This window comes from Nostoc sp. 'Peltigera membranacea cyanobiont' 210A, assembly GCF_002246015.1.
Taxonomy (GTDB): Bacteria; Cyanobacteriota; Cyanobacteriia; order Cyanobacteriales; family Nostocaceae; genus Nostoc.
Genome location: NZ_NOLJ01000018.1, coordinates 9,316 through 61,414 on the forward strand (window position 1 = coordinate 9,316; position 52,099 = coordinate 61,414).

Annotated in this window: 44 protein-coding genes and 3 pseudogenes; 20 read left to right on the top strand and 27 right to left on the bottom strand. The window is 40.2% G+C overall.

Annotated elements, in window-relative coordinates; translation table 11 throughout:
- Window positions 1-1,443 (bottom strand): efflux RND transporter periplasmic adaptor subunit (locus CDG76_RS37980; RefSeq protein ID WP_094353386.1); only part of this gene is annotated, 1,443 nt, incomplete at its 3' end.
- Window positions 1,444-1,915: 472 nt separating this feature from the next.
- On the bottom strand, window positions 1,916-3,367 hold the full coding sequence (locus tag CDG76_RS34625) for an MFS transporter (RefSeq protein WP_094353346.1): 1,452 nt from the start codon (window positions 3,365-3,367) through the stop codon (window positions 1,916-1,918).
- Window positions 3,368-3,444: 77 nt separating this feature from the next.
- On the opposite strand from CDG76_RS34625, the gene CDG76_RS34630 reads away from it, so the two are divergent.
- From CDG76_RS34630 to CDG76_RS34640, 3 genes are all read left to right on the top strand, one after another.
- Window positions 3,445-3,963 carry a phosphoribosyltransferase gene (locus CDG76_RS34630; protein ID WP_094353347.1) on the top strand — a complete coding sequence of 173 codons (519 nt, stop codon included), beginning with the start codon at window positions 3,445-3,447 and terminating at the stop codon, window positions 3,961-3,963.
- A gap of 191 nt (window positions 3,964-4,154) precedes the next feature.
- Window positions 4,155-4,394: a hypothetical protein gene (locus CDG76_RS34635; RefSeq protein WP_094353348.1), complete on the top strand. Its 240-nt coding sequence runs from the start codon at window positions 4,155-4,157 to the stop codon at window positions 4,392-4,394.
- Window positions 4,391-4,657 (top strand): type II toxin-antitoxin system RelE family toxin, encoded by a 267-nt coding sequence (locus CDG76_RS34640; protein WP_094353349.1) that lies wholly within the window; start codon window positions 4,391-4,393, stop codon window positions 4,655-4,657. The genes CDG76_RS34635 and CDG76_RS34640 overlap by 4 nt, the downstream gene beginning before the upstream one ends.
- Before the next feature lie 176 nt (window positions 4,658-4,833).
- Here the strand turns inward: CDG76_RS34640 and topA are convergent, their stop codons facing one another.
- Entirely contained in the window at window positions 4,834-6,999 is a 2,166-nt protein-coding gene (gene topA / locus CDG76_RS34645; RefSeq protein ID WP_094353350.1) for a type I DNA topoisomerase, read from the bottom strand.
- A gap of 424 nt (window positions 7,000-7,423) precedes the next feature.
- Between topA and CDG76_RS34650 the strand changes: the two genes are divergently transcribed.
- Together CDG76_RS34650 and CDG76_RS34655 are read left to right on the top strand one after the other, a co-directional pair.
- On the top strand, window positions 7,424-8,782 hold the full coding sequence (locus tag CDG76_RS34650; protein ID WP_094353387.1) for an AAA family ATPase: 1,359 nt from the start codon (window positions 7,424-7,426) through the stop codon (window positions 8,780-8,782).
- On the top strand, window positions 8,779-9,645 hold the full coding sequence (locus CDG76_RS34655) for a DUF4435 domain-containing protein (RefSeq protein ID WP_094353351.1): 867 nt from the start codon (window positions 8,779-8,781) through the stop codon (window positions 9,643-9,645). Before CDG76_RS34650 ends, CDG76_RS34655 begins: the two co-directional genes overlap by 4 nt.
- Window positions 9,646-10,111: 466 nt before the next feature.
- On the opposite strand, the gene CDG76_RS34660 is transcribed toward CDG76_RS34655, so the two are convergent.
- Together CDG76_RS34660 and ftsH are read right to left on the bottom strand one after the other, a co-directional pair.
- Window positions 10,112-11,026, bottom strand: coding sequence for a DUF928 domain-containing protein (locus tag CDG76_RS34660; RefSeq protein ID WP_223265522.1), 915 nt, complete (start codon window positions 11,024-11,026; stop codon window positions 10,112-10,114).
- 315 nt (window positions 11,027-11,341) lie between these two features.
- The gene (ftsH, locus tag CDG76_RS34665) at window positions 11,342-13,231 is read right to left on the bottom strand and encodes an ATP-dependent zinc metalloprotease FtsH (protein WP_094353352.1); all 1,890 of its coding nucleotides are present in this window, start codon (window positions 13,229-13,231) and stop codon (window positions 11,342-11,344) included.
- A 390-nt stretch (window positions 13,232-13,621) separates the two neighbouring features.
- On the opposite strand from ftsH, the gene CDG76_RS34670 reads away from it, so the two are divergent.
- On the top strand, window positions 13,622-14,167 hold the full coding sequence (locus CDG76_RS34670; protein ID WP_094353353.1) for an NADPH-dependent FMN reductase: 546 nt from the start codon (window positions 13,622-13,624) through the stop codon (window positions 14,165-14,167).
- Window positions 14,168-14,211: 44 nt separating this feature from the next.
- Here the strand turns inward: CDG76_RS34670 and CDG76_RS34675 are convergent, their stop codons facing one another.
- The 3 genes from CDG76_RS34675 to CDG76_RS34685 form a co-directional block, all read right to left on the bottom strand.
- Complete coding sequence (locus CDG76_RS34675; protein ID WP_094353354.1) at window positions 14,212-15,330, bottom strand: ferrochelatase; 1,119 nt, start codon at window positions 15,328-15,330, stop codon at window positions 14,212-14,214.
- Between the two features lie 436 nt (window positions 15,331-15,766).
- Window positions 15,767-17,800 carry a DUF3137 domain-containing protein gene (locus CDG76_RS34680; RefSeq protein WP_094353355.1) on the bottom strand — a complete coding sequence of 678 codons (2,034 nt, stop codon included), beginning with the start codon at window positions 17,798-17,800 and terminating at the stop codon, window positions 15,767-15,769.
- Window positions 17,801-17,810: 10 nt separating this feature from the next.
- The gene (locus CDG76_RS34685; protein WP_094353356.1) at window positions 17,811-18,368 is read right to left on the bottom strand and encodes a LemA family protein; all 558 of its coding nucleotides are present in this window, start codon (window positions 18,366-18,368) and stop codon (window positions 17,811-17,813) included.
- Window positions 18,369-18,562: 194 nt separating this feature from the next.
- Between CDG76_RS34685 and CDG76_RS34690 the strand changes: the two genes are divergently transcribed.
- From CDG76_RS34690 to ilvB, 3 genes are all read left to right on the top strand, one after another.
- Window positions 18,563-19,135, top strand: coding sequence for a hypothetical protein (locus CDG76_RS34690; RefSeq protein WP_094353357.1), 573 nt, complete (start codon window positions 18,563-18,565; stop codon window positions 19,133-19,135).
- Window positions 19,136-19,296: 161 nt separating this feature from the next.
- A complete protein-coding gene (locus tag CDG76_RS34700) occupies window positions 19,297-20,559 on the top strand; it encodes an MFS transporter (RefSeq protein WP_094353359.1) in 1,263 nt (420 codons plus the stop codon).
- A 127-nt stretch (window positions 20,560-20,686) separates the two neighbouring features.
- Window positions 20,687-22,585, top strand: coding sequence for a biosynthetic-type acetolactate synthase large subunit (gene ilvB, locus CDG76_RS34705; protein WP_094353360.1), 1,899 nt, complete (start codon window positions 20,687-20,689; stop codon window positions 22,583-22,585).
- A gap of 113 nt (window positions 22,586-22,698) precedes the next feature.
- On the opposite strand, the gene CDG76_RS34710 is transcribed toward ilvB, so the two are convergent.
- The 5 genes and pseudogenes from CDG76_RS34710 to egtC form a co-directional block, all read right to left on the bottom strand.
- Window positions 22,699-22,836 (bottom strand): DUF4351 domain-containing protein, encoded by a 138-nt coding sequence (locus CDG76_RS34710; protein WP_094353361.1) that lies wholly within the window; start codon window positions 22,834-22,836, stop codon window positions 22,699-22,701.
- A gap of 1,086 nt (window positions 22,837-23,922) precedes the next feature.
- Window positions 23,923-24,117, bottom strand: coding sequence for a hypothetical protein (locus tag CDG76_RS34715; protein ID WP_094353362.1), 195 nt, complete (start codon window positions 24,115-24,117; stop codon window positions 23,923-23,925).
- Between the two features lie 343 nt (window positions 24,118-24,460).
- Window positions 24,461-25,495, bottom strand: coding sequence for an L-histidine N(alpha)-methyltransferase (gene egtD, locus CDG76_RS34720; RefSeq protein WP_094353363.1), 1,035 nt, complete (start codon window positions 25,493-25,495; stop codon window positions 24,461-24,463).
- Window positions 25,496-25,659: 164 nt separating this feature from the next.
- Entirely contained in the window at window positions 25,660-25,839 is a 180-nt protein-coding gene (locus CDG76_RS34725; protein WP_094353364.1) for a hypothetical protein, read from the bottom strand.
- A 1-nt stretch (window position 25,840) separates the two neighbouring features.
- Window positions 25,841-26,629, bottom strand: a pseudogene (gene egtC / locus CDG76_RS34730) (ergothioneine biosynthesis protein EgtC).
- A gap of 5 nt (window positions 26,630-26,634) precedes the next feature.
- On the opposite strand from egtC, the gene CDG76_RS34735 reads away from it, so the two are divergent.
- Complete coding sequence (locus tag CDG76_RS34735) at window positions 26,635-27,396, top strand: nucleotidyltransferase domain-containing protein (protein ID WP_094353365.1); 762 nt, start codon at window positions 26,635-26,637, stop codon at window positions 27,394-27,396.
- A gap of 82 nt (window positions 27,397-27,478) precedes the next feature.
- Here the strand turns inward: CDG76_RS34735 and CDG76_RS34740 are convergent, their stop codons facing one another.
- The 5 genes from CDG76_RS34740 to CDG76_RS34760 form a co-directional block, all read right to left on the bottom strand.
- Complete coding sequence (locus CDG76_RS34740; protein WP_094353366.1) at window positions 27,479-29,338, bottom strand: sensor histidine kinase; 1,860 nt, start codon at window positions 29,336-29,338, stop codon at window positions 27,479-27,481.
- A 15-nt stretch (window positions 29,339-29,353) separates the two neighbouring features.
- A complete protein-coding gene (gene phnD / locus CDG76_RS34745; RefSeq protein ID WP_094353367.1) occupies window positions 29,354-30,238 on the bottom strand; it encodes a phosphate/phosphite/phosphonate ABC transporter substrate-binding protein in 885 nt (294 codons plus the stop codon).
- A 459-nt stretch (window positions 30,239-30,697) separates the two neighbouring features.
- A complete protein-coding gene (locus tag CDG76_RS34750) occupies window positions 30,698-31,078 on the bottom strand; it encodes a DUF423 domain-containing protein (protein WP_094353368.1) in 381 nt (126 codons plus the stop codon).
- Window positions 31,079-31,156: 78 nt separating this feature from the next.
- The gene (locus tag CDG76_RS34755; RefSeq protein WP_094353369.1) at window positions 31,157-31,636 is read right to left on the bottom strand and encodes a hypothetical protein; all 480 of its coding nucleotides are present in this window, start codon (window positions 31,634-31,636) and stop codon (window positions 31,157-31,159) included.
- 191 nt (window positions 31,637-31,827) lie between these two features.
- The gene (locus CDG76_RS34760; protein WP_094353370.1) at window positions 31,828-32,259 is read right to left on the bottom strand and encodes a GFA family protein; all 432 of its coding nucleotides are present in this window, start codon (window positions 32,257-32,259) and stop codon (window positions 31,828-31,830) included.
- A 132-nt stretch (window positions 32,260-32,391) separates the two neighbouring features.
- Between CDG76_RS34760 and CDG76_RS34765 the strand changes: the two are divergent.
- Window positions 32,392-33,731: pseudogene (locus CDG76_RS34765) on the top strand (transposase).
- A 232-nt stretch (window positions 33,732-33,963) separates the two neighbouring features.
- On the opposite strand, the gene CDG76_RS34770 reads toward CDG76_RS34765, so the two are convergent.
- From CDG76_RS34770 to CDG76_RS34785, 4 genes are all read right to left on the bottom strand, one after another.
- Entirely contained in the window at window positions 33,964-34,332 is a 369-nt protein-coding gene (locus tag CDG76_RS34770) for a hypothetical protein (RefSeq protein ID WP_094353371.1), read from the bottom strand.
- Between the two features lie 265 nt (window positions 34,333-34,597).
- Window positions 34,598-35,035, bottom strand: coding sequence for a DUF6918 family protein (locus tag CDG76_RS34775; protein ID WP_094353372.1), 438 nt, complete (start codon window positions 35,033-35,035; stop codon window positions 34,598-34,600).
- Window positions 35,036-35,558: 523 nt separating this feature from the next.
- Window positions 35,559-38,873 carry an efflux RND transporter permease subunit gene (locus tag CDG76_RS34780; protein ID WP_094353373.1) on the bottom strand — a complete coding sequence of 1,105 codons (3,315 nt, stop codon included), beginning with the start codon at window positions 38,871-38,873 and terminating at the stop codon, window positions 35,559-35,561.
- 277 nt (window positions 38,874-39,150) lie between these two features.
- The gene (locus CDG76_RS34785; RefSeq protein WP_442946406.1) at window positions 39,151-40,818 is read right to left on the bottom strand and encodes a mechanosensitive ion channel family protein; all 1,668 of its coding nucleotides are present in this window, start codon (window positions 40,816-40,818) and stop codon (window positions 39,151-39,153) included.
- A gap of 391 nt (window positions 40,819-41,209) precedes the next feature.
- On the opposite strand from CDG76_RS34785, the gene ahcY reads away from it, so the two are divergent.
- The 6 genes and pseudogenes from ahcY to CDG76_RS34810 all read left to right on the top strand — a co-directional run bounded on the left by ahcY (window position 41,210) and on the right by CDG76_RS34810 (window position 44,100).
- Window positions 41,210-42,487: an adenosylhomocysteinase gene (gene ahcY, locus CDG76_RS34790; RefSeq protein WP_094353374.1), complete on the top strand. Its 1,278-nt coding sequence runs from the start codon at window positions 41,210-41,212 to the stop codon at window positions 42,485-42,487.
- Between the two features lie 125 nt (window positions 42,488-42,612).
- A complete protein-coding gene (locus tag CDG76_RS34795) occupies window positions 42,613-43,029 on the top strand; it encodes a XisH family protein (protein WP_094353375.1) in 417 nt (138 codons plus the stop codon).
- On the top strand, window positions 43,017-43,346 hold the full coding sequence (locus CDG76_RS34800) for a XisI protein (protein ID WP_094353376.1): 330 nt from the start codon (window positions 43,017-43,019) through the stop codon (window positions 43,344-43,346). The genes CDG76_RS34795 and CDG76_RS34800 overlap by 13 nt, the downstream gene beginning before the upstream one ends.
- Window positions 43,347-43,359: 13 nt before the next feature.
- Window positions 43,360-43,407 (top strand): annotated as a pseudogene (locus CDG76_RS39825) (hypothetical protein); the annotation flags it as partial.
- Window positions 43,408-43,411: 4 nt separating this feature from the next.
- Window positions 43,412-43,780, top strand: a complete 369-nt coding sequence (locus tag CDG76_RS34805; RefSeq protein WP_442946407.1) for an element excision factor XisH family protein — start codon at window positions 43,412-43,414, stop codon at window positions 43,778-43,780.
- A complete protein-coding gene (locus CDG76_RS34810; protein ID WP_094353377.1) occupies window positions 43,768-44,100 on the top strand; it encodes a XisI protein in 333 nt (110 codons plus the stop codon). The genes CDG76_RS34805 and CDG76_RS34810 overlap by 13 nt, the downstream gene beginning before the upstream one ends.
- Before the next feature lie 182 nt (window positions 44,101-44,282).
- Here the strand turns inward: CDG76_RS34810 and CDG76_RS34815 are convergent, their stop codons facing one another.
- Entirely contained in the window at window positions 44,283-45,278 is a 996-nt protein-coding gene (locus tag CDG76_RS34815) for a hypothetical protein (protein WP_094353378.1), read from the bottom strand.
- 127 nt (window positions 45,279-45,405) lie between these two features.
- Between CDG76_RS34815 and CDG76_RS34820 the strand changes: the two genes are divergently transcribed.
- The gene (locus CDG76_RS34820; protein ID WP_094353379.1) at window positions 45,406-45,741 is read left to right on the top strand and encodes a XisI protein; all 336 of its coding nucleotides are present in this window, start codon (window positions 45,406-45,408) and stop codon (window positions 45,739-45,741) included.
- A gap of 100 nt (window positions 45,742-45,841) precedes the next feature.
- On the opposite strand, the gene CDG76_RS34825 is transcribed toward CDG76_RS34820, so the two are convergent.
- Window positions 45,842-46,648 (bottom strand): pentapeptide repeat-containing protein, encoded by an 807-nt coding sequence (locus tag CDG76_RS34825; protein ID WP_094353380.1) that lies wholly within the window; start codon window positions 46,646-46,648, stop codon window positions 45,842-45,844.
- Between the two features lie 10 nt (window positions 46,649-46,658).
- Window positions 46,659-47,300 carry a hypothetical protein gene (locus CDG76_RS34830; RefSeq protein WP_094353381.1) on the bottom strand — a complete coding sequence of 214 codons (642 nt, stop codon included), beginning with the start codon at window positions 47,298-47,300 and terminating at the stop codon, window positions 46,659-46,661.
- A gap of 717 nt (window positions 47,301-48,017) precedes the next feature.
- On the opposite strand from CDG76_RS34830, the gene CDG76_RS34835 reads away from it, so the two are divergent.
- The gene (locus tag CDG76_RS34835) at window positions 48,018-49,598 is read left to right on the top strand and encodes a group II intron reverse transcriptase/maturase (protein WP_094347231.1); all 1,581 of its coding nucleotides are present in this window, start codon (window positions 48,018-48,020) and stop codon (window positions 49,596-49,598) included.
- A gap of 420 nt (window positions 49,599-50,018) precedes the next feature.
- On the opposite strand, the gene CDG76_RS34840 is transcribed toward CDG76_RS34835, so the two are convergent.
- Both CDG76_RS34840 and CDG76_RS34845 read right to left on the bottom strand, forming a co-directional pair.
- A complete protein-coding gene (locus CDG76_RS34840) occupies window positions 50,019-50,393 on the bottom strand; it encodes a hypothetical protein (protein WP_094353382.1) in 375 nt (124 codons plus the stop codon).
- 99 nt (window positions 50,394-50,492) lie between these two features.
- Entirely contained in the window at window positions 50,493-50,858 is a 366-nt protein-coding gene (locus CDG76_RS34845) for a hypothetical protein (protein WP_094353383.1), read from the bottom strand.
- A gap of 540 nt (window positions 50,859-51,398) precedes the next feature.
- Between CDG76_RS34845 and CDG76_RS34855 the strand changes: the two genes are divergently transcribed.
- On the top strand, window positions 51,399-52,099 hold a 701-nt coding region (locus CDG76_RS34855; protein WP_143854226.1), incomplete at its 3' end, for a substrate-binding domain-containing protein.

Sequence of the window (52,099 nt, forward strand, 5' to 3'; positions counted from 1 at the left end):
CTGCCCCCCTGCCCCCCTGCTTCCTACTTCCGGTTTCACTTGGACTGTTGCACCAGGCACTAGGTTGAATTGTCCATCAGTAACTACTTGCTCACCTGGTTTCACCCCTTGCTTAATTACCGTTTCGTTCCCAACGGTATCGCCGACGGTAATTAAACGCATTTCTGCTGTTTTGTCAGGTTTAACTACATACACAAACTGCCCCTGTTGTCCACTCTGTACCGCTTGGGAAGGAACAGTAATGGCATTTGGTTCTGCGCTGAGTTTGAGTACTACATTGACAAACTGCCCCGGAAATAGCCGCTCATCAGCATTGGCAAAAGTACCCTTAAGTTGAATTGTGCCTGTTTGGGTATTGACTCCACTATCAACAAAGGTGAGTTCGCCCCGTACCGGATGCCCTGCATCTTTAGGAGGTAAAGCATCAACTTCTAACTTGCCGTTATTCGCACTGTATTTTTTGATATCTGGCAGCAGTCGCTGGGGAATAGAAAAGTTGACGTAAATCGGGCGAATTTGGCTGATTGTAATTAGCGGATCAGTGGCATTCGCCTGTACCAAGTTGCCTTGATTTAGCTTCAGGCTACCTGTGCGCCCGGCAATTGGTGAGTAAATAGAACTATAAGAAAGCTGAACTTTGGCATTGTCGATCGCAGCTTCATCTGATGCTACTACTGCCTGAGCATTTTGGACATCTGCTTGGGCTGCCGCCACTGCTGCTTGAGCATTTGCCACACCACCTCGATCTGCGTTCACCGTTGCTTGTTGAGCATCAGCGCTGGTTTGATACTGTTCGGCCTGTTCTTTACTGATTGCCCCTTGCTTGAGCAAACTACTATAACGTTGCGCTTGTGCATCTGCATTTGTTGCCTGGGCTTTATCCTTGACTACATTCGCTTTTGCCTGGTTTACTTGAGCGATCGCTTTGAGGACATTTGCCTGTGCCTGTTTCACTTGGGCTAAATCTTTCGCTTTGGCAGCATTAGCTTGCATCAGCGCAGCTTGTAAAGGACGAGAATCAATTTTAAATAACAAGTCTCCTTTTTTAACGTTCTGCCCTTGCTGAAAATAGACACCAGTAAGCTGACCGCCCACCTGAGACTTGACAGATACCGTAGAATATGCTTCCACAGTTCCCGTCGCCGATAGCTGTATTGGAATCGTTTTTTGAGTCGCAGTAGCAATCACCACTGGCACAGCTCGTTTTTTTCCTGCTTCTTTGCCACTTGATTGGGCTTCGGAAGCATTACAGGCACTACACAAGTAGGCTAAACTTAATATAAGTAGCGAAAACCGCCCTCTTTGAATAATGGTCTGAAAACGAGGAACAGTTTCAGCAGCCAAAGACGAAGGCTTTATCGTCTGAACAGGAGCTAAACAGCGCATATCAACAATCTGGGGGAAAGGGGAAGCACAGACACATACTAGCTTGTCTTTAGACATCGCATCTTCCGCAAAATGGTTGGTTGCGATTGATTCTAATTAGATAAGCACAATATTAGTTAAACTAAACATTAGTGTACTAATAATTTATTTTTTAGCCTACCCCTTTTGGAGAGAAATTATTTTAAGCCGTTGCGATCTGTGACTTTATTTATCTTTGCAGAGTGGAAGCCTACTGACGGCAAAGCAATCAAGTATTGGCAAACTAATTCGTGCCCGGCGGCATTTTTTGTTTTTCATCGATAAATTTAGTTGCTCTCATATCATGTCCGCTTGATTACTTACTAAACCCTAAGAACCCCACCCCGCCAAAGCTATGCTTTGTCTCCCCTCCCCGCCGGCGGGGAGGGGCTGGGGGTGGGGTGCAATGACTATGGGAATCACAACTAATTACCCGGACTTGATATCAGACCCTTTTGGCTATGAGGAAAATGATTTTCTAAAACTTCCTCCCCCCTGCTCCCCTACTCCCTTAACTCCCCCTCATCTCTTGCCGTTCTTTGAGTTTTAGCATAATTTCAGCGTGCATCTCGCGGGTAATTGGGTAAAAATACGTTAAAACCAAGCCAAAAATCAAACAAACTGTAGGTATGGGGCCAACGGCAACGCGAATAGCAAACAGTGCTGATTCCGGTTGGATGGGTAGTGGACTTCCGGCTACAGATTCTTTGAAACCAGATACTTGTAAAGCATTTCCCACCAAAAATAGTCCCAAAGCTAAACCAAATTTTTGCAGCAAAACCATGAAGCCATAAAAAATGCCTTCTCTGCGTTGTCCGGTTTGCAGTTCATCTAATTCAATTACATCTGGAATCATTGACCAGGGAATTAGATAAGCTGTGGATACACCAATACCTGCCATCACAGCCATCACATACATCAAAACTATTTGACCAGGCTGTAAGAAAAATAGTCCGGCTGCTGCTATAATCCACAAACTCATTCCTAGAAAATAAACAACTTTTTTGCCGATTTTTTTACTCAACGCTCCCCAGACAAATAGCATCAACAGAGCAGTTCCTTGGACTGCAATCATCACTGTGGGGACATCTGATTCTTTGAGTCCCATACAATTGACTACAAAATAGGGAATAATGCTGGCTGTTACCTGCACACCTAGCCAAGAACAAAGATATATACCAATAACAAATAAAAAAGGTCGGTTACTAAAGACAATTTTTAGCTGTTCAAAGAAGGGGAGAGATGCAGGTTCCTCGGTTTGGCTGCGTTTAGCTTCAAAAGCTAAGATGCGATCGCGGACTCCAAAAACGCACCAATATAATCCTAAAATCGAAATTACTGTACAAACTGCTGCTAAAACAAGATATTGTTGTTTGCGATCGGCAATCAGTGAAAAAACAATTTGCGTTAAAATCAACGATAAAATGCTGCCACCAATAGAAAATGTAAAGCGATAGCTGTTAAGGCTGGTGCGTTCGTCGTAATCTTGAGTCAGTTCTGGAGTCATCGCCGTATAAGGCAAATTCACAACCGTGTAAAACGCCTGAGATATCACCCCAATGACTACGTAATACCAAAATAATGGCCAAATATTCTCACTCTGATTTGCACTAAATTGCGGTACAATCCACTGCAAGAAAAAGAAAATTCCAAAGGGGATTGCTCCATAAAACATCCAAGGAAGACGACGCCCCCAACGACGAGATTTCGTTTTATCAGTCAGAAAGCCGACAAACGGATCGTTTATGCCATCCCAGATTTTGCCAATCATCAAAATACTGCCCGCTAAACCCGCAGGGATACCAGCAACATTCGTGAAGAAAACCAGCAGAAAAAAGACGGAGATATTTGCGGTGATTGCTGGACCTAAATCTCCTGCACCATAAGCCAGCTTTGTTTTTAAGTCGAGCTTTTCACTGAGAATATCTCGTTTGGCACCGCCATCAGCGGCAGAATCTTTCATAATAACTTGCGCTCATACTAAAATAAAAAGTTTGCGATTGCCTTCAATACTAGCTATCTACCACTCCCATTAGACTTATGCCAGACCTTTATGTTTCTTGGTCAGATTATCACCAAAAAATTGAACAACTGGCTATTCAGATTTATGAATCCGGTTGGGAATTAAACCAGATTATCTGTCTTGCCAGAGGAGGACTAAGAATTGGAGATATTCTTTCGCGTATATACCAGCAACCACTGGCAATTTTAGCAACCTCATCTTACAGTGGCAGTGGCAAGCAAGAAAGAAGTAATTTAGTTTTCTCCCGCCACTTAACGATGACTGCTGAAAAGTTAGGTTCGCGCATTCTCCTAGTGGATGACTTAGTAGATTCTGGGATCACACTCCAACAGACTATACCTTGGCTCAAGCAAAATATTGATTTTCCCATTGAGGAAATTCGCACCGCCGTTCTTTGGTATAAAGCTTGTTCAGTTATAGCACCCGATTATTATGTTGATTATCTGCCCGACAACCCCTGGATTCATCAACCCTTTGAACACTATGAGCAGATGAACCCCGCAGAACTTGCGGCTAAGGTAAATCAACCGTGTTGATAAATATACACACAAAGTTAATTTCACAGCCACTCATGCTCGACCAGATTTCTGAATATACAATTTTTGTAAAGTATTGGTCGCTTTTTAGATTTTAGCGATCGCTCGTCAAATCCTTGAAAACCGACCGGACTTTAGGCGAAACTAGAGATGGTGGCAGAAAAAGTAAAATCACCCTCGGATAATTAAAAATGAAATCAGCACACGAACGCGAACAATTAATTAAAGATATCAACGTACTACTAAACCAAGCTTATGACAGTACTCTAGATGAGATTTACACATTACTTCAAAAAATCGAAGAGGAAGAGGAAGAGGAAGATTTAAAAGCCTATGAGCTTGCAAAAAAATCTGCTGATATTGATGGCTCAGTGTCATGGGAGGAAGCTAAAAAAGAACTAAAACAAGAAATAAAAAAGGAAGTTGCGTGAGTTATAAAGTTGAAATCTTAAAGGGAGCATTAAAACAACTTAAAAAATTATCGCCAGAACTTCAAGAACGCATACAAGTTAAAATTGATGATTTAGCCATAGAACCCCGTCCAAACGGGGTAAAAAAGCTAAAAGGTAAAGAAAATGCTTATAGGATTAGACTAGGTGAGTATCGAGTTATATACGATATTTTCGATGATATTCTAGTGGTGAATGTTGTAGAAGTTGGACATCGTAGCAAGGTTTATAACGATAAAAGTTAGGGCTAATTAATTTGTAATTAATTCTTGATGATTAGGTACTTTGAGTCCTTCTTTGTCAATTATTTATGCTTACTAAAGAAGAAGCAAACCCCTTGTCTCGCGGTAACACACCTTACGACTTACAAAAATAAATGATTTGTTGTCATTATTGGCGGTAAAAATATCAATGGTAGAACCTAACAATTTAACTCCCCAAACTTAGGACTCCACCACCCTTTTGACGTATTGAAATAAGCCACCTCTTTATGTTTGGTATCTTTACGCGATTGTGGATCAGAACATCGCAACATTGTCTTACTCTGCCCCTCTTTGATGTAACTGTACTCCTCTAAAGGTTTCTTACATACTGGGCAGGGATATGCCGTTATCTTCACGGGAGGCTTTTGTTGATTTTCAGCTTGGACTGCTTTAGTTTGTGGTGGCTGCCAAGTTTTGTTAAAGTCGCTCCAAAATAGCACAATATTTTCACAGCCTTTAGTGCATTTGAGGAAATATTTCTTTTTAACTTTACTACTCGGAATTTTGGCGAGAAAATTTTTGCATTCAGGGCATCGCGTTTTGGAAGTTTCATATTTCCGCTCAGTTATCACATTAGCTTTTACTATTGAGGAACTTGGAACTACAGTTTTAGCTTTGGAGAGCGCTGGTATAAAGTAATTCTGATTCCAACTAGTTAAATAATGCTGCCAAGAGTTTTTCCCTTCGGAAATTGCATCAAGAGCATCCTCCATTTTTGCTGTGAATTCTGCCTCTAGTAAATCAGGCAGTGCTTTGAGCAAAAACGCATCAACTTCTAACCCTAATGCTGTCGGTTGAAGATGGTCTTTTTTCAACTCAACATAATTTCGTTTTTTTAAAGTAGCAACAGTAGGAGCATAAGTACTTGGGCGACCAATTCCTTTACGTTCCATCAATTGCACCAATTTGGGTTCACTATAACGAGGTGGTGGCTGAGTCTGCTTCTTTTCATGTCCAGCATTCTCCAGTTTCAATGCTTGTCCCTGTTGTAATGAAGGTAAAACACTATCCTTGCTGAGATTGTTCCAGTATCGGGCATAACCGTAAAATTCAATTACTTGCCCTCTAGCTGACCACAGTAGAGAACCAGACTGAGTAATCACCAAAGTTTTACGCAATTGGGCAGCACGACACTGAGAAGCAATTGACCGTTTCCAAATCATCACATACAAATTAAACTCATCATCAGGAAGTTCTAAGCGCAATTGAACTGAGGGACGAAACACATCAGTTGGACGAATCGCTTCATGTGCTTCTTGAGCCGATTTGCTACTACGATGCTTGGCGACTTGCTGCGGTACATTCTGCGGATCGTTTTGCTCTAACCATTTACGGGCACTGGCACAAAATTCTGGACTCAGCATTACTGAGTCTGTTCGCATATATGTTATCAACCCAGCTTCATAAAGCTTTTGGGCCACAATCATGGTTTTGTCGGGAGCAAACCTCAGCTTTGAACCGGCAGCTTGCTGAAGGCTGGAAGTTGTAAATGGTGGAGGTGGCTGGCGGTTAACGATTTTTCCTTCAAAATGAATCACCTGATGAGGATGTCGCTGTGCTTCTTCAACTAAACGTGTTGCCTCTGCTTCGGAAAGAACACGTTTAGATTCCGGTGTTTCTGGACTATTACCTACTTTCGCGTCATCGTGAGTTTCAGTTTCTTGCTCTGCTGCATCTTTTGCAGAATCGACCGTCCCTTTGTAAAAAGCCCGAAATCCTTCAGCATAATCTACCCAAACACTCCAGTAGTCTTGGGGGACAAAAGCCAGAATTTCGTTTTCTCGCTGACAAATCAGGTGCAATGTCGCGCTTTGGACTCTGCCAACACTCTTAGCGCCGTTATTCAATGCCCAAACTAAAGGACTACCCTTATAACCTACCAACTTATCTAGGCAATCTCGGCACAGCCCAGCACCAATTAAGTTTTGGTCTAGCTTTCTAGGATTAGCGATCGCACTCTGTACCGCCGATGCTGTAATCTCAGTATAAATTACTCGTTTCGGTTCCCTTAAACCCAGCGTTTCTTTGAGATGCCAAGCGATCGTCTCACCTTCCCGGTCTGGGTCAGTTGCTAAAACAACTTCATCAACCTGCCTCACCGCAGACTTGAGCTTCTGGATTGTTTCTTTTGCTCGTTGGTCACGCGGGACGTAATTGCACCGGACATTACTGCCGTCCATGACAAAGCCCAAGGAATCGTCCCCTTCATTGCTGAGTTCTCGGATATGTCCACAACTGGCTAGAACTTTCCAATCCGAACCCAGAATTTGACTAAGTTTTTTGACTTTTCCCGGAGACTCTACTACAAGCAGGCGTTTGATCATAGCAACTGCGTTCTAGATTTTGAGCAATAAATTGGCAACTGCAATTAGCGATGGCTGCGCCAACGCCAAGGGCAAACGCCTATTCTCGTGATATGGATTTTCATAGAATACTGTACCAAAAAGCTTTGACAATTGCTGAACTCAGTTTAGAGGTAAATGATGCTTGATTGTGCGATCGCTGTTGTAACTGGCTCAACTATTATGATTTTAACTTCAACAACCTAGTTAAACAGGGAAAAATCTCTAGCAAGATCCCGCAGGGTGTGTCGGCTACTGTCCGGGAACGCCTAAAAGCGAACCAACGACCAGAACTTTCTAAGAAAGAGGACATAAAGAATTGAAGTTTTTGTTTCCTGTGTTTTCCAGAGAAAGATAGAAGTTAGAATTAAAGCCATGAAGCCAATGGCTATAGGATTAGATGACTATGCGAATTAAGCAAATTTCCGTCAGTGGCTTATTTGGAATTTTTGACCATGTGATTCCATTGAACATGGATGAACGAATCACCATTATTCATGGCCCAAATGGTTTTGGAAAAACAGCCATATTAAGAATATTAAATGCTTTGTTTAACTCACAATACGCAGAGTTAAAAACTATCCCATTTAAACTGTTTCGACTTGCATTTGATGATAGTAGTAACATTGAAATAATAAAAAATAACGATGATTCAGAACAGGCAAAAAATAATATTGTCTTAAAATTTTCTCAACCTGATTCAGAACCAGTTCATTTTTATTTAAAGTCAAAGATAAATCAAGATAATAGAGAATTGCGAAGTATTTATTTAAATTATTATATAAAATCAATAAAAACTCCTCTAAAATCGTTGGATTTGGGCACCGAAGAAACTCTTTTACCTGAAAAAGCTTCTGAAGAAGCTGTAGAGGAAGTTGATAATTTATGGTCTTCAATCTGGAGGTCACAAGAAGAGCCTGATTGGTTAGAACAATTGAAAAGCAATATTCATATTCGCCTCATTGAGTCACAACGATTGCTTAATTTTGTTCCTAACCGTTCTTCCAGACGGTCTGCTGAAACACCTTCAATATTATCAACTGTGTCTGCCTATTCTGATGAACTTGCTAAACTGATGCAAGATAAATTTAAGGAATACGGTATAATATCTCAATCTCTTGACAGAACTTTTCCCATCAGAGTGGTGAAGCAACAGCCATCTACAGATTTAACAGATGAACAACTTCGTCATCAACTAAACGAACTTGAAGCGACTCGCTCTCGGTTAATAGAAGTAGGTCTTTTGGATAAAGATGAAGATGCAGAATTTCAAATCCAGCCTCAAGATATAGATGAAAGCACAAAAAATGCTTTGTCGGTATATGTTCAAGATGTAGAAAAAAAGTTGAGCGTTTTTGCTGAAATAGCAAGCAAGATTGATTTATTAAGGAAAATTATTAATAATAAGTTTGCCTATTCCTACAAAGAGATAAACTTTAGCAAAGAAAAGGGATTCGTTGTCACAACAAGTTATGGCTCCTCATTATCTAATTCAAAAACTCTTTTGCCAACAGATTTATCATCTGGAGAGCAACATGAGTTAGTTCTTCTCTATGAGCTATTATTTAAAGTTCAACCTAATTCTCTAGTCTTAATTGATGAGCCGGAATTATCTCTTCATGTAGGATGGCAGGTTCAGTTTTTAAAAGACTTACAAGACATTACACAGCTTGCAGATTTAAATATACTAATGGCTACTCATTCACCAGATATAATTCAAGATCGCTGGGATTTGACGGTTGAACTGAAAGGGCCACAAAAGTGAGAGATTTTCTTACAGTTGACCGTGTTGCTAACCAAATTCGATTACGACGAAGCACATATAATGGAACTTTTCTATTAGTGGAAGGAAGTTCTGACAAAACTTTTTATAAGCGGTTTGTTGACCAATTAGTTTGTGAGTTAGTCGAAACATCAGGAAAACCCTCTAGTAAACAGCGTGCTATTGAAATTTTAAAAATTTTGGAACACTCAAATTTTCAGGGCGTTTTAGCGATTGTTGATGCAGATTTTGATCGCCTTGAAACTTTGTTATACACCAGTCCTAATCTTCTTTACACTGACAGCCATGACCTTGAAACTATGCTGATTAACTCACCAGCATTTAATAAAGTACTTGCTGAATTTGGTTCTGAAGAGAAAATTGCTCAGTTTAATCGAGACATAAAATCAGTATTAGTTGAAAATGGGATATTGGTAGGTTATTTGCTTTGGATATCTAAATCTGACGGATTAAATCTAACCTTTGAGGGTATTACATTTAGCAAGTTTCTTAATGAGCAAACTCTGCAAATTGATGAACTCAAGCTGATTCAGGAGATTAAGAATAAATCCCAAGCTTTTTCTTTGAGCGATAAAAATTTGCAAGAACGGTTAAAGAGTCAAAAAAGCAATAACCACGATCCTTGGCAAATCTGCTGTGGTCATCATTTGGTGGAGATTCTGTCATTTAGTTTACGCAAAGCACTTGGCTCTAATAAAGCTGCTGATGTTGAACCGAACAGTCTTGAGCGTAGTTTGCGGCTTGCTTATGAAGAAATTTACTTTCACCAAACACAACTCTACTTGGACATTCGTAAATGGGAAAGCAATAATCAGCCATTTAGGGTTTTGCGGAATGATACATAAATACCAAATTCGGAAACTATGTACAATATTGTTATTTTAGAGGTTGTTTTAAAAGTATTTGGCTGTGATTTTAATCACAATTTCACCCCCCTTAATCCCCCCTTGGAAAGGCTACGGCGTACACACAAGTCGAATTACCCCCCTTAATCCCCCCGATGTATTGGGGGGAAACCGGAAAATCCAGTTCCCTCCCTAATACATACGGGGAGGGTTAGGGTGGGGTAAACAAATATTTGATACACTACTACAGACTTTTCAAACATCCTCTTAGACACGCCAGCGTTTGAAGAGTGTTGGTGTCAGTAGAAAATCAGGCGATCGCACTTCCGAGTTTTTGGATTTGAGATCGCGCCCCTGAGTAGCACTTCAGGCTCAAGCTAACCCTTTTCAAACAACCTCTTAATTAAATTGAAGGGTAAAAAACCCAGCTTCTCTATGAAAACCGGGTTTTTAAGTAATTGTTAATTTATTTCTGAGCAGTACAACAGGGCAATAAAGGCTTATTTACTACTTCTTTAATCTCTACTGAACTCAATAAATCTTCCCAATACTTCTGAACTTCAGGATCGTTCGGACGCTGGCGGCGTAAATTAGCTAAAGTTCTCAGAGCATCTTCCCAAAACCCAGCTGTGGCAAATAAAACGGCGCGATCTAAGTCTGTGTTTGTTTGGTTTAGCTGAAGAGATAGGTTTTCATCTTGCGATCGCACAATTGTACCTTCTACATACGAATCTTTATCGCGGTTATTCATATCACAAATCATCGAAAAAGTCCAATTGTACTCTTTACCGATTTGTAGAGATGGCTGATCGACAGGTACATTTACACTAACAATACCATTCTGCCCAACAGGTTTGAAAGTTCCCTTATATAATGGATCGATGCTATCACCATCCCGCAAAACAAATTCTAGTGCTTGCACTGTTGTTGAGGTTTGAGGAACGTAGAAAAAGAATGTGGGACGTTCTGCTGTGGTTCGTTGAGCTTCCTTATCTGTTGGTGTCAGTGGAATAAGATATTGTCCAGTTTGAAAGCAACTTCCTCGTGTTCCTGCTGACCTTACCCTACCAGGTCTACCTGGGACAAAGGCGATACGATTTCTACCGCGTTGAATGTAACTTGTAACATTTCTAATTGCAGAAGTCGCATATCTATCTCCAGGACGTAGCCGCTCTGCTTGCTGAAAATTCAATAAAGCTTTTCTATAGTTTCTCCGTTTAGTTTCGTTATAACCAAGCTGCATATATTGGGTGTAAGCAGATTTTGCTTGTGCCAGTTGGTAAACTGACTCTGTTGCCAAAACCTGGGTAATGGTTACAGGCTCGAAAGGCAGAAATGCTAAAGCAGCAAGCAGATAACTTGCCCAAAATCTATATTTCATGATGTTTATGTTTACTTGTAGTACATTACTTGGGTATATATAATACAATAGCCTAAGCTTTACAGTGAAAAGACTTTATGTGTGCTACTTTCTGGCAAGACTGAGGTAGTATTGTAATTTTTTTACAACAAAATTCCCGACTTTTTTAAAAAGTTGGGAATCTTAACCTTTGGATTTTCAGTAGTCTAAAGTTGATAGACTATTAGCTTTTGCCTATTCCTTAATAGACATCTGGTGAAATTAAAGATGCTTTATCCAGAACCCTTGTAGATACGTAGCAGTGCTACGTATCTACATTATTTTTCACTCATCTTTCTAATGAGGTACAGCCAACTTTGCATCGGCTACCTGAGCATTATCAGCAACAATTGTGCGGAATAAATCGCCTTCAATTGTCTCCTGTTCTACTAGCAAATCTACTAAACGTTCCAAAACTACACGGTTTTCTTCCAAAAGTTCTTTGGACTTGATGTAGGAATTGTTAACAATTTCGCGCACCTGAGAATCAATTTTGGCGGCAATTTCCTCCGAATAGTCTGATTTATTCATCCAGTCGCGTCCTAAAAATACCTCTCCACTCTGATTTTCCAAGGACAATGGGCCTAATTCTGACATCCCGAAGCGTGTCACCATCTGCCGCGCCATCCCTGTCACATGTTGCAAGTCATTGCTTGCACCTGTGGTCACTTCTGGCTTACCAAAAACGATTTCCTCGGCGGCGCGACCACCCAAAGTAGCAGTAATCCTAGCTTTGAGTTGGGAACGGGAAATTAACCCCTGTTCTTCGTTGGGAGTAAACCAAGTCAATCCCAGTGCTTGTCCCCGTGGAATTAATGTAACTTTCTGCACAGGATCGTGGTCTTTGAGCAATGTGCCTACTAAAGCGTGTCCAACTTCATGATAGGCAATCAAGCGCTTGCTCTTGCTGTCTACTAAGGCGGTACCTTCCATACCTGCAACAACTCGGTCTACAGCAGCATCAATTTCTAAAAGCGTGACAGCTTCTTTACGTCTTCTAGCGGTGAGAATAGCGGCTTCGTTGAGTAAGTTAGCTAAATCTGCGCCGGTAAAACCAGGAGTGCGGCGAGCGAGCGCTTCTAATGATACGCTAGGATCGATTTTCTTATTCCGCGCATGGACTTGCAAAATTTCTAGTCGCCCTTTGAGATCGGGTGGATCGACCATCACTTGTCTGTCAAAGCGTCCCGGTCTGAGTAACGCTGTATCTAAAACATCTGGGCGGTTAGTGGCGGCAATAATAATGATACCTGTGTTACCTTCAAACCCATCCATTTCGGTGAGCAGTTGGTTCAAGGTTTGTTCGCGCTCGTCGTTACCACCACCAATCCCAGCACCCCGTTGTCTACCTACTGCGTCAATTTCATCGATAAATATTAGACAAGGGGCATTATCTTTGGCTTTTTTGAAGAGGTCGCGCACGCGAGATGCACCCACACCTACGAACATTTCCACAAATTCTGAACCGGAAATACTGAAGAATGGTACACCAGCTTCACCTGCGATCGCTTTTGCTAGTAAAGTTTTACCAGTACCAGGAGGGCCAATTAACAACACTCCTTTGGGAATCCGTGCGCCTACAGCGGTAAATCTTTCTGGCTGTTTGAGGAAAGTCACAACTTCTTCGAGTTCTTCTTTAGCTTCTTCAACCCCAGCGACATCTTCAAATTTCACTCCAGTTTTTGCCTCCATTTGGAAGCGAGCTTTGGATTTACCGAAATTCATCGCTTGGCTAGAAGCATTAGTAGAGCGTCGAAGGAACAACAGCATTAAAGCTACTAGCGGCAAAATCCACATCAAGTTGATCAACAGTCCAACAGCAGCTCGACTGTTCGCAGAGGAAACTTCCCCAAAATCAACATTCTTATCTTTGAGAATATTGATTAACTCTGTGTTTTGCGCCAAAAGTCTCACCTGTTGCGGTGGTGTATTATCTTTTTGCCCCTTGAGATAAACCTTTGCTAGCTGTTCGGTTTCGTCAAGCTCTACTTTCTCGACTTCTCCCGCCTTCACTTTCTTGATCAAGTCGCCATAATTTAGCGAGGCGGTTTCTGCCTTTTGTGCCATGACAGGAGTACTTCCGAAAATTCCTGGCAACATAATCAAACTAGCAGCAATTGCACCAACCCAAGCAACGCGCTTTGAGGACTGCCTTTTTATCAATGCTTTTTTTCCCGAATTTGTCATAATAATTACCCTTTGTCTGCTGGCACAAGTTAAGCGCTGGTTTTATGCCTATTCTTCTATCAAAAATTGTAATAACTGGAAATTACACTTTTCTTATCTAGTCTAACTTCCTCACAAAAGCATTCCCAAGTTTCTTCAGGCTATTACATAAAGTTGAGCAAGGGTTATCTAGTATGCAGCTGTTAAGACTGGGCATTGGGCACAAGAGGCGGAGGGGAAAAATCTTACTGCAACTTCTCCTCTGCTCCCCTGCTCCTCTGCTTCCCCAATCCCCAGTAGATATTAATTTGACACATTCCAGCACAAATCGCTAAGATAAACATAGTCATAACGATTCCGCTTTTTAAGAAATCTGACGATAGTAGCTAGTTAATAGTTTGTGGGTTAATTATGGTGAAAATTATTGGCATTGGTGGTAGTTTAAGACCCAACTCTTATACCCAGCTTGCTTTAGAAGTCGCAGCGCAAAGGGTTGAAGCTGTAGGCGCAGAGGTAGAAATTCTCGATTTACGGCAGTTGCAGCTACCATTTTGCACTGGCGCAAAGGAGTATCCAGAGTATCCAGATGTTCAGCGGTTGCAAGAAACAGTTAGTCAGGCTGATGGGTTAATTTTAGCGACACCTGAGTATCATGGTGGCGTTAGTGGTGTCCTGAAAAATGCCCTGGATTTAATGAGCTTCGATCAACTGTCTGATAAAGTGGCAGGATTTATTAGTGTTTTGGGTGGTCAGTCTAATAGCAACGCTCTAAACGAACTACGGTTAATTACCAGATGGGTGCATTGTTGGTCTATCCCTGAACAAATTGCGATCGGACAAGCTTGGGGTGCATTCAGTCCTGAAGGCAAACTAGTAGATGAGAAGCTTTCTCAAAGATTCGATCAATTTGCTCAAAGTTTAGTTGATAACACTCGCAAGCTGCGGGGCGTAAATTAATTGTAGGGTGGGTCTAGCTTTGCCCACCCTCGTAAACTCAAAACTTAATGATGATGGTGGTGATGATGGTGATCCCCAGCTAGTTGGGGATTAATTGCTAAAGGTTGCTCTGACAACAACTCTGCTATATGAGCATCAGCCCATTGCGCCACCATTGCCAGGAATTCTGGATGGTCGTTGACGCAAGCCATTTGCACGTAGTTCGTGCCAGGGTGCTGTTTCTCTAAAGCATGGATGATATGGTGTACATCCAATAGAGTTTCGTGGTTTTCTGTGGCAAAGCCAATTGGCATAAAAATTACCACTTTTGCACCCAATTGGATCAGGTTATTTGCAGCTTGCTCTGCATTTGGTTGTGTCCAATCAATTAGGGGTGTGTCATGATTCAGCCAACCCACCGAGATTAACGGATAGCGGTTAATCAACTTATTCCGAACTAAATCGTACATTGCTTCACTTTCGGCAATCCCAGAAGTAAAGCCTTTAGCTTTGTGGGGACAGCCGTGATTCATTAACACAATACCGATTTGAGAAGGGAGATAAGCTCCGGCTAACTCAGCAATTTTCTCCTCAACCAGATGAGCCATCAAATCGATGTAAGCTGGTTCGTTGAAGAAAGAGGGAATGTAACGCTGTGCTTTAACCCAGTGTTCTTCACCATCAGTCAACTCAACGAGAGCATTGTTAACTTGCTCGATCGCAATCCCACTAGTAAAGATAGAATCAACAACTAGCAATGGGTAGATTAGCAGCTTATCGAAGCTTTGGTTTTTGATTTCTGCCAAGACTTGATTGGGTAGAAAAGGAGCGCAGAAGTTGAAAGCTTTGAAAACTTGAACCTTATCGCCCCATTTTTCTTGTAAATTCTTCTCAATGCCAGCACGCTGCTGTTCAAAAATGGCATTGTGTGGGGAGATAAAATCGTGGTGTGTGTGTCCCCACTCGTGGCGGTCAAATAGCGCCAAAAGCTTTGCCAGAGGTGGATAAATCCAGGTTGGCACTGGTGCGAACTTTGCTGTCAGTAGATTTAAAGCCTGTTCGTTATAGTTGGCGAAATCTTCGTAGCTTTCGACTTCGCCGTAGCCCATAAGCAGTACGGCTACACGGTCTTTACCTGATAGATGCTCGTGGGTGTGTTGTACTTTTTCCGGCGTGGCAACCACAATTAATTCCTCAATATAACCAGAGTGCAGAGAGATTTAGAGTTAGGGAATAGTTTGCACATTTTCCCTACTTGTAACTTATTATCCCATCCAGGGGGATAGGATAGGTGGGAAAATCAAGATAATACATCAAAAGACATACAAAACTTACGTGAAATATTGGCCATCCCTTCCCTGCGCGAAGCTCAGGGCAAGTGGGCATGGAAAATTATACGGTTTGGTTAAGCCAGGAGACGTGATAAATCGCCGTCAAGAGAAGGATTGATTATTGTAGAGACGGCGATTTATCGCGTCTTTGTGATTTAGAAGTTTCATCAAAAAACCCGAACCGTATTGAAAGCAATACGGCATCTCCTACGTTGCTGGAATAGCAAAAGTGCTTAAGATGATGCCAAAACCCGTGTTTTCAGTAAAATTAATTTGCTATAGTTTTTTGCTAAATGCGTCTATCAAGATTTAAGTCTTCAACAATGCCCAACATCAAGTTGAAAGTTTCAAAATATTCTCTTAAAGGTGCAAACTTTAACACCCTTTTATATAGATTAGGGTCAAGTATATTATTTTCTACTGCTTCTTCAATGGCTATATATATCATGTCATCAACAAAGGAAATATAAATATTTCTATTGGTTTTGTTGCGAAAGTTAACTATTTTATCCATTAAGCTAGTAGATAAAACATAACGTGCTTCTATTTGGTCATCACCATAAACAGTGAAAAACTTAGCAAATTCTGGATCTTCTAATTTAATTACCTGTTTTTTAGCATGATTAAGAGTATGAATATTAGCGTTGATAACTTTTGGCTGAACAATTGTAACTGTTCGCAAATTTTTGTTAAATTTAGCTTTAAAAAATAATCCTTTGAAGATTAAACTTGTTCTGGTAAATTGATTTTTTAAAACTTCAGATTCAAATTTCTTATATTCAATATTTTTGCCGCGTAAATTATGATTAATTATATAGGGAATTATTTTTATAATTCTGAAACCTAAAGCACTGAATGTAAATGGTAAAACAAAGATTAACAAGGATATAACACGTAAAATTGAAAATATAAATAGATAAATTACATTTGATTGAATTATTGTTTCATATCTACTAACCATAAAAAAGATAATATCTAAAAAATTAGTCCAATCATGTTTTAGTTCTAATTCTACGCGAATATTCGAGAAACAGACATCAAGACCATTAATTTTACCATAAATATAAACATTGTGGTCAATGTTATTTGGGTTGATAAGTCCTTTAAATAGTTGGCTGTGTTGAAAAGAATTGATAGTATTTTCATTATCTTGTTGTGAACATGATCTAAGATATTTTAAATTCTTATTTTGATTGACAAAAGTAAATATCTTTTCAGATATTTTGTATGTAAAACCTACGAAAAAACCTTGAAAAAGTGTCGAGTAAAAAAATATCCAAATCCAAAAAACCAATAAAAATACCAATGAATAATTGGAAAAAGAAAAAAGAAAATTTATAACTATACATATAAATACTACGTCTATTGGTGTAGAGTGATTTTCAAATAATGAAGGTTCTTCAATATAAATATAATCTTTGATATCAAAAGATATCATGGAGAGAAGCTTGAACGTTATGATTAAAAAAGATAAAAAAAGTATATGAAGAGTAATAATGGATAATAAAGCTTGTTTCCTACGAGACTCAAATACTTTTAGTTCACTCAATAAATTTGTCTGACAAAATACTTTAAATTCCTTTAATGTTTTTGGTGTAAATTTTTCAATAGCTGGTTCGGGTTCTTCTGGCAAGGTTTCGCTTGGTATTTGTAGCTTAACTTCTGATTCAGTGGGGTTTCGTGGAGTCGCGGACACATCAATATTATCTATAAATAGCTCTGTAAATAAAAGTTGCCTTGCCCATTTTCTTGTTGCTTCGTCTTCATTAATCAGGAGTTGCTGACAAAGAGCGATCGCATGATTAATTTGCCCATTGCCTTGATATGCTTTTATCAGCAATTTATGTGCTTTTAAATATTCTTTTGTATCTGGAGAAGTAGCTTTACAAAAAGAAATTAATGCTTGAATTGCTTCTAGATAGCGTTTTTTAGTAATAGCTTCATATCCAGTGTTTATAAGTTCAGTAGCTTGTGCAGGATTAAGTGAACTTTTAGTTGAGTTTAGTGATGATTTTTGTTCTGTAGGTTTAGCTTCTGGAAATATTTCGGCAAGATAGTAATGTGCTAATATTTGAGTCGTTTGATGTTTGCTGTTACTCAATTCTTGGCATAAATTAATTGCTTGATCAAAGCGTCCATTGTAGAGGTATGCGTCTAAAAGCAATACTCGTGCATACAAATATTCTTTTGTATCTGGTTCTGTATTATTTTGGAAAAAGTTTTCTAATCCCTGAAGTGCTAAATTGTAATTTTTATATTCTAAGAGTTTAGCTATTCCGTTTAATAATTGCTGATTTTGTGCAGGATTTAATTTTTTTGACATATTTTTTAATTCACTTATTATTTATTTCAAAATTTACATTGTTTCTTGCTTCTGAATTAGCTTTGAACTGCAATTTTAATTTATATTTCATCCACGAAGCTATAATATTTGTCGGAAACATCTCTACGGCATTATTATATTCAGTGACAGCAGAATTATAAAATCTTCTAGCGGCGGAAAGTTGCTCTTCTACTTCATTCAAGGAATATTGTAATTTGATAAAATGTTCGTTTGTTTTTAATTCGGGATAGGCTTCAAATACTACTATGATTTTGGTTAAAATTCTCGAAATTTGATCTTCTGTAGCGACTCGGCTATTGTCACTTAAATCTTTTGAACTTGCTCTACTTCTGAGCCTGCTAATTTCTGTCAATATTTTTTGCTCAAACTGCATATACATTTGAGCTAAGGTAACAAGTCTAGGTATCAAATCGCTTCTTTTTTGCAGAATGACATCAACGCTAGAAAACGCATTCTCAACTTGATTCTTTTTCTGAATTAAATTATTATATAGTGCAACAAAAACAATTAAGAATAAAAATATAAAACTAACTAGGGAAATAAACATTTTATTTATTAGATTCATCCAATATTATTTATAATTCAAATTAATAGTTTTTTAAAATAGTATTCTTTCGGAATAGATATGTAAAGCAGCTATAATTTGCTCAGTAAAAATAAGGTAATATATAATAATATTGCTTGATTTTTGAAGAAACTCTGTATATCTCAAGAGTCAAAAAATCAAAGGTAGTGTTACGGATGAGTATAATTATTTGCCCTGGAATCCATGAACCAGAGTTAACTGAAAGCTTTAAAGTAGAGTTGTTAGATTTAGTTTCTCATGGCGCGATCGCACCTAATTACGCAAATATACTGGTTTATCCGGGTAAAGATGTTTTGGTTTTATCAGCATTGCACATTTTGGAGTTTTTGCGCGATCGCTTGACTGGCTCATTAAAATCACCAATCATATTCATTAGCTTTAGTGCTGGCGTAGTCGGGGCAATAGGGGCAGCGCATTTGTGGCAACTCTTGGGTGGTCGTGTCAAAGCGTTTATTGCTATAGATGGATGGGGAGTACCACTACAGGGAAATTTCCCTATTCATCGGATGAGTCATGATTATTTCACTCATTGGAGTTCATGTTTGCTAGGTTGTGGGCAAAATAACTTTTATGCAGAGCCAGCAGTGGATCATTTGTCCATTTGGAAATCTCCCCAAACTGTACAAGGCTGTTGGGTAGATTCATCCATTGAGATTATTCCACCCAAAGGTCGTCTGACAGCAGCTGAGTTTTTGCTTATGCTGTTAAAACGCTATGAAGCAAATTAATCCGGACAATGGTGTAAGTACACAGGAGTTAGGAGTGAGGAGTGATGAAGGGAAAAGGTTACAGGTGACAGGGGACAGTGAAGAAAAACTATACCCTATACCCTATCCCCTATGCCCAATGCCAATGCCCAATGCCCCATCTACCCAAAAAAAGTATCTAAATGTTTCCAACTGAACCAGCTGCTGTTAATAACGGGTTTGGCGCACTGCTAAAAAACCGTGGTTTTATGCTTCTGTGGATTGGGCAACTGCTGTCCCAGTTAGCAGATAAGGTTTTCTTCGTTTTGCTGATTGCTCTGCTGGAGAACTACCCACCGCTTCCAGGGTTGGCACAAAACTCGATGTACTCAACCTTAATGCTGTCCTTTACAATCCCAGCAATTTTGTTCGGCTCTGCTGGTGGTATCTTTGTTGACCGTTTGCCAAAAAAGCTGATTATGGTCGGCTCAGATGTCGTGCGGGGAATATTAACGCTGTGTCTTCCCTTGTTACCACGACACTTCCTGATTCTGTTAATCCTGACTTTTGCTATTTCTACGGTGACGCAGTTTTTTGCACCAGCTGAACAAGCAGCTATTCCCTTGTTGGTAAAGCGAGAGAATTTGTTGGCAGCCAATGCGCTGTTTACCAGCACGATGATGGGAGCTTTAATTGTTGGTTTTGCCATTGGAGAGCCAATTTTGAGTTTGGCGAAAAGCTGGATGGGAGAAGAATACGGTCAAGAGCTTGTGGTTGGTGGATTATATATATTATCGGCTGCGATCATGCAGCTGATTAAGTTTAAAGAACCCAAACAACCGAGAGAACATCGGGCATCAAATAACCCTTGGGCTGAATTCACCGAAAGCCTCCGCTATCTCAAGAAAAACCCTTTGATCTTGAACGCTATGCTGCAACTGACAACCTTATATTGTGTGTTTGCAGCCTTAACAGTGCTGACGATTCGATTAGCTGAGGAGTTTGGTCTAAAAGAAAAACAGTTTGGTTTTTTCTTGGCAGCAGCAGGGGTAGGTATGGTCTTTGGTGCGGCAATTTTAGGTCATTGGGGTGATAAATTCCATCACAAGCCTCTACCTTTAATTGGATTTTTGATGATGGCACTAGTTTTAGGGGTGTTCACTTTTACGCACAACTTGTTGCTGGCGCTAGGACTTTGTGCATTTTTGGGTGTAGGTGCTTCCCTAATTGGTGTACCCATGCAAACTTTAATTCAACAGCAAACACCACCTACCATGCACGGTAAAGTATTTGGCTTTCAAAATCATGCTGTGAACATCGCTCTGGCATTACCTCTGGCGATTACTGGGCCATTAACTGATGCTCTGGGCTTGCGATTTGTGCTGGTAGCAATGAGTATTGTTGTCGTGGTTGTTGGTGTTTGGGCTTGGAAAAATACCCGCAATGTCTTGCAAGACGTAATTTAACTAATGTAAGCTAATAATCTAGCTTTATATCTAAATATAAAAATTAATAAGATTTTGATTGAAGTTTTCAATTAAAATGAAATCTTAACTACAGAATTCAGCATTAACTTTAGCTATAGTCTGAGGTTTGACCGTGCGATCGCTTTCCCCAATTAGTCTCCCACAAATCGAGAATCACAAACAGTCTCGTGCTTCTAGTCCGCCAGTCGTGCCCAAACGTGCATCTGGCGGTTTTGCTCTGCTTGACAGCCTTCATCGCCACGGCGTTGATTATATTTTTGGTTATCCTGGTGGGGCAATTCTCCCAATTTACGACGATCTGTATAAGGTGCAAGAAGCAACTGGTGGTATGAAGCACATTCTCGTGAGACACGAGCAAGGTGCAGCCCACGCTGCTGATGGTTACGCCCGTGCCACAGGGAAAGTAGGAGTATGCTTTGGCACTTCTGGCCCAGGAGCAACTAACTTAGTGACAGGCATCGCCACAGCGTACATGGATTCGATCCCGATGGTTGTGGTTACGGGACAAGTAGCACGTCCATCGATTGGTACAGATGCGTTTCAGGAAACTGATATTTACGGAATTACCCTACCAATCGTCAAGCACTCCTATGTAGTGCGTGACCCCAAAGATATGGCGCGAATTGTCGCCGAAGCCTTCCACATCGCTAGCACTGGGCGTCCAGGGCCAGTTTTGATTGATGTCCCCAAGGATGTCGCTTTAGAAGAATTTGACTATGTACCTGTGAAACCAGGTTCAGTGAAATTACGCGGTTATCGTCCCACAGTAAAGGGAAATCCCCGGCAGATTAATGCCGCCATCCAGTTGATTACTGAAAGTCGCCGTCCGCTATTGTATGTCGGTGGTGGTGCGATCGCAGCTGGTGCCCATGAAGAAATCAAACAACTAGCTGAATTATTCGATATCCCTGTCACCACAACCTTAATGGGGATCGGTGCCTTTGACGAACATCATCCCCTCGCTTTGGGAATGTTGGGGATGCACGGCACTGCTTACGCTAACTTTGCTGTTAGTGATTGTGACTTGCTGATTTGCGTCGGCGCTAGATTTGACGATCGCGTTACAGGCAAGTTAGACGAATTCGCTTCCCGCGCCAAAGTAATTCACATCGACATCGATCCCGCAGAAGTCGGCAAAAACCGCATTCCCGAAGTGCCCATCGTCGGCGATGTCAGGAATGTGTTAGTAGACTTGTTGCGTCGCTGTAAAGAAACAGGCGTTAAGGCTACACCAAATCAAAACCAAGAGTGGTTAAATCTAGTCAACCGTTGGCGCGAAGAGTATCCTCTAATCGTGCCGCATCATCCCGACAGCATTTCACCCCAAGAAGTAATTGTAGAAGTCAATAGCCAAGCACCCAACGCTTTCTACACCACAGATGTCGGACAACATCAAATGTGGGCAGCACAATTCTTGAAGAACGGCCCAAGGCGCTGGATTTCTAGCGCTGGTTTGGGAACGATGGGTTTTGGCTTACCTGCGGCAATGGGCGCGAAAGTGGCGTTTCCTGATGAAGAAGTCATCTGTATCAGCGGTGATGCTAGTTTCCAAATGTGTTTACAGGAACTAGGAACCATTGCACAGTATGGAATAAATGTCAAGACAATAATTATCAACAACGGTTGGCAAGGGATGGTGCGCCAGTGGCAGCAAGCCTTCTATGGTGAGCGTTACTCGTGCTCCGACATGGAAGTAGGGATGCCAGATGTAGAGTTATTGGGACAAGCTTATGGGATTAAGGGCATGATAATCAGCGATCGCAGTCAATTAAAAGATGCGATCGCCGAAATGCTAGCACACAATGGCCCAGTAATCTTAAATGTCCACGTCACCAGAGACGAAAACTGCTATCCAATGGTAGCCCCTGGTAAAAGCAACGCTCAAATGGTCGGCTTACAGAAGCAACCGCCGAAAGCAGCATCCGAGCCAGTGTATTGTAGCAACTGCAATGCCAAAAATGCTCCTACCCACAACTTCTGTGCTGAGTGTGGGACGAAACTGTAACGCTTTTTGATAATTCAAGACCAGAGAAGAGATAGTGGGGGCAAGGAGAAGGGGAGAAAGATGCAGGAATATCCCCCTACTTCCTGCCCCCTTTCCTCTTGCGTAGGTGTCGCTTAATCTTCCAGATTAGGTTGAGGTAAAAAGATATTTCCTAAGTAATTTACTAAATCGCTTTGACTGTTGAAATCTAACAGCGCCTCAGCTAACTCTTCTAGTTGAGTAATCGATTTACATAAATCAAAAAATCTCATTTTAATTAATTGTTATCTGTCTTATCTAAATAGGAATGGGTTGTAGTTTAAGGATGTCTACAGCTAAACTCATATCGAGCAAACCTAAATCATCTGTGGGTTTATATTCCAATACGCTTGGGTTAAGAAGAATAGTCGGTTGGGTTGAGCAACAGCGTTATACAACAAAGCCTTGATAATGTTGGGTTTCATTTCTCAACCCAACCTACGCCAGTTTTAGTTTTTAGCCTTAACCCAAGCGTATTGGTTTATATTCTCAATATTTACTTAATACAGCACTTTGCAAGTAAATGAAGTACAACCTTCCATTGCTTGGGGCTACAGTAAATTATCCCCCTTAATCCCCCCGATATATTGGGGGGAAACAGCAAATCTAGTTCCCTCCCCAATATATCGGGGAGGGTAATTTTGTACCTCACCAACTCGCAATCTGCTGTATAGTCAAACTTAGTGTACATTGCTGAAATATACACGCATTTATTAACGAAAACTACTTTATCAAACTTAGGCTTTATTAAAAGTTCATGTACTTCTTGCTTTAATTAGTTAAATATGCGAGTTAGAGTTAATTTTATATAAATCATTTTTGTCAAAAAGTTCAGTAACATTCCTCTTTTATTAACAAGTTAAATATTACTAGAATATTAATGGTTGTGCTGGCTTAGTTGATTAAAAAAACGTCAATTATTCCAGGTGTATCTATTTCTAACTATCTTTCAGGCAGATTTAGTAGTCTTAAAATAACCGCTCTCTTTATTTTACAAAAGAGAGTTTAGCTTCCCCTTGATTGAGGGAGGTTAGATTGTTGTTAGCTAATTAATGTACTAAGCATTAATAGTCTATTCATTTAGAAATCGCTGTGTTCAAGTTTTATTGGGCAACAGCGTCATGATTTCTATTGGAAAATTGCAGTTTTATTTCTAACTGAGAACAAACACAACTTTTTTAAGCTTTGAATATTTATCAACCCATTTTACCAATCTCCATGCAACAATATATTTCTCATTTGCTCATACTGGTATTAGGAACAAGTTCAACTTGCCTCATTACTCCATGTCAAGCTCAAACTCCGGTAAAAACCAACAGTCAAAATCCTGAGAATGTTACTTCCATATCTTCAAGTTCACCTTCGGCTGCAAAATTAAGTGATTTTGCCAATTCTACTAATAGCAAACCACCTCTCCTTTCTGAAGCAGCTAATAACTCTTCTGCTACTAATGCCAATATAACAGCAAATAAACCTCGTCCACGGGTTCCTATATTCAGCAGAATTTTTCCCACACCTTCGATGCAGCAATAATTAGCAGCTAAACATTTAGTTTATTTGCTTGGGTTGATAAAATTTTGCATTCATACGTTATGTACAATGTACATAATCTAGTGAAAATGCTACCCCAGCAAGAGGGATTCTAATTGTTCTCTCTTGTTGGGGTGGGACGAATATCATCTGGGTAGGCAAATTTTGCATTTGTGCAAGAAGTCTAATATACTTTGACCTCTCTCCTTTTAGAAGAGAGGCTTTGAGTGTTACTCCCTAACGTTTGTAGACAAGGGCTGTTTTTGTTAGGTATATATTGGACTCAACTGAGAACCACTATATATATGAGGCGTACTCTGATTTGCTTTATGCTTGCAGCTGACAGAGCAGTAAACCAAACCATTGATTTGGATCTGTCCACACATGAAGAGGTAATAAACCTTGTGCGTTTAGTTGCTGTTTAATGGTATTAAGATCGAATTTGCGGGAAATTTCGGTGAGGATAGTCTCACCTAGTGCAAAATTAACCTTAAGATTAAGAGCGCGTAATTCTACAATTTGCGATCGCAAGCTGCGTAAATGCATTTCTATTTGATGCTCGCTTTCATTGTAAAATGCCCGGTGTTCAAACTGGGTGGTGTCAAAGTTACCCTCAAATCGCTGATTTAAATGTTCCAGCATATTGAGGTTAAATGCAGCTGTCACTCCCTGGCTGTCGTTATAAGCTGGTTCCAAAATCTGTTTTGGCTTTCGTAAATCTATCCCCAATAAAAAATACTCACCTACTTGTAGAGCATTGGTAATTTGAGAGAAGAACACATCACACTCATCAGGGGTAAGATTACCTAAGCTGCTACCAATAAAACAAATCATCCGACTGGGTAATTGCGTCGGTAGGAGTTTTGCAAGGGCTAATTCATAGGTTCCCGCTAGTGCATAAACTTGGAGTAAGGGATAATCTTCTAATAACTGCTTGGCACTACTTTCCAACATACCTGCACATACATCAATTGGCAGGTAGTGCAGAGGATAGCCTAGTTGCTGGTAGGCATCTAGTAAAATGCGGGTTTTACTAGAACTACCACTGCCAAGTTCTACCAATTCACAAACGCCAGTTATCTTAGCAATTTCACCAGCATACTGCTGTAAAATCGTTGTTTCTGTACGTGTAAGATAATATTCTGGTAAATCACAGATTTGCTCAAACAGATCGGAACCACGGTCATCATAAAAGTAACAAGGGGGTAGAGATTTAGGTGTGTGAGTTAATCCCTTCACTACATCACTCCCAGCACTAGGTGCAACTATTTGAGTTGCTCCTATCAAACGCTCTATCTGCAAGCGTTTTTCAACACTCCTTTGAGAAGTAACCTTGCTATTAACAGTTTTAGATATCGACATGAAACCTCCGTTTACTTGGCGTAATAGGTTACTTTGATAGCAGACCTCTACCCCAATCAGTGAAACACATAGCCATAGTTAATAAAATCATGCTTGAGCAATATAGCTCAAGCTTTAAAGCTATTTTTCAGCATTTTCCCATTAAAATAGTAGCAAGTAAGTGCCTAAGTGCTATGTTCTAGCAGCGATAAAGATTCGATATAGGCAATATGCCCCAAGTAACAGCCAACAGCAGATCGAGTCAGAATGAGATTGACTAGAGAATGTGGCTTCGTCATATCCTGGAATAGTGCAAAAGTTTTCCAGCGACATTTATCGAAGGCTTGAGAAATAGCCTCTTTCACACTAGATTTGCTCAATTTGGATCTCACAGTCTGCTCCCACAGTAATGATGCTATTTTCTGGGCAAGCAATCCAATTACCTAGAAATAGAGGTTCAGACGCAATAATTACGGACTGTGGGAAAGTCGGATCGTCTCGTATCCAGTAAAGAGATGGAGGCGGTGAAGTGGTAGCAAAACGAGAAGCTATTAAACGATGCCCGTCACTAAAGATTACATTAAGCGAGGCTTCTACTTGATAGCGTTTTGCCATCTCTAAAAGCGTTAATAATGTGGTGCGTAAGGCATACTCTGGAGGTCGATGTTTGTTAATTTGACTTTGCGAAAGTAACAATGCAAAAATGTGTTCTGAGTCAGTACTGCCATTAATTTTTTCGTAAAATTATTGGGTTAAAGTGCTGCGAATTTTTCTGTGTAATGTTTTGCGGAAATTTTCGATTCGTCCATTGTGAATAAATAGCTGTTGTTGATGGTTAAAAGGCTGACAGTTAGCAAAATCTACCGCTTGTCCTGGTGTAGCACTGCGGATATAAGCAAGTACACACTTTGATTCGACGTAACGGCTGAGACTGGGTAGATTTATATCATTCCAAATAGGTAGGGTATTTTTGTAGATAAAAGGGTCAGTATCTTTTTGATTATGATACCAACCCACACCAAAGCCATCTGCATTTACCACTCCAGAAATCATTTCACGGGGTTGATAACTCTGGACGATGAGTGAGTGTTCTGGTTTATACAGAAGATGTTCTAAAGAAATAGGCGAACCGAGGTAAGCAAGTAAACGGCACATACATTATGAATATCCCAACTTCTATTAACACAATTATTGAGCAACAGCCTTACCCGTTTTTATTCACCATCATCAGTGGTTCCCACTTATATGGCTTTCCCTCAGCCGATTCTGATTATGACTTGCGTGGTGTGCATATTTTACCAGTTCAAGAAGTAGTGGGATTACAGACTAGAAATGAAACTATTGAAGTTTCAGAAGTTCGCGAATCTTTAGAGATTGATTTAGTAACTCATGATGTAAAAAAATTCTTTTTGATGCTACTTAAAAAGAATGGTTATGTATTAGAACAATTGTATTCTCCTTTAATATTAATAACCTCACCTGAACATGAGGAATTGAAAAATATTGCTAAAAATTGTATTACCCGTCACCATAGCTACCATTATATTGGTTTTGCCGCAACACAATGGAAACTTTTTGAGAAAGAAAATATGCATCGAATTAAGCCATTACTTTATGTTTACCGAGTTTTATTAACTGGGATTTATCTGATGAAAACAGGAGTAGTTGAGTCTAATTTAATTAAGCTAAATGAGGTTTTTGATTTACCATATATTTCTGATTTGATCGCCCAAAAATTAGCAGGCACAGAAAAGTCTCTTTTGTCAGATATTAATGTAGCTTTTCATCAAAGAGAATATGAACGTCTGCGTAATAAGTTACAGGAGGCATATCAATCTAGTCCATTACCTGAAACACCTTCAGCTAATGCAGATTTGGATAATTTGTTAATACGCCTGAGAGCAAGTAGCTATAAATTATAAGCTTTTAACTCCTCAATACTAGCTTTTTTAAAAAAGATAAATTTAGTAATTTTAAATTCTGCGTTACCTATAGATAATGGTACTAGTTTATTTGTGTTTTAATAGGTAAAATGATTGCAAACTCCGTCCCTTGTTGAAATTCTGACATCACTTCTATTTTACCTTGGTGTTTATCAACTATCTGATAACAAATACTTAAACCTAAGCCAGTACCTTTACCCACTGGCTTAGTTGTGAAAAAAGGGTCAAACAGTTTCTTTTTAATCTCTGGTGGAATTCCAGGGCCGTTATCTCTGATCCCTACTTTGATAAAAATATCATCTATTTTTAATGTATCTATAATAATTTGTTTACTTTTACCTGAATGAGCTTTTTGCTCTAGCAGAGCATCTATCGCATTACTTAGAATATTCATAAACACCTGATTGAGTTGTGCTGGATAACACTCAAGCAAGGGTAAATCTCCATATTTTTTAATTACTTCAATTTCTTGTTGAAGTCTGTGATTCAGAATTAACAGTGTATTATCAATTCCTTCATGAATATCTACCTCTTTCATATCAGCTTCATCTAATCGGGAAAAGTTCCGCAAAGATAACACAATTTCCTGAATGCGTTGAGCACCCATTTTCATAGAAGAAAGCAGGCTTGGGAAATCTTTATGAATAAAGTTTAAATCAATCTCTTCAATATTGTCTTCTATTAAATAGATGGGATTTGGGTATTGTTGCTGATATAATTTCACTAGATTAAGCAAATCTTGAGTATAATCAGTGGCGCATTGAATATTCCCATAAATAAAGTTAACAGGATTATTAATTTCATGAGCTATACCTGCTACCATTTGCCCAAGAGAAGACATTTTTTCTGTTTGAATTAATTGCCCTTGAGCTTCTTTTAAATCTTGCAGGGTTTTTTGAAGTTTTTGGGTTCGTTCTTCTACGCGTTGCTCTAAACTTTGACGAGCTAGTTCTAATTCTTGGGTTCGTTCTTCTACGCGTTGCTCTAAACTTTGGTGAGCTAGCTTTAGTTCCTGGGTGTAATCTCCCACCCATTCCACCAGTTGATTCAGGGAAGTAGCTAATGTCCCTACCTCATCGTTGCTTGTAACATTAGCTCTGAGTTCAAAATTTGACTCTTCCGTGATTTTTCTGGCAACGTTAGTAACTATTTGTAGGGGACGTGCAATTAACTTACTGGTATATACTGCTAGTATAGCTGCGATCGTAGCTGATAGCAGCATACTTACAAGAATAACTTTAATTCGCAATTTTTGCGCACTATCAAAACTAGCTTTTGCTTGCTTCCTGTTAATTTCAGCATGTCCTATAATCCGAATTAACTCATCTGAAAGTTTTTCAAATTCAACAGAAATATTAACTTCTTTTTTGAAAAAAACTAGTAACTCTTCTTGTCCAGGTTTTATTTTTTTTGCTGAAAATTTATTTTGTTCAATCTGTTTCCAAAAATCTTTGACTATTTGAGTATATGCCTTTGTATTTTCTTTATAGTTATTCAATAATTTCAATAAATCTATATTATTTATTGTTGAATCATAAGCATAAGTATTTGAAAACGTTTCTATTTTTGATAATTGTTGATTAACTTGACTCATTTCATCAATAAATCTATTTTTTTCAAATTCTAACCAAATAGAATTTTCTAATACAGTTACTAATCTTTGTGGATGCAGTCGCACTCTAATTATTGAATTTTCTAAATCTTTTAATAGAGATTGTTGTTGATAAGATGAATCTAACTGCTGTTGAGCAAGTGTTTCATAGCGGTATGCAAGTAACAAACCACTTGTTGTACCGATAAAAGCAATACTAACTGCTAGAGTATAGCCATAACTAATCTTTTTAGCGATATTCCAGTTATCGCTTAAATTACTAAATAATAGAAAAATACTTTTAACAGGATGTTTCGTAGCAGCTATCATTTATTTATTAACTTCTTATAAGAAATTGCCTTGTCCGATTTTTTGATAAACTTCACGAATCATATTATAATCGGCATCATTTGCTAGAATAAATTTGCCTCCTTTATATTTTTGATTTGCTTTAGCAGTCAGCAAACTTTGAATTAGTTTATCTTGATGCTTAATCATGCGAGATTGCATATCTGCTATAAAGCTAGATGCCAACTGGTTACTAGCAACAAATACATCACCAGGAAGTAATGACCCTTTAAAAAGTACAGAAAAATCCTTCTCAAGTAAGCCCTCAGATTCCAGAATGTTTTTATATCTGTCAGATGCAGTCGCCCAAGCATCTACCTCACCTTTTTTTAAGGCTTGTACTCCTTTATCATCCAACATGACAATTTTGAAGTCAGTTTTTGGATCTAATCCAGCATCTATTAGTAGCTTGGTTGGAGCAAGATGTCCAGAGGTTGAGCCAATTTTTCGCATGGCAATTGTTTTGCCTTTCAATTGAGACAATAATTTAATTTTACTATCTGTACGAATTACAATAATGGAATGGTAGTTCGGGCGCTCAATGGCAATTATCGGAATAGCCTTTGCCCTAGCGTTTAAAATTAAGTATTCTGAAGGCCCTGCAAATACAATATCTACCTCTTTTGATAACAGTGCTGGTGCTGCTGCTGTGGGATTTTCTACAGGAAAAAGCTCAATTTTTATGCCTAATATTTCTTCTAATGTAGTGCGAAAAACTCCATAATCTCGTTGCAAATCTTCAATTCCAGTAACATCTGTAACTGCAAATTTGAGATTTTTTGGTGTAGTTATTGCAATCTGATCTGAGTTAGTAGAATTTACTCCTGTTGTGCAACCAGTCGCAAAAAGTAGCGAATACCAAACAAAGTTGCGCCGTTTCATAGGTCTGAATAATATTACAAATGTAAAATTTTTTAGCTGTTATTGAGAGATATACTTATGCAGTTTATTGCTTTTTTGCATTCATAGCTTCTGTAATATTACGGAAATAAGCTTGATGAATTTGGCAATTCTATTTGTTAGAAAATATAGGGTGCGTCCCACTTGAGAAAAATACCTGATGATTAGAAATAACGGTCTATTCATCTAAAATGTACTGTAAAAAAAACGCGAGTTCGACGAACCTCTCCCTGCTTGAACTTTAGTTCAAGTATGTCCCTGTGGGAGTCGGAGAAGGAGGGTTTTGCGTAGTAAAAGCTCTTAGAAGTCTTTTGATTGGGCTAATTAGGCGGACACTGTATGAGCCGTTGAATTCACGTTAAAAAAGAGGAAATTGAGCCTCCAACAAATGGAGTTAGGAGTGAAAAATTTTTCACTCCTAACTCCAAACTTCTAACTTTTTTACAACTTCAAATTCCAAGCGGCAAAAGCTAAAGCACCCCAACCAGCAATCAAGGCTGTGCCGCCAAGTGGTGCGATCGCTCCCAAGGATTTAATACCGGTTAAGCTAAGGGCGTACAAGCTACCTGAGAAAATAGCAATGCCAATGATAAATAGCCATCCACTGGCTACGAGTGTGGGTTGAGGCGACTCGGTACGACTAATTAGTATTGCTACTAGAAAAAGTGCAAGAGCATGATACATTTGGTAACGAGCGCCAGTCTCAAAAATTTCTAGCGATCGCTCACTAATCTTTTCCCGCAAGGCATGGGAAGCAAAAGCACCAGCAGCAACCGACAAACCGCCTAAAATGGCAGCTACGCTCAAAAAAATCTGCGTCATTAGACCTAGCCGTAAGTTGAAGATCGTCATTGGTCATTGGTCATTAGTAAATAACAAATGACGAAGGACTAATGACAATTAAACATCAAAATGATATGATACAGCCCCTTCTTCGTTCACCTTAAAGTTTGCATTGAATTCTTTAGCTTTTTCATCTAAATATTGTCTGGCGTGGGCTGCGGGTAGTTGTGACTGGATGGCAAAGCCTAAAACAGTTACACGCCCATTATTTTCTTGTAGCATCTCATAAAAAATCGATTGCAGGCGATCGCTAACTTGTTGATTAATCGCCTTTTTCTCCTGCCGACTTTGACGGTACAATCCCAATGCTAACCACGTGCCCAGTGTTAGGGTAGGGACACCAAAAATTAGACCACCAGCAGCAGCATTATTATCTTCATAAGTAGCATTCGGTGCATTAAACTCATACTCACCCGTGGGTATTATGATGGCTTTACGTGTAGTAAATTTTTCTAAGGACGCTGTTGCTGATAGAGTTACAAACATGAATCCGAGTGTCAGTAGCCAACCGGCAGCTAATTTTTCAGCAGTTTTCATAGTTTCACTTCAGATTTACACTTTGCTAGCGATTTTAACCTGACTTTCATAAAGGTTCCAATATATCAATCTACTACCAGCGACAGTTTTTTAGCTTTTACACAATATTTTTTCAGGACTTACGGAACTAGCACAATGCGATGCCTGCGGCGGGCTACGCCTACGCTAGTTGATAGTACATCAGCCAATCTTTACCGCTCTGATGGAGGTGCAAACTGTGCAAATACCTCTGCTCCTGTTAGGTTCTTGGTTTCATTGGCAAAACAGTAATATTTGGGCTTTTCATCAATGAACATCTGATGATCGAAAACAAGACCTTCACAGCTATCGAATAGTCCAACGGGCATGAAATACTGGTTACTTTGTTTCAATTTGTAAAAGAGATGGCTACCACACTGCTTACAGAATCCACGCTCTGCCCATTCTGAAGATTGATAAACTCCGATATTTTCTTCACCAGAGAAGCTAACATCACTTTCACACTTAACTACTAACAAAGGTCCTCCACCCCAGTTGCGACACATACTACAATGACATGCTCCCACCTGATTACTCATACGGGTTGTAGAAACGTTTACTACTCCACACAGGCAGCTACCTTTTGCAATGCTCACATTAGACATATTTTTTCTCCGCTCCCAAAAATGCGCTCCAATTTTCAATACCTTAGCCAAAATAAGAGCATGAAGAGGTAGGGCGCTTTGTAGTAGAGTTATTGTCTCTCACAACGACAACTCAAAAACTACAAGCCACCCATGCCAGACATCCTATCACTGTTACAATGCCTGCTACCGCAGATCAACGCGACGACGATGCGCCGAATGAACCAGATAATCCTGGCCATGTTAGCAATGAGCGGCCGAGTGACCATGTTGGGAATTTCTCGTTGGGCAGGCGTTGGCGGTAGTTATAGGACGATGTTGAGGTTCTTCCATACAGTAATACCTTGGGCAACGTTGTTTTGGTTGTTTTTTCGCAAGCATTTATTTCGTGCGAATGAGATATATTTGCTAGCAGGAGATGAAGTTGTAATAAGTAAATCAGGGAAACAAACTTATGGGCTGGATAGATTTTTTTCTAGCCTGATTAGTAAACCCATATCAGGGCTATCTTTTTTTACATTATCATTAGTCAGTGTTGAGCAAAGGCACTCCTTTCCGATTCGGATAGAACAGGTAATCAAGAGCGATGTAGAAAAAAGTAGCCTGTCACTAACCCCAGAAATAAACAAGAAAGAGAAAGGTAAGCGTGGACGACCAAAAGGGAGCAAGAACAAGAATAAAACAGAGGTTATTCTCACATCTGAATTACTAAGAATTAAGAAGATGATTAATGAGTTAGTCAAGTTAATAGCTAACTTTATTCCCCTGACGTACTTAGTCTTAGATGGTCATTTTGGGAACAATAATGCTTTGCAGATGGCACGTCTTGTTAACTTGCACATAATTTCCAAGTTGCGCCATGATTCTGCATTATACATACCTTACCAAAACCCTGATCCTAATCGTCGCTCCCGTCGTAAATACGCGCAGAAACTGGATTATTGTAATATACCTGACGCATATTTGTGTAAAAGTAGCATTGAGGAGGATATCAAAACTGATATTTATCAAACTACTTTACTCCACAAGGAATTTGCTCAAGCACTAAATATAGTTATTTTAGTCAAAACCAATCTTAAAACTAATGCTTGTAGTCATGTAATTCTATTTTCTAGTGACCTAAAGTTGTCATACGAAAAGATAATCGACTACTACAAACTCCGTTTCCAAATCGAGTTCAATTTTCGTGATGCCAAGCAGTTCTGGGGGCTGGAAGATTTTATGAACTTAAGCCAAACGGCTGTGACTAATGCTGCTAATCTAGCATTCTTCATGGTCAATTTATCCCACCATCTTCTCGCTGATTTTCGTCAGCACAATCCTGGCTCCGGCATTATTGACCTGGGGGCGTTTATCGTGGCTTTCGATATGTCCATGAAATTTTAAAAATGCTTCCAGAAACCCCTGAGCCTATTTTATTAAATCAGATTTTTGCCAAGCTTACTTCTTTGGGACGTATTCATGCCGTTTCTACAGGCTTTAAAGCCTCGTAAATTGGCAACGGTATTGATTTTACATTCTTTTTTGTTTCATACTGGAAGTATCTGCACTATTCAGTCCAGAGTCTGATACAACTAATGTAGTCGCTTCTTGACACTGATTAAAATTAACATTGATGTTACATCTCCAATTTAAAATATGGAGTTTTGCGTTTATCGCGTAGAGTCTAACTCGATGGATGGGCTGAGGTACGAAGCCCATCTACCGTGCTTGAGTACAAACGTCTTATTTCAGTTTGCAGCTTGCAGTAAGTTCTAGATTGTAGAAAGTCCCTGGTTTGGGATTAATTGAACGCAACTGCTGGATAAAAGCATTAAATGTTGTATTGCTTATGCCGAAGCTAGCTTCAGCACAAGCAGATAAACCTCCTTCGATGGGAATAGATCCGGTTCTGGGACTATATACAATGAATTTATCGACGGTGCTAGTGCCGACTGCAAACCCGATAACCTGGCGAACTGTTCGCAAAGCGGCATTATCTAAAGGACCACCAATACTGCCAATACTGATATTAACCGCACGACTTTCAGCAAAGGCTGGCGCACTAATTGACAATACTGTCCCGACAATCATCAAACAGGTGAACTTCTTCATTTTCCTCTCCTCCAAAAAATTGAAAAACTAATAATTAGGTTTCGACATGGATGAAGTACATCAGAGACTTTACCATGTAAGGTTTTCAGACACTAGGGTATGTGTAAACTACAAAATCTATGATTCTGAACTTTTGGGGATTACTTCAGCATTAGGTCTTTCATTTTCTGAAAAATGTTAATTTCTTAAAAATTCTTTATAAATTTGTATCTGCGCTTCCCACCTTTCTAGAAGACGCGATTAATCGCGTCTCTACTCGTTTGGCTCAGACCTTAGTGTAATTATTGATTACTTTAGCTAAATCTGGTACTGCTTCTTCTACGTGCTTTTTGGCTGAACCGCGAAGTTTTTCATAGGTTCCTCGCACGATTTGGCGGTTTGAGTTCTTGACTCTCGCATCAGTAACACTTAGTAGTGCATCTGCTGTATTAGAGCGATTCGCACTCAGATATTCAACTGGGTCGCCTTTCTCTACGCCTTGACTCCAGATGGGATCGAGAGCTGTAAAGCATTGCGGTAATATCTGCTCAACGACATAGGGAATATACCCTGGCTTAACCCCCTTCAAAGCAGCAAAGGCAGTTTTCAAAGCGATGCCGCTCATGCCTGACTTGGATGCAAGCTGTCCTTCAATCATGTTGCAACAATCATCTATGACCATAGCCTTTTTGGTCGGGTTCAAAAGTCCGTCGCTAAGTCCCATTTCACTTTTCCTTATCTAAGTACTTAATTTTATTCGACTAATTTTTTTAGCAAGCAGGAAATTACAGAAAATGGTATCAGAGTTAGAGGATGTTGTGGATAAGCTGATACGCTTTTAACTTGCATAGTTGAGAAGAGGCACGGGGAAAAGACCTTTATACTACTGCCGTGAATCAGAGCGGAACATGGGTCTGAGTCCATCCACTTCTTAATAAGTGGTTCTCGTACTTTACGGGAAGCTAGCGCAACTGGTGGGGTTAATCCCTTTTCTATTTGTTTTGTCCCCCCTGCTCCCTACTCTACGGTGTATACACAAGTATGAAATAGTTTACTCACCTGTTTTTTCGCGTCAGTTTTACCCCACCCTAGCCCTCCCCTTAGAAAGGGGAGGGAACTAGATTTCCGGTTTCCCCCCTTGGAAAGGGGGGATTAAGGGGGGTAATTTGACTTGTGTATACCCCCCTGCCCCCTGCCCCTTTTAAAAGGGTTACTCTGCACTTTGCTAGCAGACTTAAAGACAAAACTTAGGTTATCCCATCCTCTTGAGACCTAAGTTGCGTCTCTGGCTGACTTGAGCCAACAGGTAGAGCTTCATGTCTAGTTCCCGAAGCTCCATTTGGAGAATCTGGAGGATTTGAACCTCCTCGCTTCCCAGGTAATATAGCCTGAGCCAAGGTTTTAACCAAAATATAGAGAATTGGCACTAAGAACAAACTCAAGAACGTCGAAAGCATCAGCCCCCCAAACAGTGCTGTTCCTAAAGACCAACGGCTGCTGGCTCCAGCCCCTTGAGAAATCACCAAAGGCAAAAATCCTAACAACGCTGCAAAGGATGTCATTAAGATTGGTCGCAAGCGTTCTTGCCCCGCTTTCACCGCCGCCCTTGTGTAGCTCATGCCCTGCTCGTGCAGCTGATTGGCAAATTCCACAACTAGAATCGCGTTTTTCGCAGCTAGACCAATCAAAGTTACCAAACCTACCTGGCAATAGATATCATCCACCACTTTCGGGAAGAGGCTACCTGCCATGAAAATATTGGAACGTAGCCAAATCGCTGTCATTGCTCCCAAAACTGCTAGGGGAACTGTCAGCAAAATAATAATTGGGTCAATGTAGCTTTCATACTGAGCCGCCAGCACCAGAAAGACAATAACGATCGCTAAACCAAAAATCAAGCCTGTAGCTCCCCCCGATGTTTTCTCCTGGAGATAAGTCCCTGTCCACTCATAACCAAACCCTTGAGGTAAGTTTTCTGCTGCTAGTTGCTCCATCGCTTTAATCGCCTGTCCAGAGCTAGCACCGGGAGCCGGAGCGCCCTGTACTTTGATTGACCTGTACAAGTTGTAATGGGCGATGGTTTTCGGCCCCACGAAGGGAGTAATTTTCACCAAACTGCTCAACGGAATCATTGCCCCACTGGCAGAGCGAACATACAGCTTGCCAATATCATCTGGATTAGAACGGAACACCCCGTCTGCTTGGACATATACCCGATACTGTCGCTGTCCCTGCACGAAGTTATTCACATATTGCGATCCCAGGTAAGTTTGCAATGCACCAAAGATGTCGTTAATTTCGACATTGAGAGCTTTGGCTTGGTTGCGGTTTACCTGAATGTCAAATTGGGGAGTATCTGCGGTGAACTGAGTGAAGACTCCTTGGAGAGCAGGATTTTTACGTGCCGCCCCAATCACTTTTTGAGCAGCCTCAATTAAGGTTTCAATCGGCGCACTGCCGGTTTTGTCTTGAATGATAAACTCAAAACCACCCGTAGTACTTAATCCTCTCACTGGAGGGGCATTTACTGCGATCGCTCTGGCTTCTGTAATTGTAGAGAGCTTTTTGTTCAGTCTCTGAAGTATGCCATAAACAGATTGAGATTCTTCAGTTCTCTCTTTCCAGGGTTTCAGGTTAGCAAAGGCAATGCCTAAATTAGAAGCATTACCATCGAAACCAAAGCCACTGATCATAAAACTAGCTCTAACTTCGGGAGCCGATGTGACTTCTTTAACCACCTTGTCCATCACAGATTCGGTGTATTTCAAAGAAACCCCGTCAGGCCCTTGGACAATTACAAAGAAGTAACCCTGATCTTCCTCTGGAATAAATCCGGTAGGTACTGCTCTGTACATCAAAACTGTTGCTAATAAACCAGTGACAAAAACCCCAATTACAATCGGCTTGACATGGGTAAGGTAGCTAACAAACCTGACATATCGCCGTGTGAACCAGCTAAATCCCCGGTTAAACTGTGTAAAAAACCACCCCAAAGGGCCTCGTGGAGTCTGAGCAGGGCGCATGAGAATGGCTGCCATACTCGGAGAGAAGGTTAAGGCATTGAAGGTCGAGATGCCAATGGAGCAAGCAACGGTTAAGGCAAATTGTTTGTAAACAATCCCAGTAGTACCCGGAATGAATGCAACTGGAATAAATACCGCCATGAGTACAAGTGAAGTGGCAATGATTGCCCCAGTTAACTCCTTCATGGCTTCGACAGCGGCCTCAAAGGGCCTCATACCCTCCTCTAGTTTGACTGCAACTGCCTCGACCACAATAATGGCATCATCCACGACGATCCCGATCGCGAGAACGAAACCAAATAAGGTCAGTGTATTAATTTGAAATCCTAAAACCAACAGAGCCGCGCACGTCCCAATCAAGGAAACGGGGATCGCTACAGTCGGAATGATCGTGGTACGCCAGTCTTGTAAAAAGACAAAAATTACCAAGACCACTAGGATAATTGCCTCAACCAGAGTGTGCAGAACTTCTTCTAAAGAAATTTCTACAAACGGAGTGGTATCAAATGCTAACTGTGCTTTGAGTCCAGGTGGAAAATTTTTCTCTAATATTTTGATCTGTTCTTCAACAGCATGAGCAACCTTGAGGGCATTACTACCCGGAAGTTGATATATCCCCAAACCCACGGCTGCCTTGGGTGCATTTCCTGGGATGGTGAATTTGGCATCAGCCAGATAGTTCTCTGCTCCTAGTTCAACTCGACCGACATCTCTGACTTTAACTAGAATGCTACTAGTGGGGCTATTAGTAGTGCTATTAGTGCCAGCTGGACTTACCTTTAGCACCATATCCTCAAATTCAGCCGCATCTTTAAATCGACTGGTTGCCCGTAAAGCAAATTCAAAGCTTTGATTATCTGGTGCTGGTTCCTTACCAATCGCCCCTGCACCCACCTGAATATTTTGTTGTTGCAGGGCAGCTGTCACATCTTGGGGAGTTAGTTGATGTTGGGCAAGCTTGTTGGGATCGAGCCAGAGACGCATGGCATATTTGCGTTCCCCAAAAACCCTGGCGCTTCCTACACCAGGGAGCCGTTTGATCTGATCGAAAATATACAGATCGACATAATTACTGATAAAAATGTTGTCATACTCATTATTTTCTGAGTAAAACCCATAGACAAGCAGCAAACTGCTCGATGCTGTTTCAACAGTCACACCTGTTCGTTGGACAGTATCTGGCAATTGAGGTGAAGCCAGTGCTTCTTTATTCTGAACGTTTACTTGAGCAATATCGCTATTGACATTAGTTGGAAAGGAGACAGTTATATTGCTCGAACCATCATTACCCGTATTAGAAGATATATAAGATACATCTTTAACACCATTAATTTGTCGCTCAATAATGTTGGTGACAGTATTTTCTGTTGTTTGAGCATCCGCACCAATATTGTTGGAGCTAACAGTAATTTGCACTGGGGCAAGGTCTGGTAGCTGAGAAATGGGGAGAATCGGTATACAGATGCTTCCCAGCAGCAAGATGATGAACGTGCAGACCGTCGTCAGCACTGGCCGTCTGATGAAGGTATTGACAAACATAAATCAAGGAATAAAGGAAAAGTTTCAGACTGGTTAGGAACGTAGTAGCTTTTTATTAATATAAGGATTTATTAAGGCTTAATGTTAGATATTTTCATTTTCCTATACTCCGTATGCGAATGCATACATTTATGCTGATGACTCAATGTATCATTAGAGGCAGAGTCGGCAAAGCTTATAATTAACCGTTCCCATGCAAAACATGGGAACGAGTCAAGTCTTATCAAGCTAGGTTTTTAGAACTTGTGTGTAACACGGTAGCTTGTTGAGAAGGCTTCTAATTATCTTTGCCATTACTCGAAAAATTTAACAATTGATCGTCATTGACCCAAATTGCTTGTTGAGGTACAGAGATGGAAATTCCAGCTTCGTCTAGGGCAACTTTTAGGCGGCGGCGAAGTTCGCGTGCGACATCCCATTGTTTGAGGGGCTGTGTTTTAATCCAGACACGAATAATCAAACCGCGATCGCCAAATTGATCTATTCCCAAAACTTGCGGTGGTTCCAAAATTTGACGCTGCCATTGCATTTCTTGATTCATCTTATCGGCAATAGTTGCAATCAAGTTCAAAGCCTCTTCTGTATCGGCTTGGTAAGCGATGGGAATTGTTAAATCGGCTCGCGACCAACGGCTAGAAAGATTGGCAACAACTTTAATTTCACCATTGGGAATTGTGATCAAGCGTCCTTCAGAATCCCGCACTTGGGTCATCCGCAGATTCAGATTTTCTACTAAGCCTCCCACATCTCCCACAGTAATCACATCGCCTAAAGCATACTGGTCTTCTAAAATGATCAAAAAACCGTTAATCGCATCTTTAATTAAGTTTTGCGATGCCAAAGATAATGCAACACCAACTAAACTAGCACCCGCCAGTAAGGGAACGATATCTATCCCCAAGGATACCAGCGCTATCAAGAAACCTACTCCTACCCAGATAAAAGTAGTGATACTTTTAGTGACACCAGAAAATGTGGAAACTCGCAGTTGCAGCCGTGCAGAACTTTCTGGAGTGAGGAAAGCACCACTGCTAATCAGAGTGGAGGCGAAGCGGTCAATCAGGGCGTAGGTCAAACGAATTGCTACATAAGTTGCCAAGCATACGACACCTAATCGCACAGGAAATTGGGCTGCTATGAGAATTGCTACCTGAAAACCTCGTGTATAGGGAAATAGACCCAAAATAAAGAAGGTTCCACCTCCCCAAATTCCGGCTTGACTGAGCTGAAACAATCGTCTCTTGGCTTCTTGGAGATGTTGCTGTTGCCGTTGATTTAGTTGTGTTGTAATTGCTTGATCTGCTGGTTTTGGGTAGTTGAAGAGTTCCCTTTGGGGTTGGGAGGCAATGGATTTTTCTAAATCCTTTTGGGTACGCCGTTGCCAGCTATATACTCCCCAACTCATGACAATCATTGCCAGTCCGATGCCCGCAGCAATTTTACCTTGGTCGATTAAATATTGAATTTGCCTTTCTTGCTTGGCTTGTTGCAAGTCTTCTTGTAATGATTCGGCGACTTGATTTGCTGATGTCGATACATCTACCTGTCGCAGTCTGGCATCTTCAGAAGTAACGGTCATCAGATATTGACCGTTGACATAAATTACTGGTAATTCGTTTACTTTGCGAACTTCTACCTTGACTGCTGTTTTTGCTGGTGATTGAAAGTAATTTTGACCAATTTTCTCCAACTTTTTTTGAATATCTTCTGAACGCTCAGGAAAGTTGGTTCTTGTTGCCGCTATTTGAAATAACCGACGACCATTTAAATAAATCCAGCCCGAAACAACTCTGTTATCTGAATCATTACTAATACTGCTGGGAGCTTGCAATTGCGGTACAAAAGGAATCTGGGCTGTGGCTTTTGGCACAGATACAACGCCTATGGCCATTGAACTGGCGATGCCTACGGCGGGCAAAGCCAACGCCAAAAATTGAAAACGCACTCAAACACCTCCTTGAATTAAATCTACTGGTGACTACTTCTATCGCTATCCTCCGCAATAACTTTGGGTAGATGTACCTATCTAAAGTTGAGGTTTTCCCTTTAGACAATGAAATTTTGATGTTTTTTTGTTTGTCTTCTATCTTTTGACAGATGACAAGATACTGAAAATCAGCAGGTAAGGCTGATTAGAATATTACTCTTACCAAAGATAAAACAAAAAGGAAGAAGCTGGGGAGGAAGTTGACATTAGGGTAATCAAACGTCAAGCTAGTTTTGAGGACTCTTGACTAGTGATTTGCAATATTCAAGCAAAAATCGCCAGTAGTAGAATAACCTAGTAGAGTGCGTAAAATTTACGTAGCTTTTTTTATTTTTTGAGGTAACTTTTGATGACCGCAACTTCTCCCCGATTAAAGCACGAGGTTAAAGACCTCGGCCTAGCTGCCTTGGGAAGACAGCGCATTGAATGGGCTGGACGCGAAATGCCAGTTTTGAAGCAAATCCGCGATCGCTTTGCTATCGAAAAGCCCTTCGCTGGTTTACGCCTTGTAGCTTGTGCCCACATTACAACAGAAACAGCACATTTGGCGATCGCTCTGAAAGCCGGTGGTGCAGATGCGCTTCTAATTGCTAGCAATCCCTTATCAACGCAAGATGACGTAGCAGCTAGCCTCGTCTTGGATCATGAAATTCCCGTCTTTGCTCAAAAAGGCGAAGATAACGAAACTTATAACCGCCACGTTCAAATAGCTTTAGATCATCGCCCCAACATTATTGTTGATGACGGTAGCGATGTAGTTGCGGCTTTAATCCAACACCGCCAACACCAAATCGCTGATTTGATTGGTAGCACCGAAGAAACCACCACTGGTATTGTGCGCCTACGCGCCATGTTTAGAGAAGGCGTTCTCACCTTCCCCGCCGTCAACGTCAACGACGCTGACACCAAGCACTTCTTTGATAATCGCTATGGTACTGGGCAATCAACCCTAGATGGCATTATCCGCGCCACAAATATTTTGTTGGCTGGTAAAAACATTGTCGTCGTCGGTTATGGCTGGTGTGGTAAAGGTACAGCCCTCCGCGCCCGTGGGATGGGTGCTAACGTCATCGTCACCGAAATCGACCCCATCAAGGCAATTGAAGCCGTAATGGATGGCTTCCGCGTTCTGCCAATGGCTGAAGCTGCACACCAAGGTGATATTTTTATCACTGTGACAGGTAACAAGCACGTCGTTCGCGGCGAACACTTCGATGTCATGAAAGACGGTGCGATCGTTTGTAACTCCGGTCACTTTGACTTGGAACTTGATTTGAAATACTTGGCTGCACAAGCTAAGGAAATCAAAGAAGTTCGTCCTTTCACCGAAGAGTATAAGTTGAAAAATGGTAAATCAGTTGTCGTTCTCGGACAAGGACGCTTGATTAACCTAGCTGCGGCTGAAGGACACCCCAGCGCGGTAATGGATATGAGTTTTGCAAACCAAGCTTTGGCTTGTGAATTCCTGGTGAAGAATAAAGGTAAGTTGGAACCTGGTTTGCACTCAATTCCTGTTGAAGTCGATCAAGAAATTGCTCGTTTGAAGTTGCAAGCTATTGGTATTACGATTGATAGTTTGACAGCAGATCAAATTGAGTACATCAATTCTTGGACAAGTGGAACTTGATACATTGATTAATTGATTTTTCGGGGGATAGGCGTTTTGCTTATCCCTTTTTTTGTTTCTCACGCAGAGACGCAGAGGCGCAGAGAGAGGATATCATACGATGGAGGGTGTTATTGTAAGTTTGTATGTCAGCAAAAGATTTTTTTCATAATGCTGTTAAGTTAGCTTTAGAGAAAGATGGTTGGTTAATTACTGATGATCCTTTAATATTTCTAGTAGATACTATAGAATTTCGTCTTGATTTAGGAGCAGAAAGACTTTTAGGAGCAGAAAAAGAAGGAGAAAAAATAGCAGTTGAAATAAAATCTTTTTTGGGAAAATCAGCGATTAGTGAATTTCATACAGCTTTAGGACAAACACTTAATTACCGTTCTATTTTAAGAAAAGAAGAACCCGATCGGATTTTATATTTAGCAATTAGTTATGAAATATATACAGCTTTTTTTCTGATACCTGTGATTCAAGAAATAATTGCTGAACATAAATTAAAATTATTGATATTTGAAAGTAGCAAAAAGGAGATTATTTTATGGAAGGAATGAATTATCCTGAATTAGTACAGACAGTATTAGCAAGACATACAGAAAGTCATTTAGCCAAGGGAACGGAAATACAATTAATATTTGATAATCAAAAAAATCACTATTTAGTAATTCATCTAGGTTGGGAAGGTGAAAAACGAACTTATGGTTCGGTGATTCATATAGATATTATCAATGGAAAAATCTGGATTCAGTGCGATTTCACAGAGGAAGGTGTAGCTAATGAATTAGTAGAATTGGGAGTACCAAAAACAGATATAGTTTTAGGTTTTAGATCACCTCATGTAAGACAGTTTACTGGTTTTGCATCTGTTTAATTTTTTCCCTATCATGTCAGCAAAAGATATTTTTCATAATATTGTGAAAGTAGCCTTAGAAAAAGATGGCTGGAAAATTACACATGATCCCTTGTTTTTTAAACTCTCTGAACAAACTTAGAATTAAAATAGACTTAGGGGCGCAAAAGTTAATTTCGGCTGAAAAAGATGAGCAAAAAATAGCAGTAGAGGTAAAAAGTTTTATTGGGGTGTCAGCAATCTCAGAGTTGCATACAGCTATAGGTCAATTTTTGAACTACAGGGTAGCATTAGAACAAAAGGACTCTGAACGAGTATTATATTTAGCAATATCTCAAGATATCTACCAAGAGTTTTTTATAGATTCTTTTATTCAAAGTGTACTAGAACGGTATGAAATCAAATTATTTGTTTTTCATGTTCAGAAACAGGAGATAGTATTATGGAAAAATTAGATTATCGGGAATTAGTGAAAAAAATCATCTATAAATATGCAAATGAGCAACCCAAAGAAGATTTAGAAAATACCGAAATTGTCTTTGATACAGAACGCGATCGCTACTTATTATTATATGTGGGATGGAATGATGAAGAAAGAGTATATGGATGCCCAATTCATATTAGTATCAAGGATGAAAAAATTTGGATTCAGCGCGATTTTACTGAAGAAGGAATAGCTAATCAATTAGTAGAATTAGGTGTGCCGACAACAGATATTGTTTTAGGTTTTAGATCACCTTATGTCCGGCAGTTTACTGGTTTTGCATCTGTTTAATTTTTTCGTATTCTATCCTGACTGAAGTTGAAGGTTGAGTATATTAATTCTTGGGAATCGTGAATCTGATGATTGATTAGTTGGTTTTTTGTGGATAAGCCAAAGCTTATCTCTTTTTTCTTGTGCGACGTTATGGATTGATTGAATGAGCCATAAAAGCACGAAGCAAGAAGAGTAAAACATCAAGAAAAGACTATTATTTGTTGTAAATCAATCATAGCTTTATCAAGTAATTCTTTTTGTTTTATTTCCCAATTACTAAATCTAATTACAAACCATCCTTCTTTCATCAATTTTCTAGCTTGTTGTATATTTTGAGAATATTCTTCTTCACTAGCTAACCAGATTTCCTGATTGTGCTTACGAGTTGCATAATGACTAATATCGTCAATAAAAATAGCAAATTTTTTATTCTTCCAGAAAGCTACAAAGTCAACCCTATAAATATCGTTGATATTCAGAGATGAGGTAGGATTTAAATATTTTTTTGATTGTGAATGCCACTGTATCCAAGCTTGAGGTATGAGTATAGGTATATTTTTATTAGCCATATTAAATGTTTTAGCATAATGGAGAAAAAAATTTGTTTCGTATTCAGTTTGATTCATGTCTCTCAAGGCTCTTCTTAAACTTGTATCTGTTGTTCCTAAATGTAAATTAAAATTTTGTGCTAATTTTTGATAAGTTAAATCAGGATAAACATTAAAGTCTATAATTCCAATACCATTTTTCCATTCAAATTTTAACTTTTGGCTACCTCTATCAATTTGAACAGCAAACTCTGGTTTTGGTTTGCCAAATGGCAATCCAACAGGGAATTGTGATATAAATAAACTATTATTAGGAATAATTGGCTGATAAATTACTCTGTTTACATCAAATTTAAAGCCAATATCTGATAGTGTTTTACGAAAATTATTTTTTGCATCATCAGGTAAATGAATAGAATACAATATTGTTTCTATAACTTGATTCAATTTTGGTATTATTACTGGACTTTCCCAATCGACTGATTTATAATATTGACTTATTAAATCACGTTTATACTCAAAATTTATTGATTCATCCCTGGTAAAGCCTCCACCTAAAAAAATAGTGTCTATTTGCTTCTTACTGAAAAAATCACAGCAATATTGTTCAAGATAAATTTTTAAACTTATTAGAATTGGATTTGACATAGTAATTATTTATATTTGAAGAAATATTACTAGTTTAAAATCTTACTATATTTTTGTGTTCTTACTTTTTGCCTTTGCATATAATTTGTTTACTTGTCTTCGACTCAAAACGAGAGGTGGTACTGCAATGGATACCTTAGATAATTATCGCCAAATCATTCAAAAAATATTAAACGAATACGCCCAACTCCCCTACGCTTACGGAGAACTAGAAAGACAGCTAATTATAGACCAAACCGCCAACCATTACCTACTACTAACACTAGGCTGGGAAAATAATCAACGGGTGCATGGTTGCTTAGTCCATATTGACATTATCAACGATAAAATCTGGATTCAAAGAGACGGTACAGAATACGGTATAGCCAACGAACTTGTTAACGCTGGTATTCCTAAAAATCAAATTGTTCTCGCCTTCCAACCAGTCGATGTCAGGCAGTATACTGAATTTGCTGTTACTTAATTAAGCCTAAAAACTAAGCTTTACATAAATTTTATATACTTTTTGTGGGAAGAGATACCCCACAAAATGAATCTAAATGTCAATTCCTTGTTCTTGTAAACTAATATTTTATTAAAGTGTTAGGCATAATTGTTTCTTGAAGATTTACGCCGCTGAAATTAGCTCCCCGAATGTCGGCTCCTCTAAGGTTAGTTCCTCTGAGATTCGCCCCTGCCAAATTCGCGTCTCTAAGGTTAGTCCAACTCAAGTCAGCTTGACTCAAATCAGCTTCACTTAGGTTAGCCCGCAACAAGTATGCACCACTTAGGTGAGCCTTGGTCAAATTAGCTTTGTATAAGTCAGCTTTGTAAAGATAAGCCCCTAAAATTTCTGCTTCGTACAAACTCGCCTCGCTGAGGTCAGCCGCAATCAAGTTAGCTTCAATGAGGTTGGCAAAAGAGAGGTTAGCCCGCATCAACTTTGCTGCACCTAAATCGGCATCTCTCAAGTTAGCGCCTTTTAAGTCAGTACCAATTAGATTAGCGTATGCGATCGCAGCACCTCTAAGATCCACCTGACTCAAGTCAGCTCCAATCAAATTGGCATGACTCAAATCTGCCTGCGTAAGTATAGCGCTACTCAAGTTAGCAACACTGAAGTTAGCCGCACTCAGGTTAGCTTCATTCAGGAAGGCTTTATAGAGGTTGGCACTACTGAGGTCAGCACCACTGAGGTTTGCCCGCACAAGTAAAGCATTACCCAAATCGACTTTTCTCAGATTTACCCCCTGGAGGTTTGCACCTCTGAGGTTATCGCCTTGCAAATTCGCACCGCTGAGGTCTGGTTCAATCTGGGGATTTTTCTTTCTCCACTCAATCCATTTAACTGCACCTGCTTTGAGTAAAGTTAGATGCTCTCGATTTGCCATTTTCTCTCCTTTACTCCTGACGCCCACCCAGAGAATTTACCCGACCAGCGACACTTTCAATAGCTGTTAATGCTCCCGCTGCTCCTGCTAGAATATCCTGTTCTTGTCCACCTAAGTAAAGCCTTCCAAAACTACCTACAGCTTGAACTTCTAGAATGTTAATCCTCGCTGCTTTTTCCGCTTCATTGGCAGCCAGTGCGGCGTAAGCAGCAGGCTCCACTTCTAATACATACAGCGTTTGACCCGCTAGTAGCATCTGTCCCCGACGCGTGCGATTAATCAGTTGTGTTTGATAAGCATCGATGTTGCGGATAATCTGGCTAGAAATAACACGCGGTTTCAGACATTCCTCTCTTTTGACTCCCAGGAACGCCAAAATTGCTTGACCAGCAGCTCTGGTTTCGCCTTGGGAGCTAGAATGAACTTCCAATAGTCCGTACAGTCGTTCAACTACCTGTACTCCCGGACGGACAGAGGCAGATTTCAGGGCTATATCCGTAATCTTATTAATTTCGATACCAGGAGAGATTTCAATCCACAGTGATGTATCTCCTGGTAATGGTAAGAAGCCTTGAGCTACTGTTCCCATATATGCTGCATGTTGAGGTTGCAGGTTGTCGAGAAATACGAAACTGCGTAATTCTATGCCCAAGATTTTGCTCTCCAGTCGTGAGGGTAAAAGTTATGTATATGCTGCAAGATATAAGCGTCTAACTTGACAATATAGGGTATAAAGGAGCGCAAAATCCGTTAAACGGATCTACAACCGTGTGTCAAAGGGTAATTATAGAAGTTAATGCTTATTTAGAGTGCGATTCGTTGATTAGTGAATCACGGTAATCAGTCCGTAAATAACTAATCCAGCCCACAGCAGATTACTGTCACTAAAGGCTGAACTCTCGGTCAGATGTAGGTGAAAGCCCTACCATTCAGACTCAGAATTGACTCCTTATCTGCCCACACCGAACAAGCTCGGTTCTTGTAGAGTGAAGCTGGGAACAGGGCGCAATCAGACGACCGTTGCGGGTTGACACTGGCGCTAATAGGGAGTTCCCACGATGAAACAGAGCCTATAAAAGCGACTTACTGCAAGGCAGGGCGCAACACAAAATCCCTGACCTCACTGGAGATTCATTCCCGCCAAAATATTCTGAAGTAACAGGCAAGAGTCCAGGGAATCCAGTAGTTGAATTGGCTACATCTAAAAGGAACTATCAATCTCTCCGAGGGAACGAATAAAAACGAGTTGCGGGTCTTGGGGCAGTCGAACCCCAGGTAGGCTAGACGAGAAGCGGAATCCTCGCAAGTCGGGTAGGACAGACCGTAATTGGTCTGAGGTGTTCAGAATACACAAACTCTAGAAGAGAAAATGATTAGACACAGTTGTAAAACCAGTGAATCTTGGAAAGCTTTACCGTGGAAGAAGTTCCGCCGTAACCTTTTCCGCCTTCAAAAGCGCGTGTACAAAGCCGTTCAAGTTGGAGACAAACGGAAAGCTAGGTCACTCCAAAAGCTTATTCTAAAATCCACCTCGGCTCGATTTCTTGCAATTAGACTTGTATCTCAGCTAAATGCTGGTAAAAAGACGGCTGGTATTGATGGTAAGAAATCCCTCTCATTTGAAGAACGCTTCAATCTTGAAGAACTACTGAAAATGAATAGTGGAAACTGGAAGCATCAAGGACTACGGGAAATCCCCATCCCTAAAAAGGACGGGACTACCAGAATGCTTAAAATACCAACCATCGCGGATAGAGCTTGGCAATGCCTCGCAAAATATGCACTAGAAGCAGCACACGAAGCAACGTTCCACGCCAGGAGCTACGGGTTTAGAACTGGGCGCTCTGCCCATGATGCTCAAAAATACATCTACAATAACCTACGTTCCTCCTGCAAAGGAATAGAAAAACGAGTTATTGAACTCGATATCGAAAAATGCTTCGACAGGATTAACCACTCAGCAATAATGGACGAACTCATTGCCCCCAAAGGCTTAAAACTCGGTATCTTCCGATGCCTTAAGGCAGGAGTAAACCCAGAATTCCCCGAACAAGGAACACCTCAAGGGGGAGTGGTCAGTCCGTTACTAGCTAACATCGCGCTCAACGGGATTGAGAGTATTCACAGATACCACGCCGAATACAAAAACAGTAGAAGTATCACACCGAAAACCTCGTCCGAGAAAATTGTCGAACCATCAGTCCGATACGCGGATGACATGGTTATTATACTTCGACCCGAAGACGATGCGATAGAGATACTTGAAAGAATCAGCGAGTTCCTCCGCAAACGCGGAATGAATGTAAGCCAAAAGAAAACCAAAGTTACCGCCGCGACAGATGGGTTTGATTTCCTCGGCTGGCACTTTAAAGTCCAGAAAAACGGAAAGTTCAGAAGTATTCCCTCAGTGGACAACTTTAAAGCTTTTCGTAAGAAAGTAAAACACATCATCAACAACTCGAATTATGGTGCTACCACAAAGGCTGAGAAATTAGCCCCAGTAGTAAGAGGTTGGAGAAATTACCATAAGTTCTGCAAGATGGACGGGTCTAGAAACTCGTTATACCACATCCAAAAAAGAGCTTACACGGTATTCAACAAGGAAACCAAGCAAAACCGCTACTCTAGTAAGAAACTACTAGACAAAGCACTCCCAGCAGTTCCCTACTCCGAAAATAAACACGTCATGGTTCAAGGAATAAAATCCCCCTATGACGGAAATATAGCCTACTGGAGCGAACGCAGAAGCAAGCTCTACGATGGCGAAACCTCTAAAGCTCTTAAGAAGCAAAACCATAAATGTGCCTCCTGCGGTTTGAAATTCATTGATGAAGAAAAGGTACACCTGCACCACATCGACGGAAATCATGCCAACTGGAAGAAAAGTAATCTTGAAGCAATTCACGAGAGTTGCCACGATTACAAACACATGAGCAAAAGCGCAAGCTAAGAACATCGGGAGCCGTGTACACGGAAACGGGTACGCACGGATCTAACTGAGAGGTGCGGGGAATAATATCCCCCATCGACTCAACCAGACCATCGTCGTCGCGGGATAAAATCTACTTTGATCGGACGACATAATTTTTATTTAACACAGCTGCTTTGTAAACATCTTGACCCCTTTACATTACCCTAGTTTTACCCCAAATATTTCTCCAACACCTCCCAACCGGAACCGCAAGGATTAAATACCAATAAATATGGCTCTTTCTAGCTCAAGTTGTTTTTCCTAAAGTATTTTCATCCCGATCCCCCCCAATCAGGTAAATAAGCAGATACAAAGCACTTAAACACCTTGCCGTGGTTTGGGATTTCGGCGCGATCGCCAATATGCGGAAGGGCGATCGCGATTTTTCTAGTTTATCTATCAGGTACTGGGCAAGTCTCCTTCAGGTAAGACATTATCTATGCTCAGTACCCACGGTATACCTTTGTCAATTGGGGAACTGACAGTAATTTTAGCTCTGTTGGCAAACTGTTTTAAGCGATCGGCAAATTGAGGAACAGTTTTCATGATATTGCGATAACTTTCCATGTTATTACAAATCAGGATCAAGGTCAAAACGCCACTATTGATTTGGAAATACCAATGACAACTCGATAACAAAATCCGTGTCATGCGATCGCACGCTAAGAAAAAGCTTTTTTTAGTTGCTTCTTCAAGCTGTCGGAATAGTATTTCACTCAACTTTATTGTTTGAGGTGAAGGCAAATCATCTGGATGTAGGCATGGTTGATTCATAAGTTTTTAGCAAGCTTCAAAAGTAACGAAGCTGCGGTAAAGATTGGGAATAATGATTTTTTGCAGATTGAATATTGCAGAAAAATCAGGTTTACTAGGTTATTGTTCTTGAGTGACAATCCACAGCAATTCTAACCACAACTGTGGATAAGCTTGCTTGAGATTTGAGAGTGGATCGCGCATCAAGTTATTGGCATTCAAGCAAACAACTTCAACTAGTCCCAAGTATTCTGCTACTTCTTTGAGTAGGTTTTTTTGTTCTACTACAGCATTAATTAGTCTATCAGGGCAATAAATACCAATGTATTTTGCTTGGCGAATGCATGTTTTTATATTCACTCTTGTTAAGTGAGGGTGAGGATTGATTATCTTCACATAACATTCGCTTAACAGTTTCCATACACGTGGGTGAGTGTGTTCAATAATTACGTTAAATTGCTGGGCTAAGTCTTCTTCTGTAATCATTACTCTCTCCATTGCTTTGTTACCATCTGTTGCATACTTTGGTAAATACCTAATTGATTGTGCCAAAACTTAAAACAGCAATTCTTTGCTGATGCTATGTGCATATTCACTTTAGTCAAATAGGTAATTTTTCGTCAGGGCAAAATTTACCCAAAAAGCGAAATTGGTTGGTATGTTTTCTACTGTTTGTATTACTCGTCTATCAAGCATCAAAGCTGAAACTAATCTCTAAAACTGTATTAAATGTTACTGTTTACCAATTTAGTTGGTAAACAGTAACTGCTAAATAAATGCTCTGTTTATTGGAATTTGGGGCTTTTGAGCCAAAAGAGAAGGTAAAAAACAACCACCCGCAAAAATAATTTGCGCTTCGCAAGCAAATTGGCCATTTCTGTGATAGTCTTTTTATATGGGGAATCAAGACAGCGAAAGCAGAAAAAGTCTTCCAAGAGAAATGATATAAACTCAAAGACCAGACTTTCGCCTTGGCAGATATAAGTTAAATCCGCTACGGCTTTTTGAAACCAAGAGACAAAGCCAATGAAGCAGGATAGTGACCTCCGTAATAACTTGAAGTCCATTAGAACTCGTTTAGGCATGAGCCAACAAGATTTGGCTAACATCGCTAGTGTGACTCGTCAGACTATTAGTGGTGTAGAGTCGGGACTATATGCTCCCTCAGTAGCCATAACACTTCGCTTGGCCAAAGCGCTTGGCTGTCAAGTTGAGGATCTATTCTGGTTAGAGCGGGATTTACCTGAAATTGAAGCCGTTCTTGCCAAACCCGTTCCTAACGATCAGCAACTACGAGTTAGTGTGGCTCGTGTGGGAGGACAATGGATAGCTTATCCCTTGATTGGTAAGGATGCTTTTCGCCAAGATATGATTCCGGCTGATGGTGAAGGCACTAGTCAAACAGGTACAAATAAAGTTCGAGTCCGTCTTTTAGACGATAATCTCGACACACTTCACAACACCGTTGTGATTGCTGGTTGTGCCCCCGTGATTTCACTATGGGCAAGAGCCACCGAACGCTGGCATCCGCAACTGCGAGTCCAATATAACTTCGCCAATAGCATGGCTGCATTGCACAGTCTATGCCGAGGTGAGGCGCACATCGCTGGGATGCATCTGTACGATCCTGAGACTGGTGAGTATAATACTCCCTTTGTTCGAGATGTTCTGGCTGGAAGGGAAGCAGTTCTGATTACCCTTGGTGTCTGGGAGGAGGGACTTTTGTT

Bases quoted from the DNA above. Each gene is read 5' to 3' on its own strand.
- CDG76_RS34625 (WP_094353346.1), bottom strand. From the start codon at position 3,367: ATGAAAGATTCTGCCGCTGATGGCGGTGCCAAACGAGATATTCTCAGT.
- CDG76_RS34630 (WP_094353347.1), top strand. From the start codon at position 3,445: ATGCCAGACCTTTATGTTTCTTGGTCAGATTATCACCAAAAAATTGAA.
- CDG76_RS34635 (WP_094353348.1), top strand. From the start codon at position 4,155: ATGAAATCAGCACACGAACGCGAACAATTAATTAAAGATATCAACGTA.
- topA (WP_094353350.1), bottom strand. From the start codon at position 6,999: ATGATCAAACGCCTGCTTGTAGTAGAGTCTCCGGGAAAAGTCAAAAAA.
- CDG76_RS34650 (WP_094353387.1), top strand. From the start codon at position 7,424: ATGCGAATTAAGCAAATTTCCGTCAGTGGCTTATTTGGAATTTTTGAC.
- CDG76_RS34660 (WP_223265522.1), bottom strand. From the start codon at position 11,026: ATGAAATATAGATTTTGGGCAAGTTATCTGCTTGCTGCTTTAGCATTT.
- ftsH (WP_094353352.1), bottom strand. From the start codon at position 13,231: ATGACAAATTCGGGAAAAAAAGCATTGATAAAAAGGCAGTCCTCAAAG.
- CDG76_RS34670 (WP_094353353.1), top strand. From the start codon at position 13,622: ATGGTGAAAATTATTGGCATTGGTGGTAGTTTAAGACCCAACTCTTAT.
- CDG76_RS34680 (WP_094353355.1), bottom strand. From the start codon at position 17,800: ATGTCAAAAAAATTAAATCCTGCACAAAATCAGCAATTATTAAACGGA.
- CDG76_RS34685 (WP_094353356.1), bottom strand. From the start codon at position 18,368: ATGTTTATTTCCCTAGTTAGTTTTATATTTTTATTCTTAATTGTTTTT.
- CDG76_RS34690 (WP_094353357.1), top strand. From the start codon at position 18,563: ATGAGTATAATTATTTGCCCTGGAATCCATGAACCAGAGTTAACTGAA.
- CDG76_RS34700 (WP_094353359.1), top strand. From the start codon at position 19,297: ATGTTTCCAACTGAACCAGCTGCTGTTAATAACGGGTTTGGCGCACTG.
- CDG76_RS34710 (WP_094353361.1), bottom strand. From the start codon at position 22,836: ATGAGATTTTTTGATTTATGTAAATCGATTACTCAACTAGAAGAGTTA.
- egtD (WP_094353363.1), bottom strand. From the start codon at position 25,495: ATGTCGATATCTAAAACTGTTAATAGCAAGGTTACTTCTCAAAGGAGT.
- CDG76_RS34735 (WP_094353365.1), top strand. From the start codon at position 26,635: ATGAATATCCCAACTTCTATTAACACAATTATTGAGCAACAGCCTTAC.
- CDG76_RS34740 (WP_094353366.1), bottom strand. From the start codon at position 29,338: ATGATAGCTGCTACGAAACATCCTGTTAAAAGTATTTTTCTATTATTT.
- phnD (WP_094353367.1), bottom strand. From the start codon at position 30,238: ATGAAACGGCGCAACTTTGTTTGGTATTCGCTACTTTTTGCGACTGGT.
- CDG76_RS34750 (WP_094353368.1), bottom strand. From the start codon at position 31,078: ATGACGCAGATTTTTTTGAGCGTAGCTGCCATTTTAGGCGGTTTGTCG.
- CDG76_RS34755 (WP_094353369.1), bottom strand. From the start codon at position 31,636: ATGAAAACTGCTGAAAAATTAGCTGCCGGTTGGCTACTGACACTCGGA.
- CDG76_RS34760 (WP_094353370.1), bottom strand. From the start codon at position 32,259: ATGTCTAATGTGAGCATTGCAAAAGGTAGCTGCCTGTGTGGAGTAGTA.
- CDG76_RS34770 (WP_094353371.1), bottom strand. From the start codon at position 34,332: ATGAAGAAGTTCACCTGTTTGATGATTGTCGGGACAGTATTGTCAATT.
- CDG76_RS34775 (WP_094353372.1), bottom strand. From the start codon at position 35,035: ATGGGACTTAGCGACGGACTTTTGAACCCGACCAAAAAGGCTATGGTC.
- CDG76_RS34780 (WP_094353373.1), bottom strand. From the start codon at position 38,873: ATGTTTGTCAATACCTTCATCAGACGGCCAGTGCTGACGACGGTCTGC.
- ahcY (WP_094353374.1), top strand. From the start codon at position 41,210: ATGACCGCAACTTCTCCCCGATTAAAGCACGAGGTTAAAGACCTCGGC.
- CDG76_RS34795 (WP_094353375.1), top strand. From the start codon at position 42,613: ATGTCAGCAAAAGATTTTTTTCATAATGCTGTTAAGTTAGCTTTAGAG.
- CDG76_RS34800 (WP_094353376.1), top strand. From the start codon at position 43,017: ATGGAAGGAATGAATTATCCTGAATTAGTACAGACAGTATTAGCAAGA.
- CDG76_RS34805 (WP_442946407.1), top strand. From the start codon at position 43,412: ATGGCTGGAAAATTACACATGATCCCTTGTTTTTTAAACTCTCTGAAC.
- CDG76_RS34810 (WP_094353377.1), top strand. From the start codon at position 43,768: ATGGAAAAATTAGATTATCGGGAATTAGTGAAAAAAATCATCTATAAA.
- CDG76_RS34815 (WP_094353378.1), bottom strand. From the start codon at position 45,278: ATGTCAAATCCAATTCTAATAAGTTTAAAAATTTATCTTGAACAATAT.
- CDG76_RS34820 (WP_094353379.1), top strand. From the start codon at position 45,406: ATGGATACCTTAGATAATTATCGCCAAATCATTCAAAAAATATTAAAC.
- CDG76_RS34825 (WP_094353380.1), bottom strand. From the start codon at position 46,648: ATGGCAAATCGAGAGCATCTAACTTTACTCAAAGCAGGTGCAGTTAAA.
- CDG76_RS34835 (WP_094347231.1), top strand. From the start codon at position 48,018: ATGATTAGACACAGTTGTAAAACCAGTGAATCTTGGAAAGCTTTACCG.
- CDG76_RS34840 (WP_094353382.1), bottom strand. From the start codon at position 50,393: ATGAATCAACCATGCCTACATCCAGATGATTTGCCTTCACCTCAAACA.
- CDG76_RS34845 (WP_094353383.1), bottom strand. From the start codon at position 50,858: ATGATTACAGAAGAAGACTTAGCCCAGCAATTTAACGTAATTATTGAA.